Source organism: Corynebacterium guangdongense (assembly GCF_030408915.1).
In the GTDB taxonomy this organism is placed as follows: Bacteria; Actinomycetota; Actinomycetes; order Mycobacteriales; family Mycobacteriaceae; genus Corynebacterium; species Corynebacterium guangdongense.
The window spans coordinates 111973-165624 of record NZ_CP047654.1; the positions used below are offsets into that span (position 1 = coordinate 111973).

Sequence of the window (53652 nt, forward strand, 5' to 3'; positions counted from 1 at the left end):
TCGTCGTCGAATTCGGGGTCCTGCATCAGGACGCGGCCGATGACGTGGACCCGGTTCGAGGTCCCGTACCCGCGGAACGGAGTGATCTCCGGTGCCCAGCCGGCCTCGGTCTTGCGACGGACGCCACGGGCGTTGATGCGGCGCTCCACGGCACGCACGATGTCTGAGATTCCCATGGTCGTCAGGGTACCGAGACAGCCGGGTTCATGTGGGGGCGCTCAGGAGAAATTCACCCGGAGCCCGCTGTCAGATCCCTGTCCGTCTCCCTGTCTGTGGCGGCCCGGCCGTCCGAAACCCCGGTAGCATCGCGGGCATGGCCACACCGTACGAGGACATCAGGGGCGTCGGTCGTCCCGCACGCGACGCGCTGGCCCGAGCGGGCTACCCCGACCTGGAATCGCTGGATGGGCAGGACTGGGCGAAGATGCTGGGACTGCACGGCGTCGGCAAGCGGGGCCTTGAGCGTCTCCAGGACGCGCTCGTCGAGCGCGGGCTGGGCATGTCGAACGCCCCGGCGAAGGAGGAGCGGGCGGCGCAGTTCACGGAGGGGCACACCGGCGTCAACACCGACGACTATGCCGGCGGACTGAGCGGGGAAGACCCGGTCGCCTACGTTGACGGCCTCGACATGCCGCGCCGGGTGACACACGGGCGGCAGCTGCTGGAGATCTTCCACCGCGTGACCGGTGCCGAACCGCGCATGTGGGGCCCGTCGATGATCGGCTACGGCGCGGTGCACTACCGGTACGCAAGCGGCCGGGAGGGGGACACGTTCCGGGTCGGGTTCTCGCCGCGCACGGCGAAGATCTCGCTCTACGGGCTGCCCCACGACGAGCGCTTTCTCAGCCGCCTGGGCAAGCACACGACGGGGGCGTCGTGCCTGTACATCAACAAGCCGGAGGACGTCGATCTCGAGGTGCTCGAGGAGATGATCCGCCACGGCTGGGAGAACTGGGACGAGGGCTGCTAGCCGAACGCCGGGTGGTAGATGACCTCGCCGTCGGGGTAGTCGGCGGCGTTGAGTCGCACGGAGAGAAAGTGCTCCTCGGGCACGTCGGAGTGGTAGAAGAAGGGGATGGGCAGGAAGCCGAAGCGGGTGTAGAAGACCTCGTCGCCGGCGACGGTCAGTCCCTCGGCGCCGCGCTTCTCCATGATGTCCGCGGCGCGGTGGATGAGTTCGGTGCCGATGCGCCGGCGCTGCAGCTCCGGTTCCACGGAGACCGGGCCCAGTCCGTACCAGCCCTCGGTGCCGTCGGAGACGGTCACCGGGGAGATCGCGACGTGCCCGACGACGCGTCCGTCGCGCTCGGCGACCAGCGAGAGGGAGAGTGCGCCGGCGTCGCGGAGCTTTTCGACGATCGCCGCCTCCGTGCCCGAGGAGTGCCGGGCGGTGGCGAAGGCGCGGGTGGTCAGCTCGCTGATGGCGGCGGCGTCGGCGGGGGTTTCCTCGCGGATGATCAAATCAGACATGGTTCCACCATACGAAAACGGGCCACCCGCGTGGTGCGGGTGGCCCGTTGTCCGGGGAAGCCTAAGCCCTGGTCGTGACCTCGCTGAGCGCAGCCTCAGCCTCAGTCTCAGCTCCAGAGTCGTCCTCGTCCTCTGCGGTGTCGAGCGCGGACTTGCCGTTCTCGGCGGCGTCGAAGATCTTCTGGTCGAGGATGCCGTGGCGCTTGGCGACGACCGTGGCGACCAGGTTCTGGCCGGTGACGTTGGTGGCGGTACGGGCCATGTCGATGATCGGCTCGACGGCCAGCAGCAGGCCGACGCCGGCCAGCGGCAGGCCCAGGGTGGACAGCATCAGGGTGAGCATGACGGTGGCGCCGGTGGTGCCGGCGGTGGCTGCGGAGCCCAGGACGGCGACCAGTGCGATGAGCACGTAGTGGGTGAGGTTGAGCTCGATGCCGTAGAACTGGGCGACGAAGATCGCGGCGATGGCCGGGTAGATCGAGGCGCAGCCGTCCATCTTGGAGGTCGCGCCCAGCGGCATCGCGAAGGAGGCGTACTCGCGCGGCACGCCCATGGACTTCTCGGCGACGCGCTGGTTGACCGGCATGACGCCCATGGAGGAACGGGTGAAGAAGCCCAGCGTGGTGACCGGCCAGACGCGCTTGAAGAAACCGAGGACAGGAATGCGCGCGTAGACCAGGACGGCCGGGTAGAGCACGAACATGACCAGCGCGCAGCCGACGTAGATGGCGACGACGAACTTGCCCAGCGAACCCAGGGCCTCCCAGCCGTAGGTGGAGACGGCCTTGCCGATCAGCGCGGCCGTGCCGACCGGCGCGAGACGGATGATCCACCACAGCATGACCTGGACGACGGAGAGCAGCGACTCGGCGAAGCTGATGAAGGGCTCGGCCTTCTTGCCCGCCTTGACCGCGGCGATGCCGATGGCCAGGGACAGGACCAGAATCTGCAGGACGTTGAAGTTCGCGTTGAGCGCACCCGAGGAGCTCTCCGACACGGACAGGCCGAGGAAGTTCGCCGGCACCACCGAGTTGATGAAGCCCAGCCAGGAGCCCATGCGCGAGGGGTCGGCCGCATCGGCCGCGTCGACGCTGGTGCCGACGCCCGGCTGCATGACCAGGCCGACGACGATGCCGATGACCACGGAGATGAACGCCGTGACCGCGAACCAGATGAGGGTGGAGCCGGCCAGCCGGGCCGCGTTACGGACCTTGCGCAGGTTGGCGATGGAGGTGATCACTGCGGCGAAGATCAGCGGCGGGATCAGCAGCTTGAGCAGCGTGACGTAGGTGTTGCCGAGCCAGGTGAGGGTGGCGGTGAGCCAGGACTGCTCCTCCTCGCCGAGCCCGGCGTCCATGCCCCGGGCGACGAACCCGAGGATGAGGCCGATGACCAGGCCGATGATGACCTGGCCGCCGAAGCCGGTCAGCCAGGACGGCAGGCGCGAGGCCTTCGCCGGGGCGGTGGTGGTGGTGGACACGGGGCTTCCTTCTTCCGGTATCAGACCGAGCGGTGGGCCATTCGCAGACCGATCGGTTCATGTTGAATGGTCACATTTAAACAGGTCCATCCGGAAAAGGCAACCCGTGCCTCCTGGCCTTTTTGCGGGAGACCGTCGGGTCGTCCGGAATCCAGAAGCGCAGGTGCGCCCCCGTGTTCTTGGAGATGCCCACCCGCGGACCGTGCACGATCTCCGGCGGAAAGGACCGCTCGGTCAGCAGGAACTCCGGGCCGGTGACCGGCTGGCCGTTGTCCTCCAGCGCGAAGCCCAGCGCGGACCCCAGATTCCCCGGCCCCTGCGCCAGGCGCACGTCGGGGACGTCGCCGCGGCGGGCGCGTGCCGTCGACAAGCCGTCGACGACCTCACCCGCCCGCAGCAGGCATCCCTGGCCGGTGCCCTCCGGGGCGCACACGATGTTGCCGTTGAGGTGGATGCCGTAGGAGAGGTAGACGTACATGCGTCCCGGCGGGCCGAACATCGCGGCATTGCGGGCGGTGGGGCCCCGGTAGGTGTGGGCGGCCTCGTCCTGTGAGCCCAGGTAGGCCTCCACCTCCGTGAGGCGCACCGTCACCCCGCCGTGGGTGAGATGCGCGCCGAGCAGCTGCGGGGCGACGACGTCGGCGTCAGCGGTGAAGTCGATCATGATCACTAGGCTAGAAGACATGACCGCATTGCTCATCGACCTCTACGGGGTGCTCCTGCCCGGGCCCGACGCCGACGACGTCGCCCGGGTTGAGGCCGCGGCGGGGGTCTCCGGTGATGCCGCCCGCCGATTCTGGGAGCATTTCCACGCCACCCGCCCCGAGCTGGACGCCGGCACCATCGACGACCAGTCCTGGTGGCAGCGCCTCGGTCGGCAGGCGGCTCCGGACGCCGACATGGCCGAGGTCGCCGCCGCCATGATGGCCGGCCACCTCCACCAACCCACCGACTTCCTCCGCCAGGCCCGGGAGCTGCTCGAGGGCAACGTCATCTGCGGCGTCCTCGCCAACATCCCGCTCTCGCTGTCGCTCCAGCTGCGCGACAAGCACCGCTGGCTCGAGGAGTTCCACGCCGTGATCTTCTCCTGCGACATCGCGCTCGCCGCCCCCGACCCCCGGGTGTTCGCGGTGGCCACCGACGCGATGCGCACGGCGGCCCGCGACACCCTCTTCGTCTCCGCGGACGCCGCCCAGGTCGCGGGCGCGGAGCGGGCCGGGATGCGGGCACGACTGATCGCCCCCCACGACGACCTCAAGGAGTTCCTGTGATTTACGCCTTCAACGGAAAGAAACCCCGCATCGCCGCCAGCGCCTTCATCGCGCCGGGCGCCGTCATCATCGGTGACGTCGAAATCGGCGAGGACTCCTCCGTCTTCTACGGCGCGGTGCTTCGTGGCGACGTCAACGCCATCCGCATCGGCGCCCGCACCAACATTCAGGACAACTCCGTCCTCCACGTCGACCGGGACGCACCGTGCATCCTCGGCGACGACGTCACCGTCGGCCACCAGGCGCTCGTCCACGGGGCCGTGGTGGGGGACGGCACCCTGGTCGGCATGTCCGCCTCGGTGTTGTCGCGCTCGGTAATCGGGCCCGGATCGCTCATCGCGGCCGGGGCCGTCGTGCTTGAGGGGCAGGAGATTCCGCCGAAGTCCCTGGCCGCCGGCGTGCCCGCCAGCGTCCGGCGGGAGCTTTCCGACGAGCAGTCGGCCTCCTTCGTCCCGCACGCGGGCCGCTACGTCGCCCTCTCCAGGGAGCACCGGGGCCTGGAACCGCTGCGACTGGAGGATGTGCAGGGGTAGGGGTGACGGGCGTCGCCTCTCAAGGATCGCCCGTCCCCCGTTTCCTGACAGAAAAGGGGTGAGCCGTCACGGGGGACTCCTTCGGGGAGCCGTAGCCGCGGGCCGGGTCCCGGCCTACCCCTGTGCGAGTTTGAGCGGTTCCCGGGACAGCAGGTCCAGGGCCACGGCGCGGGAGATCGCCCGGACGATGTCGCGGTGGCTGGGGATCAGGCGCAGTTCGACCTGGACGTCCTCGGGCAGGGTGGTGCGCACCGATTGGGCGTAGAGCTTCGGGGCGGCCTGGTCGTCGATGAAGGCGGAGCCGGCGACGACGACGGTGTTCGGCCGGTGTTCCACGGCCAGTTGGGCGGTCAATTCGCCGAGCCGGCGGGCGCGGGTGTTGAGGAGGTCGCGGATGCCGGGGTCGGGGGCGTCGACAAGCTGCCGCAGGCGGGCGGCGGAGGTGCCGGAGGCGCGCAGGACGCCGGCGGTGCCGAGTTCGTTGACCACGGCGGACGGCAGTTCGAGCTGGGTGATGCGGTCCTGGCCGGAAACGGCGGCACCCACCGAGTCGTCGGCGAAGAGGGTCATCACCGTGGGGGCCGGGCTGCCGAAGTCGGTTTCGGCGACCTGGAGTTCGGAGCCGAGGATCGCCGGCACGGCGGCGGTGACGGTGACCGGGACGGAGAACTGGAAGCGGAGGCGGCCGGCGACGTCGACGCCGTTCCAGCCGAGGGAGGGGGCGTCGACGACGCCGTCGTCGCTGACGCGGCCGGGGAAGGTCACGCCCACGGAGACGAGCGGGCGGTCGAGTCCGGCGGTGAGCCGGTTGAGGCCGGCCATGACGTGTTCGATGAAGTCGTCGGCGCCGAGCTTCGCCATCGGGGTGTCGACGTCGACGTCGCGGACGGTGCGCCCGTGGGTGTCGTAGAGGCCGATGTAGGTGGTGGTGGTGCCGACGGCGATGCCCGCGTGCACCCAGTGGAGGTCCGCGAGTTCGAGGGGAATCGTCGGGCGGCCGCGCCCCTTGGAGTGGGTGAGGTCGTTGCGTTCGATCACGAGGCCGGCCTTGAGCAGGGCGGTGACCGCGCGGGTGACGGTCGGCTGGGACAGGCCGGTGGCGGCGACGAGCTCGCCACGTGTCGTCTGCTGCTGCAGACGCATGAGATGGAAACACTTCGACGCCGGCGTGGCGGGGCGTGAGAACGCGGGGGTCGAGTTCAGCATGCTCGGTAGTGTATCCCATTCCAGACAATGCAGTCTATTCGATAGGGGGGACAAATGGACAGAGCGGTTCATTCGGGCGAGGATCGGGAGCCCACGTCCCCAGCCGAACCTTTAATATTCTTACCCGAACAATATCCCTCAACCTCGCTAGTCTGTAGGCGGCTCACGCGCCGTCGAGACAACATTCTTTAGGGGGAAAACTCATGGCCGAGCACGATTCGTCCATCACGCAGGAACTACAGAACTGGATCCGCACGCCGGACGCCGCGGTGACCGCCCGGGGGCAGCATTCCACGCCGGGGGAGTACGACCTCCTCCCCGCCCGCACGCTCGACGAATCCACGCTGGTCAACCCGGTCAAGCCCGCGCCCCGGGGCGGGTGGCGCCGGGCGGTCCACTCCCTGACCGGCGGCAAGGTCAACCCGGGCAACTCCTCGGCGGTCGAGCGTCATGAGCAACTGCTGGAACGGGTCCGCCAGCCGCTGCGGGGCGATTACCGGATCGCGGTGCTGAGCCTGAAAGGGGGTGTCGGCAAGACGACGAACATCGTGGCGCTGGGCTCCACTTTCGCCTCGGTCCGCGGGGACCGGGTCATCGCCGTCGACGCCAACCCGGACTTCGGCACCCTGGCGCAGCGGGTGGGGGCGCCGCCGCACCACGCCACGATCCGGGATCTGCTGGCGGCGGAGGACACCTCGCGCTATCCCCAGGTGCGCGCCTTCACCACCCAGGCGCCCTCCCGGCTCGAGGTGATCGGCTCTGAGCGGGATCCGGCCGCCTCAGAAGCCTTCAGCGAGGAGGACTACCGCCGGGCGATCGACGTCCTGCAGCACCACTACAACGTGATCCTCACCGATTGCGGCACCGGTCTGATGCATTCCGCGATGAACGGCGTGCTGGCCCTGGCGAACTCCCTGGTGCTGGTCACCTCCTCGGCGCTGGACGGCGCGCAATCCGCCTCCGCCACCCTCGACTGGCTCAACCTGCACGGCTACGAGCAGCTGGCCGCCAATTCCATCGTGGTCGTCTCCGAATCCAACGCGGGGAAATCGCCGATGAACACCGAACGCCTGGCGGAGCACTTCCGGGCCCGGACCCGCGCTGTCCACACCATCCCCTTCGACCGCCATCTGGCCGAGGGCGGCTCCATCGATCTGGAGCGGATGACGAGGCCGACCCGCGAGGCGTACCTGGAGCTGGCCGCGCTGGTCGCCGACGATTTCGGCGCCTGGCACCGGCACGCGGCCCTGTGACGGCTCCCTGGCGCAGAGGATCAGCACAGACGATCAGCAGTCAAAAGTACGCGCGGCCGACCACGGCGACCACGGGGCGTCCCTAGACTGGCCCGGTCCAGGAACCCAAGAGATGGGAGTATGTCTCATGCGTACCTTGATCGCCACGCTCATCACGGCGACGCTGCTGCCCGCCACGGCGGGGCCGGCGGGCGCGTCCTCCGTGTCCCCGTCGCCGGGCAGCGTCAGCCAGGAAGTGGTCGTCTCCGTTCCGGGCTACGGCCCGTACCGGCTCTCGCCTGACCTGACCAGTGCCGTCGGCGTTGCGACCGGGGAGGATCTGCTCAGCGCGGCGGCGCTCTCGGCGGACTATGAGGGCGACGCCGTGGCCCGTGACGCCGCGCGTTCCGCGCTGACGCCGGAGGGACGGGCGGGGGTCGACGCGGCGCTGGCCGCGATCCACCATCCCATCGCCCCGCCGGAGACAGTCCCGGGGTCCGCGCCGATCGTGGTGCTGGGCAACGGGCTGGCGCCGGACGGTTCGGTGCGGCCCAACCTCGCCAACCGCCTCGAGGCCGCCCGCCAGCTGGCGGTGCAGCGCCCCGCGGCGCCGGTGGTGGCCTCCGGCGGGCCGACCGCGGACGGTTACGTCGAGTCCCACGCCATGAAGCGGTGGCTCATCGACGCCGGCGTCGCACCGGAGCGCATCCTCACCGAGGAGCAGTCCTACTCCACCGTGAGCAACGCGCGCCTGACCCGGGCGCTCCTGCCCGAGGCGAGGGAGGTGCTGGTGGTGTCCTCGCAGGATCACGTCCACCGCGCGGTCGTCGACGTCACGCTGGCCTTCGGGCCGGGGGCGCGGGTGGCGGGGGTCGGCGCGCAGAACGACCCACCGGCGGCGATGCCGGACCTTTCCGGCGTCTACCGTGACGCGGTCGCCTGGTACCTGGGTTAGCGTGCGGCGTCGACAAGCGCCGGCAGCACCTCGGCGGCGGTGCCCTCGCAGAAGACCTCGGCGAAGCGCGTGAGCTCGGTGGCCTGCGGGGAGACCTCGATGATCGGGGTGCCCAGCTCATGGGCGATGAGGGGCAGGGAGGCCGCCGGCTGGACGACGCCGGAGGTGCCCACCACCACGACGAGGTCGGCCTCGCGCATGGCCCGCTCGGCGGCCTGCCACTCACCTGCCGGCAGAGGCTCGCCGAACCACACGACGCCCGGGCGGACGAGGTTGCCGCACAGCGGGCAGGACGGGGGTGTCAGTCGCTCGACGGGTTCCTCGAGGTGGGGAACCTCCCCGCGCCAGGGGCGCGCGCAGATGGAGCACCGGAACTCGAAGAGGGATCCGTGCAGGTGGGTGACGTCCCCGGACCCGGCGCGCTCGTGGAGGTCGTCGATGTTCTGCGTCGTCACGTGGGCGGCCTCCCAGTCGGACAGGGCCCGATGCCCGGCGTGGGGGTCGGCGCGGGCGGCCAGCGTGCGCCGCCACAGGTACCAGGCCCATATCGGTTCGGGATCCTTCGCCCACGCGTCGATCGAGGCCATCGCCTGCGGATCGACGTTCTCCCACACACCGGTGCGCGCGTCACGGTAGGTCGGGATACCGGAGTCCGCGGACATGCCTGCCCCGGTGAAGACCTCCACGCGCGTGGCCGCGGTGACCAGCCCCAGCGCCCGTTCATCGAGGTTTCCCATGTTCCACAGCCTAGCGACCGGCAGGTACGCCCAGGTGGAAAGAGACCTCTCCGGGGGCTATCATCACCCCTCATGAGTGCCGAGCCTCTTACTGGAGAGACGACCGACCAGCCCCGCACCCCGTCGCTTCTCGACGCCACCGCCTGGGGAATCTCCGGCTACGACGGCCAACTCCAGGACTTCTCCCCGGCCTACTGGGACGCCGTGGCGGATCGCATCCGTGACATGCTCGCCGACGTTGACGCCCTCAACGACGGCACCGACGATTCGGACGACGAGGACGACTTCGACGACGTCGACCATGTCACCGCGGCCGTCCTGCGCGATCGCCTGAGCCTGGAGGTCGACCTCCACCACCACGGCGAGTACCTGCGCCTGCTCAACAACATCGAGTCCCCGGTCCAGATCATCCGCGACTCCTTCTCGCTGATGCCCAACGAGACTCCGGAGCAGATCGACGCGATCCGTTCGCGCCTGTCCAAGGTGCCCGCCTCGCTCGCCGGCTACCGGGAGTCGCTGGCCGCGGCCGCCGCCCAGGGCCACGTCGCCGCCCACCGCCAGGTCGAGGCCGTCATCTCCCAGTGCGAGCAGCTCGCGGACGCCGGTTCCATGCTCGACGGTCTCGGCGTCGCCCAGGAGAACCCGGATCTCGAGTCCGCCCGGGACGCCTTCGCCGAGATGGCCGACTGGTTGTCCACCGAGCTGGCGCCCCAGGCCCCGCACGACGACGCCGTCGGCCGCGAACGCTACGAGATGTTCAGCCACTATTTCGTCGGCGACACCGTCGACCTCGACGAGGCCTACGAGTGGGGCCTGCACCGGCTGCGCGAGATCAGCAGAGAGCAGGAGGCCGTCGCCCATGAGCTGTACGGCCCGGAGTGCTCCGTGCGCTCGGCCTACCGCAAGCTCAACCACGAGAACCGCTACACCATCGAGGGCACCGACGCCCTCGTTGACTGGATGCAGGGCGTCGCCGACGAGACCATCGCCAAGCTCAACGGGACCGAATTCGACATCCCGGAACAGGTCCGCGCCCTCGAGGCCCGCATCGATCCGGCCGGTTCCGGCTCGATCTTCTACACCCCGCCGGCCGACGACTTCTCGCGGCCGGGACGCATGTGGTGGTCCGTGCCCGCCGGCCAGACCATCTTCCACACCTGGCAGGAACTGACCACGGTCTTCCATGAGGGCGTGCCGGGCCATCACCTCCAGCTGGGCACGACCGTCGCCGAGCGCGAGAACCTCAACCTCTGGCGCCGCGTCGCCTGCTGGAACTCCGGGCACGGTGAGGGCTGGGCGCTCTACGCCGAGACCCTCATGAAGGAGCTGGGCTACCACTCCGACCTGGGCAACTACATGGGCTACCTGGATTCCCAGCGCCTGCGCGCCGCCCGCGTCGTGCTCGACATCGGCGTCCACCTGCACAAGAAGAACATCGAGGGCAACGGCACCTGGGACGCCGCGTACGCGAAGTCCTTCCTCCGCGAGAACTCCGCGATGGACGACGCGAACCTCACCTTCGAGATTGACCGCTACCTCGGCTGGCCCGGCCAGGCCCCGTCCTATGCCCTGGGCCAGCGCATCTGGCTCGAGACCCGTGAAGAGGCCCTGAAGCAGGGGCTCAGCGCCCCGCAATTCCACGCGGAAGCGCTTAGACTCGGCAGCGTCCCGCTGTCCATCCTCCGTGAGGAAGTTCTCGACTAATGGCCCAGTACCTGCTCGCCGTCCACCACGCGCCCGGCCGCTACGGCGCCGACTCCACGCTCGCTCCCGAGCAGGCGTTCGCGCAGGTCGACGCTTTCAACCAATCCCTCATCGACGCCGGCCAGCTCGTCTACGCGTGCGGCCTGCAGGAGCCGGCCACCGCGGTCACGGTGAGCGTGGAAGGCACCCTCGGGGACGGCCCGCTGTACCCCGACTCCCCGCAGCTCGGGGGCTTCTGGATCATCGAGGCGGCCACCCGCACCGAGGCCGAGTCCATCGCCGTCCGCGGTTCCGCCGCCTGCGGGCAGGACCTCGAACTGCGTCCGGTGCAGGGCGAGTAGGTCCCGGCCGAGGCGCTGATCGGTGAAAGGCGTCTGGTCACAGGCCGCAGATTTCCGTTCTGTGTGGTTAAAGGCGTCGCCCTTTGGCCAGGGGCCTTTTGCCAACCTTGTTTAACAACCCGGGTTATCCACACGTTCCGTCGATTCGGGTTCATCCCTTGAGCGCATCTTCGACATCTGCCCGACAGTGTGGGGCATGAGCCATGACGACATCACCGCGCACTTCGTTGACCTTCGCCGCCTGACCAATGCCGACCACATTCTCCGCGCCGCCATCGCCGCCGGCCATTACCACCGCCTGACCCCCGAGATCGCGATGCTTCGTGAACGCTTCACGGAGTTGCCGCCCTGGGATCGGGTTCGCGCCCGCACCCTTGCGTTCGGATGGTCGGCTGACCGGGCGGTCCTTGTTTCCCGTTCCGCGGCGGTCATACATGGTCTGTGGACGCTCGGGCTGGACCCGCTCGTCGAGCTCGCCTACCTCACGCGTTCTGCGCCGCCCAGGTCCCAGCGGCACCCTTACGTGGTCTACCGACGATCCCATCTCCATGGACACGAGGTGATCGACATGGAAGGCGTCCGCGTGTCGACGGTCGCCAGGACGCTCCGCGACGTCGCTCGTTACCACGGCGTCATTGCAGGAGTGGTTGCCATCGACAGTGCGCGACGACGATTCCCGGCACTGCCACTCGACGGCCTGACCATGGGAAAGTTCTTTGGGATCGGCATGGTGCGGCAGGCCCTGGAACTATCCACTGGGCTCGCAGAAAGTCCGCTCGAGTCGGAGGCTACGGCTCTCCTGAAGCTGGATGCGGAGATCGGGCGTCATTCCATCGTTCCCCAGCAGGAAGTCACAATCGGGGGTCGCCGGGTTCGGCCGGACAACCTCATCGACGGCTGGCTCATCGTCGAGATCGACGGCGAACTTAAGTATGACGGGCACACCTTCGGCAAGCCCACCGATGACGTGATTCGTGCGGAACGGCAGCGGGAGAAGCTGCTGCAGAACGCCGGTTACGTGGAGCGTCGGTACGGCTCACGTGACATCCGAGGCGGCCTCATGCTTGCCGACGTTCGACGTACTCTTCGCTCCGCCCCCAGCTGGGCAAAGACAACGGGTTAAAGGTCGAGTGATACGTGTTCCGTATGGACAAAGGCGGGGCCCTTTAACCAGCGCCCTTTGTCCCGGAACGCTCCGACCCGTCCGACCCGTCCGACCCGCCCAGCAGCCGCGGCAGCAACCCCACGACGGCGAGCACGCCCATGAGCCGGATCAGCTGGATCACGACCACCTCGGGCCCGGCGCCGCCTTCGGAGCCGAGCGCGAGCACCGTCTCCAGAGCGCCGGGGCTGGTGGCCAGGTAGGCCTCGAAGTAGGTGACGCCCAGCCAGCTGGTCAGGGGCAGCGCGCTCAGGGCGCAGGCGGCCATGACGATAACGATGAAGGCGATGGTGGCGGGCAGCTGTCGGGCGAAGGCCGCGAGGGCGGGCACCGAAAGCATGCCGCCGCATACCCAGCCGACGGCGAGGAAGGACACCACGGTCAACGCCTCGGGCGGGAGCATGGTGTGGCCCTCGGGCAGGAACGCCGAGATCAGGACGGTCAGCAGCAGGGGGCCCAGCATGCCTGGCACGGGAATGTGCAGCGCCCGGGCGACGGGTTGGCCGATCAGCGCGACCAGCACGATCACCGCCATCATGAGCCAGCTGTCCTGGACCACCGGCGCCGCCGTCGCCTGACCGCCGCCCGGCATGGGCAGCAGGCCGGCCACCAGCGGCAGCGTCATTGAGACGGCGAGCAGCCGCAGGTACTGGCCCAGCGCCACGTAGCGGGGATCTCCGCCGACCTCCGTGGCGATGGCGGGCATCATCGAGGCGGCGCCGGCCAGCATCGACAACACACCGGTTTCCCGGCTGATCGACGGTTGCGAGCGGGCCAGCAGCAGGCCGCCGCCAACACCGATGCCGAGGGTGACCGTGGTGACGAAGACGCCGGCGGGCAGCAGGGAGACGATGTCGCGTGGCGGGACGCTCACGAGCGGGACCGCCGCGAGGATGCCGATGATACCGCGGGAGAACTGGTAGAAGCGGGCGTTGATGGGCAGCTCCCGGCCGCTGATCAGCGCCATCGACCCGGAGGCGAGGATCGCGGCCAGGATCCAGCCGGCGGGGACGTGCCAGTGATTGAGCAGCAGTCCGAGGGCGACCGACAGGGGAGCGACGATCAACCACCGGACAAGAGTGCTCATGGTCGCTCCTCATTCGTGGAATACTCCGACTCATGGATGCTATCGGGTGGGGTGCGCTCATCGCAGGTTCCGCGCTGGCGGGGTGGGTCGACGCGGTCATCGGGGGAGGCGGGCTGGTGCTCATCCCGTTGATTCTCTCGGTGGCGCCGGGGCTGGCTCCGGCGACGGCGCTGGGCACGAACAAGCTGGCCGCGGTGTTCGGGACGGCCTCGGCGGCGGTGACGCTGGTGCGCCGCGTCCGGCCCCGCTTCACTCCCTTCTACGTGGTTCTGGGTGCGCTCGCCGCCGGGACCGGCGCCGCCACCGCCAGCCTGCTCGACGACGCCGTCCTGCGTCCCGTCATCATCGTGCTCATGCTCGCCGTCGGCGTGTACGTGGTGTTCAAGCCGAGCTTCGGCACGGAGGAGGGGGAACCCCTCGGGGCCCGGTGGCGTAGCGTCGTCGCGCTGCTGGCGGTGGCCGTCATCGGCTTCTATGACGGTATTTTCGGCCCCGGCACCGGGATGTTCCTCATCATGGCGTTCACCCTCATTTTCTCCCAGAGCTTCCTGCGCTCGGCGACGATGTCCAAGGTGGTCAACACCTCGACCAACCTCGGCGCGCTGGTCGTCTTCGCGATCGGCGGGCACGTCCATTGGCAGCTGGGCCTGGTCCTGGCGGTGGCGAACATCGTCGGCGCGCAGGTGGGCGCGCGGACCGTGCTCGGGGGCGGTTCCAGATTCGTCCGCTACGCCCTGCTGTCGCTAGTGATTGTCATGAGCGTCCATCTTTCATGGCAGCAGATTGTCAGCTGAACTACTTATAGTCGGTCACATGAACATCACCATTCACAGCGCGACAGAAGAAACGGCCGATCAGATCATCGGGGATCTGGTGGAGCAGGCCCGGCTGCTGGACGTCGACGAGGTGAACGTCTTCGCGCCCTCGGATGTTCTGCCCCTGCTCGCCGCCGCTTCGGTAACGCATCCGTGGCTCCCGGAGGGCCTGCGTTTCCACGAGCTCGTCGCCGTGGCTTAACTTCTTCTTTTCGTTCGCGCGGTCGCCTGCGCCGTCCACGGGTCCTCGGGCCAGGGGTGTTTCGGGTAGCGGCCGCGCATTTCCTTTCTCACGTCCTGGTAGGGCCCCTCCCAGAAACTGGCGAGATCGTCCGTCACCGCCAGCGGCCGGCCGGCGGGGGAGAGCAGGTGGAACAGCACCCGCACGCCCGCGCATTCCGGACTTGACGCGAGCCCGAAGCATTCCTGCAGCTTGACCCGCACGGTGGGCCTCCCGTCGGCGTAGCTGATCCGCGGGCGCGAGCCGCTGGGCACCGCCAGGCGCTCCGGCGCGAGCTCATCCAGTCGCGCCGCCTCGGGCCAGGGCAGCAGGCGCTGCATCGCCGGGTACATGTCCACCTTGTGAATCGGCGTCCCCCGGGCGACCTGCACGAGCTCCGGTGTGACGTCCGCGCCGCTTGTCGACGCCCACGGCTCACCCACCCGCTCATGCAGGAAATCAATGCGATCCCGCAGGGCCTGCGCCCTCTCGGAGAAGGTGAAGTCGGAGACGGTCACCGTCTCGGCCAGCGCCTCGGCGGCCTTGTCCGCGGGCACTCTGGTGGGGGTGGAGGACAGTTCGATGGCTCCGGCGCGACGGACCTGGCGGCCGCGTATCTTGCCGTCGACAAGCTCGGCGACCAGCGCCTCCTCGACACCGACGGCCTCGAGCGCCTGCTGTTCCGTCAGTCGGGCGCCGGCGCGGATGGTGGCGCGGGCGCCGGTGCGCGAGACCTCGGCCACGGCCAGCCACTCGCCGCCGAGACCGAGGTCACCGGGGAGCCGGGCGCGGGTGCCGGAGGCCAGGAGATACTCCTCGCCGACCAGGCGGGCGACCTGGGCGGGGAAGGCGGCGGCGATGACCTGCCCGGCGGTGGCGGGGCCGCGATCGTCGACGAGCTTCCGGAAACGGGCCACCTGGCGTTTGTCCGGACGGGCCTGGGCGACGTCGCCGCGGGGCGAATCCGCCAGCGCCGCCACGATCGGGGCGGCCTGGCGTCCGTACCTGAGCAGCGCGGTGCCGAGCCGGGGATCGACCGGCATGCGGGCCAGCTGGCGACCGTGCTCGGTGGCGTGACCGGCCTCGGTGACGGCGCCGATGCCGCGCAGGGTGGCCTCCGCAGCGGTGATCGCCGCGGCCGGGGGCGGATCCAGCAGCGGCAGCCCCTCCCCGCGGGGAGTGCCCCAGCAGGCCAGGGTCAGCGCCGCGTCGGTGAGGTCGGCGGTCTGGATCTCCGGCGTGATGTGCGGGGTCAGGTGGCGATAGTCGGACTCGCTGAAGGCGCGAATGACCAGGCCGGGGCCCTCCCGGCCGGCGCGGCCGGCGCGCTGGTCGGCGGTGGACTTCGCCTCGGAAACGGTGATCAGGCCGGTCATGTTCCGCAGCGCGTCGCGGCGCGGGACCCGGGAGAGGCCGGAATCGACGACGATGCGCACGCCGGGCACGGTCAGCGAGGACTCGGCGACCGCGGTGGAGACCACGATGCGCGGCTGCGCGCGCGGTGTCAGCGCCGCGTCCTGCTCCGCCGACTCCAGCCGTCCGTGCAGCGGCAGGCCGCCGGTGACGGCGACGACCTGTTCGACCTCGCGCACGCCGGGCACGAAGACCAGCGCGGATTCACCGCGCTTCTCGACGGCCCGCAGCGCCTGCTCACCCAGGTGGCAGTAGAACTCGCGGCTGCCGGTGAGCCGACCCTCGTGTGGGGCGTGCTCGTACTCCAGCGGGTGCGTCACCGCCGGAGTCGATAGGACGGCGGCGCCGCCGAGCAGCTCGGAGTAGCGGTTGGCGTCCAGGGTCGCGGACATGGCGGCGACGCGGAGGTCATCGCGCAGCTGGGCCAGCTCCACCAGCATGCCGAGGATGAGATCCGTGTCGATCTGGCGCTCGTGGACCTCATCGACGGCGACGGCGGCCACGCCCTCGAGCTCGGGATCGGCGAGCAGCCGGCGCAGGAGGACGCCGGGGGTGACGAACTCCACCGCGCTGCCCGGGACGTGCTCCCCGCGGATGGAGTAGCCGACCGCGTCGGAGCCGGAGAGCTGGCGGAGGCGTCGATAAGCGGCGCGGACCGCCACGCGCCGGGGTGCAGTGACCAGCACTTTCCCGCCGGTGTGGTTGGCGAGCGCTGGCGGGACCAGTGTCGTCTTGCCGGTCCCGGGCGGCGCCTCGACAACGAGCGTGCCGGTCTGCTCGATCAGCTCCGGGAGCTGGGCGATCGTGTCGGCGACGGGCAGGCCCGCACCGATGGTCTCGAGATCAAAGGTCAATCTGGCTGCGCTCCGATTCGCCCGTTCGGTTCAGGGTGCGCACGACGCGGCCGGGAACGCCCATGACCATGCTGTCGTCCGGGACGTCCCTGGTCACGACCGCGCCCGCGGCGATGACACAGCGGTCGCCGACGCTCACCCCCGGCAGGACCTTCACGCCCGCGCCGAACCAGCAGTCCTCGCCGATGGTGATCGGCTGGGCTCGCTCCCAGCCGTCGCGGCGCATCTGCACGTCCTCGACCGGGTGGCCGACCGTGATGAGCTGGCACTCCGGGCCGAAGAGCGTGCGCGCACCGACCGTGACCGGGGCGCAGTCGAGGATGGTCATGCCGACGTTGATGAAACAGCCCTCGCCGAAGCTGGTGTTCACGCCGTACTCGATGAACAGCGGCGCCCAGGTCTCGGGGACCGCGGAACCCGGCTTGAGGAGGGCGGCGAGGTGGTCGCTGGCGTCCTCAAGGTTCGCGGCGTCGTTGAATGCCTTGAGATGCGTCCAGCAACGCTCATGGACCTCGGTGGCCTCGGCGGAATCGGGCAGATACCACTGGCCGGAGATCATGCGGTCAAAGGAACGGTACTTGTCGGACATGCGCTCCATTGTGCCCCACGCATTGTCGGGGGAGGGGGCCGATACACTCGGCGCCAGTGCTTTTCGACGACCTCCCCCGCCCCGCCACCCGCGTCACCGACGGCGTCGCCCACCTCCCGGGCTTCCTGCCGCTGCGGCGGCAGCGGGAGCTGGTCGCCGAGGCGCGCGCGATCGCCCGGAGCGTGGCGGGCACCCCGGTCGGGATGGAGCGCCCGGTGCTCGCCTCGGGGAGGATGAGCGCGTACATCCTGTCGCTGGGCTGGCACTGGTCCACCCGGCCCTACGGGTACGTGCGGCGGGTGGAGGGGGCTGACGTGCCCGCGCTGCCCGCCAGCTTTTCCGCGTTGGCCGGGGAGTCCGTGGATGCCGCGGCTGCCGTCGATCCCGCCCTGGAACCCTGGTCGAAGGGCCGGTTCCGGCCGGAGATCGCGCTGGTCAACTATTATCCGCCGGGTTCCCGGATGGGCCTGCACGTCGACGCCAACGAGGAATCCGACGCCCCGGTGGTCTCCCTGTCCATCGGCGATGAGGCCCTGTTCCGCATCGGCGGCACCGAGAACCGCAACAGACCCTGGGACGACGTGGTGCTCATGAGCGGCGACCTGATCGTGTTCGGGGGGCCGAAGCGGCGCGCCTACCACGGGGTCGTGGAGGTGCGCGACCAGACGTCGCCCGCCGACTGCGGCCTGGCGCAAGGACGCATCAACATCACGATCCGGCAGAAGGGGTTGTAGCGGCCTGGTCGTTTCGAAAGGCCTCATCCGCAGAGGACTCGCAGATCCGGTCTTCGTTTCGAAACCGCTCGCAAGTTCGGGGTGAGGCCTTTCGAAACGAAGCGGCTACCTCCCGAGCGAATCCACCATCCCGCCCGAGGCCCGCACGAGCCGCACTGTGTTGATCACCCACAGGGCCACCTGCAGCGTCAGCGTCCCGGCCGCCAGCCACCTCGCCAGCCCGGGCCAGAAGAACAGGGCGGCCACGGCCAGGGCGAGTCCTGCGATCCCCAGGCGGATGATCCAGGTCATCAGCGGGCGGGCGGCGGCGTTTCCCGCCTCCCAGGCCGCGTCCTCAGTGAGGTACCTGGTGCGCCCGAGCAGCAGGCCACGGGCGTCGCGGCGGTGCAGCGTCCCCCGGTCGTGCCCCCGCGCCGTCAGGTGCTGGGAAAAGGTCACCGCGACGATCGCCGCAGCCAGCAGGATGAATCCCATCCACTCTTCGGTGTTCATGTCCCAACCCTAACCAGAATCCTGTGCCACACTGGCGGGCATGATCACCGAGCGTAAGACCGCAGTCGTCACCGGTGCCTCCTCCGGAATCGGAGCCGCCACCGCCCGAGCACTCGCCGAGGACGGCTGGCACGTCGTCCTGGCCGCCCGCCGTACGGAGAGAATCGAGAAGCTGGCCGAGGAGATCGGCGGCACCGCCGTCACCCTCGACGTCACGGACCAGGAGTCGGTGGACCACCTGGCCGATCTGCTGCCCCGGGTGGACCTGCTGGTCAACAACGCGGGCGGCGCCAAGGGCCTGGCCCCGCTGCAGGAGACGGCGATCGAGGACTGGCAGTGGATGTTCGACGTCAACGTCCTCGGTACGGTCCGGATGACCACCGCGCTGCTGGAGAAGCTGCGGGAGGCCGAGGGCCTCATCGTCAACGTCGGCTCCAAGGCCGGGCTGGACCCCTACGTCGGCGGTTCCGCGTACAACGCCGCCAAGTTCGGGGTCAGGGCGCTGACCCGTGCCCAGCGCCTGGAGGAGATCGAGGCGGGCGCGAAGATCCGCATCACCGAGATCGCCCCGGGCCGGGTCGACACCGAGGAGTTCTCCCTGGTCCGCTTCGGCGGCGACGAGGCGAAGGCCCGTGCCGTCTACCAGGACAAGGTCAACGTCCTGGCCGAGGACGTCGCGGAGGCCATCCGCTGGGTGGCCTCGCTGCCCAAGCGCGTCAACATCGACACCATGAACATCATGCCCCGGGATCAGGGCTAGGCTGTTGGCCATGTCTGAATCAGTCGCCATCACCGGCGAGTCCATCAAGCTGGGGCAGTTCATCAAGCTGGCCAACCTCGTCGAGTCCGGTGGCCACGCCAAGGAGCTCATCGCCGAAGGCGCGGTCAGCGTCAACGGCGAGGTCGACACCCGCCGCGGCCGCACGCTCGTCGACGGCGACGAGGTCACCGTCGACGGGCGCACCGTCGTCGTCTCCGGCGGCGTCGACGGCGACAGCGGCGACTACTTCGACGAGGCCACCGCCGACGACGATTTCGATCCCGAAAAATGGAGGAACATGTAATGCCTGCTTTCGCAGCCACTCCCGGCATGCCCTACTGGATCGACCTGTCCAGTTCGGACGTCCGCAAGTCCTCCTACTTCTATTCGCAGCTGCTGGGGTGGGAGATCAGCGCCGAGCGCGAGGACTCCTCCTACCGCATCGCCCGCGCCGAGGGACTGCCGGTCGCCGGCATCATCCCGCACGACGGCTCGATGCCGGAAACCTGGGTGACTTACTTCCTCTCCGCTGACCTGGACGCTGATCTCGCGCGCGTCGCTGAGCTGGGTGGGCGGGTGCTCGGCGCCCCGACCGAGGTCCAGCTCGGCACCATGGCCGTGCTTGCCGACGCCACGGGCGCCCTCTTCGGGCTCATTGAGCCGGCCGGTGAAGACGCCTTCGTCGCGGCCGGCGAACCGGCCACGCCGGTGTGGCACGAGCTCTCCGCCACCTCCAACCACGCGCAGGCCATCGACTTCTACCGTGGCCTGTTCGGCTGGGAGATCATGGCGCTGGGTGAGGACGACAAGTACGCCACCGCCATGGAGGACGGCGCCGCCTTCGCGGGCCTGCGCGATTCCGAGGGCCAGTTCCCGCCGCAGGTGCCGGGTTTCTGGCAGACCTTCATCGGGGTCGAGGACCTGGCCTACGCCTGCCGACGCGTCGTCGAGCTCGGTGGCGAGGTCATCCGCGAGCCGGCGAACTCCGAGTTCGGCCCGATCGCGATCATCTCCGACTCCACGGGCGCCACCGTCATGCTCGCCGAGGTTGAGGCTCCCGTCTACGAGGAGGAGCTCTCCGAGTCGGACGACATCCTCAACCTCTGATTCCGGTGCCCGATTCCGCAGCGCCCAAGCATCGACCTGGGTACATGGAGGCGAGCATGCAGAATCCGGCACCGTTCGAGCTGTCGGACACCGCTGAGGCGGTGCTGGCGCTCGTCGACAAGCTCGGCCCCGCCGAGGTCACGACCTACGGCGACCTCGCGGCCGAGGCCGGCACCGGGGCCCGGCAGGTGGGCGCGATCATGCGCCGCTACGGGCACCTCACCGACTGGTGGCGCGTCGTCCGCGCCGACGGCTCCTCGCACGACCCCGCCCGGTCGGTCCCGTTCTGGGACGGGGCCGGCCTGCGTCACGACGGGACTAGAGTGTCGCTTCGTGAACACCGACACACGTTCCCGGGCTGACTGGCTGCTGACTGGCGCGATCATCGCGGAGGTCATCGCCACCCTCACGCTCAAAGCCGCGCTCGAGCGCCCGATTCTCTACGTCGTCGTGCTCGTCGGCTACATCGCCACCTTCGTCCTCCTGGACCGGGTGCTGCGCGCCGGGATGGCGCTCGGCGTCGCCTACGGCGTCTGGGGAGCGGTCGGCGTGGCCGCCACGGCGATGCTCTCGGCCCTGCTTTTCGACGAGAGCCTCAGCGCCCGCATGCTGCTCGGCATCGCCGTCATCGCCGCCGGGGTGCTGTGCATTGAGCTGGGCGGTCGGCGTCGATGAGCTGGCTTTTCCTCGCCCTGGCCATTGTTCTCGAGGTGTCCGGGACGACCAGCCTGCGGGTCGCCTCCGCCGGCCGCAACGGGATGTACGTCCTGGTCGTGGTTTTCTACGTGCTCTCCTATGCCGCGCTGTCGGTGACGCTGGCGAGCGGGATGCCGCTCGGCGTGGCCTACGGCATCTGGACCGCGGTGGGCGTGGCGCTGACCGCGGTCATCGGGCGCGTCGTGTTCCGCGAGCCCTTCACCTGGGTGATGGGCCTGGGCGTCGTCCTGATCATGGCTGGGGTGCTGCTGGTCGAGACCGGCTAGACGCCCCTGAGGAACTCCGCCGTGTCCCGGATGCGCTGGCGGGCGACCTCCGGGGTGGAGATGCGGTGCTGGGAGAGGTACTCCGCGACCTGCGCCCCACCGGTGTCGGGGCGGAGGGCGATCTCGTCCTCGGTCGCGATCTGGACCAGCGTTTTCGTCGGCCAGGCGGCGGGTTCGGGGACCACGGCGTCGGCGCGGAGCTCGTCGGGAAGCCCGGCGACGGACCCGAGATCCGGATAGGTGAGGATGAGGGCGTCGACAAGCTCTGATTGCATGGCGGCCAGCGCGGCGCCGGAGGAGTATCCCCAGGCGGTGACGGACTCGGCGCCCTGGCCGCGGACCCAGCCGACGGCGTCGGCGACGAAGGCGCTGATCTCGGCGACCGTGTGCTCCGGCGCCAGCGGGTGGTCCAGATCCAGAATGGTCGTTCCCGAGAGCTCGGCGGCGGCCGCGACCTCGGGTCGCCACTGGTGATCGAGCGCGTCGCCGGAGCCGCGCCACCAGCCGCCGGAGTGGAGGGACACGGCCCAGCGGCCGGTGGGGTTGCTCGGGGTGAAGACGACCCCGCCCGGAACCTCCTGCGACTCGACGTCTCCGGCGAAGGCCACCCCCGGCATGGTGTGATCGGCTGCAGTGCCCAGCATCATCAGCGCCGCGTGGGTGATGCGGTCGGGCAGCAGCGCCACATAGCGGTCCGCCGGTTCCGGGTCACCCGCTCCGCCTTTCCACGGCGGGGTGAAATCCGGACGCGGATACGCGGCGTCCAGGTAACTGATCAGCTGGTCCAACTGTTGGGCGGGTGGCAGGATGCGGTTGACTCCACCGACGTTGAAGTCCGCGGAATGCTGCTCGTTGAGCGGGTAGTCGCCGTCCGGATCGCCCGGCTGAATCTTCGGTGGGGGTGTCATGGTGTCTGAGCCTAACCCCCGTATCCCTCGCGTGGATAGCGGCCGAGCGCTACATTCGTCTGCCATGACCACCACTGTGCGCGCCTGGGGCGTGAAGGAAAACCGGAACCATGTCGAGCTCGTCGAGATCGAGCGACGCGACCTGCGGGAGGATGACCTGCGGGTGCGTATCGAGTATTCCGGCATCTGCCACACCGACATCCACAACGCCGAAGCTGACCTGGCCTGGCTGTTCGTGCCCGGTCACGAGATCATCGGCGTCGTCGAGGAGGTCGGCCCGAAGGTCACCAGGCACAAGGTCGGCGACCGCGTCGGCATCGGTTGCTTCGTCGACGCCTGCGACGAATGCGACAACTGCCGCATCGGCGAGACCTCCTACTGTGACACCGGCGTCGTCACCACCTACAACGGCCTGAACAAGTATCACGGCGAAACCGAGCACACCCGTGGCGGTTACGCTCAGCAGATCATCGTCCGCGAGGACTTCGCCCTGAAGATCCCGGATTCCCTCGACCCGGCCGCCGCCGCCCCGCTGCTGTGCGCGGGCATCACCACCTACTCCCCGCTGAAGCACTGGGGCGCCGGACCGGGCAAGCGCGTCGCCTTCATCGGCATGGGCGGCCTCGGTCACGTCGGCGTGAAGATCGCCGTCGCCATGGGCGCCGAGGTCTCCGTCTTCTCCCAGTCGGACGCGAAGAAGGAGGACGCGGCGAAGTTCGGTGCGAAGGAGCTCATCGCGACCAGGGACGGCGTCCCGGTCGACGAGTACGGCAACCACTTTGACCTGATCATCAACACCGTCTCCGCCGAGATCGACATCGACTCCTATATGGAGCTGCTCCGCCTCGACGGCACGCTGGTCCAGCTGGGTCTGCCGAGTGAGCCGCTGTCCGTCGGCGTGCGCACCTTCCTCCAGAAGCGCCGCTCGCTGGCCGGCTCCCTCGTGGGCGGAATCCCGGAAACCCAGGAGATGCTCGACTTCTGCGCCGAGCACGGAGTCGTCGCCGACGTCGAGGTGATCGGCGCGGACTACATCAACGAGGCTTATCGACGCACCATCGATTCCGACGTGCGCTACCGCTTCGTCATCGACGGCGACACCTTCTAAAGGTGGGTAAGGTGGTCCGTACCATCTGAGGAGGACAATATGAGCGGAACCGCCCACATCTACGATGCCGACATCGACCCCACCAAGCAGGAGATCGTTGCCCGGTACGGGGCCATCACCGACTACGAGGGTTCCTACCGACTGGTCGACTTCCAGGGTGATGAGGTGGGAATCGAGGTCCACGTCGGCCGGGACGTCGAGGGACGGCTTTCGCAGATGCCGGTGACCTACCGCCCGGCGGAGGTTGATCCGCTGGCTACCCTGACCACGATGGAGCACAGCGTCCTCGGGACGCGGTGGGTCTCCAACGCCCTCGGTGACCCGGTCGCCGTGCGGGAGTTCATCCGCACCATCGTCACCGGCGATGACGGCGCCGAATACTCCAACGGAGTCACCCCCGTGCTCGACGTGCGCGGTTCCGGTGAAGAAAAGGACGCGGAGGTCGGCGAGGTGAAGCTCACAGAGTTCACCCGTCAGCGCGCCGTGGGCACCGTGGTCATCAACGGTTCCCGCCGCTCCTTCAAGCTGCGCATGTCCAACCTGCTGTCGCCGGCACGCGTCAACGCGACCGGCTACACCACCTCGAAGCTCCGCCTGACTGGCGTCACCGCTGCGGGCACTGAGGTCATCGCCGCCGAATTCGCCTGGTTGGACCAGGTGATGAAGTAGCCGCGTTCGTGCGAGGTGCGCGTATCCCGCCGGGGCGTTCTGTCTTCCCGACTTTCCGGCCCGGAACCCGCACAGCTGTGCGGGTCAGGCGATGTCATCGAAGCTGAGGTTGTCGAGCGTCCAGGCCTCGAGAAGTTTCTCGTCCCCATGTGGGGTGGGACCCTCGCGGTAGGGTGAATCGCCGCCGGCGGGGGCGTTGCGCAGGGGCAGTCCGCGGCGGCGGGCGGTGAAGGAGCGGCCGCCGGGAAAGCGGAAGTGCACCAGGGCCTCGTCGTGCTCGTCAATGTGGATGGTGGTCGTCCCGTCGTTGACCAGCGAGTGGCAGCCGCTGCACAACGGCATGAGGTTGGCGACCTCCGTCGGCCCGCCTTCCGCGAAACCCCGAATGTGGTGGAGCTGGAGGTAGCGGGTGTTGCAGCATCCTGGGGTACCGCACTGGTGGCCCCAGGTGGCCAGGACCGCGTCCTCGACGGAGGCGGGAATCACCCGTGTAGGTGAACCGGTCTTCAGAATGACGCCTTTGCTGTCCTGGACGTGGTATTTCAACGTCCCGTTGAAGATCATGCTTATCAGTGCCGACGCGTCCGCGCCCAGGTGGTTGAAGAGGCGTGGCTGGCCGTCCGGTCCGATGATCAGGTGGATCTCGGCACCGGGTGCCCGGGTGGCGGAACGGGGCGCTGTTCTGGCCATCTGGGCCAGGTTCATCAGGGCCATCAACCGGGTCCGGGCGGTCGGCGGGCCGAAGCGGGAGACCAGGCGGCTGGCGGGCTGGGCGGAGCGGGCCTCCGGTGGTGGGTCGGTCTGCCCGGAGGCCGGCCCACCGTCGTCCTCCCAGCATCCCTGCTGGTCGGGCGACTCCCCGGAACCCTGACGTTCCCGGCGCTCGATGGCGGCCCAGCGCTCCTGGCTCAGCGGGCCCGTGAGGTCGCTCCGTTGCAGGTGTCTTTCATGCGGCTTCTTTTCTTCGTCCACGTCCTCCTCGTCCATGGGGACGGCGTTCTCCGTCGCCTGCGCCTGCTGGAGGATTTCGAGCAGTTCCTGCGGGGTGGCGTCGGTAGGGATGTCAAGATCGCCCAGATCGCGGAGGCCCGCCAGCTCGGCGATCTTCATCGCTGCCAGGAAGACCGCGGCGTTGGCGGGATTGAGGCGGATGCTTCCCTTCAGCCAGCCGGTGTCCTCGTCGATCCGGTAGGAGAAATGCTCACGCGCTTCGTTGTCCTCCTGGTCGGGCCGGCCACTGAGCGCCTCGCGCAGCTGCTGGTGGTTCATGGTCAGGGCCATGCCGAGGACCTCGTCGTGGTTCTCCTCGGTGACGTAGCGCAGTGCCAGGCGAACGACTGAGTAGGTGAAGGCGCCGTTGAGGTAGTGCTCGAGGAACGCGGTCCACCGGTGCAGTCGTCTGGCCACGGTGCGGTAGTCCTCGGCCGCCCGGGTGGACTGGCCGGCGAAGGTGGCCAACCAGGCGGCCGGATCGGGGGCACCGCGCGAGCGGAAGAGTCTGCGTGCGTCGAACTCGCCGAGCATGGCCAGGACGTGGGCGCGCTGGATTTCGAAGTGGTGGAAGGAGGTGCTGAGGGCGTCGACAAGCTCGTCGTCGCTGTAGGAACGGATGCGGTGAAGAGTGGTGTGCGCCTGGTCAACGGTTGCTGATGTCACGATTCCCCCGGTGTATCGAACATATTTTCGGTCGCTGGGGGTGACGTTAGCGCAGGGGTCCGACACGGCCCCGAAAGCACGGAAACCCGCACAGCTGTGCGGGTTTCCGGTACCGGAACTACCAGATGTTCACGCGCTCCTTCGGCTCAATCCACATGGTGGACGAGGGGTCGAATTCAGGGAAGGCCTCGTAGAACTCGTCGATGTTGGCGACGATCTGGTTGCAGCGGAACTCGGCGGGGGAGTGCGGGTCAATCGCCAGGTACTGCTGCTGCATCTGCGGGCGGATGGCGGTACGCCACACACGGGCCCAGGAGAGGAAGAGCCGCTGCAGGCCGGTGAACTCCCGGCTGGTCAGCGCAGGATCGGCGCCCTCGGCCTCAAACACGCCTGGCTCCTCCTCGCCGTGCTCTTCCACCCACATCTGGTAGGCGACCACGGCGATGCCCAGGCCACCCAGGTCGCCGATGTTCTCGCCGAGGGTGAACTTGCCGTTGACGCCCTCAGTCTCGGTGTCCTGCAGCACCCGCGGGACGAGACCGTTGAACTGGGTGACCAGCTGGTCGGTCAGCTCGGTGAAGGCGGCGCGGTCCTCGTCGGTCCACCAGGAGTTGAGGTTGCCGTGGCCGTCGTACTGGGAGCCCTGGTCGTCGAAGCCGTGGCCGATCTCGTGGCCGATGACGGCGCCGATGCCGCCGAAGTTCTCGGCGGCGGTGGCCTCCGGAGAGTAGAAGGGGGAGCGCAGAATGGCGGCCGGGAAGGTGATGTCGTTGACGACCGGGTTGTAGAAGGCGTTGACGGTCTGCGGGGTGGTGACCCACTCGTCGCGGTCGGCGGGCTTGCCGATCTTGGCCAGCTCGTAGTCGTGCAGGAAGGCGCTGCCCGCCCGGACGTTGCTCAGCAGGTCGGCGCCGGTCGCGCCGAAGGTGAGGCCCTCGTAGGAGCGCCACGTGTCCGGGTAGCCGATCTTGGCCTTGAAGCGGCCCAGCTTCTCCAGGGCGCGCTCCTTGGTTTCCGCCGTCATCCAGGGCAGGGCCGCGATGCGCTTCTCGTAGGCGCGGGTCAGGTAACTGACCAGCTCGAGCATGTCGTCCTTGGAGGAGGGCGGGAAGTGGCGCTGGACGAAGATCTTGCCGACCTCCTCGCCGACCAGGCTCTCGACCAGGGAGACGCCGCGCTTCCACCGGTCCCGCTGGACCGTCGCGCCGGACAGGCGGGTGCCGTAGAACTCGAAGTTTTTCTCGCCGACCTCCTCTGGTAGAACTCCCGCGCGGGAGCGGAGCACGTGCCAGACTCCCCAGAGCTTCCAGTCGGGCAGGCGGGCGTCGACAAGCATGCCGGCGAGGTGGGAGACGTAGCTCGGCATCATGACGACGGCGGTGCCGTCGGGGACGCCGGCGGCGGTGATGAGGGTGTGGACCGCGCCGGGCAGGGTCGACACCTCGGTCGGATTGTAGGTTTTGACGGCGTCGCGGGCGGCGACGACGTCCCAGTGGCCGGCGGCGAGCTCGGTCTCCAGGGCCATGATGCGCTCGGCGGCCGCGGCCGGGGAGAGACCCCCGAGGCGGGCGGGATCGATGAACTCCAGCATCGCTGCGACGTGCTCCTGGTAGGCCACGCGTGTCTCGGCGTGTGCGTCCTCGCGGTAGTAGGCCTCGTCGGGTAGCCCGAGACCGGATTGGACCAGGTAGGCTACGGCGTCCTCGGACCCGGAGTCCTTTTCCACCCAGAAGGAGACCGGCGCGCTGACGCCCCGGCGCTCGAGTTCACCGAGGTTGCCCGCGAACTCCCCGGCGGTGGACACCTCGAGCAGGTCCAGATCCGGATCGAGGACCCCGATACCGGCGGCGTTGACGCCCTCGACGTCCATGAAAGAGGCGAAGAGCGTGCCGGCGCGGCCGGTGTCCTCCTCGACGATGGCGTGGACGTCGGCCTCGGCGTCGTCGCGGAGCTTGTGGAAAGTCCCGTCGACGCCGCGGTCGGCGGGAATCGTGTGAGTCTGCAGCCAGGGGCCATTGACATAGGAGTAAAGATCGTTCATGGCACCCACTTTAGGTGCAGGGACCGCCGGCAGACGGCGCACGCCCACGACCTGCGATTAGGCTGTCAACCATGGCGACATATCAGCTGCAGCCCGCGCGCACCGGCCGGGTCTGGTGGGCGACGGTCGGCGTCACTCTCGCGGTGCTGCTGCTGCCGGCGATCGTGTGGTTATTCGTGCCCCCGGTCGAGCCGGAGCGGGAGCCGGTCGTGCTCGGCACGGGGGACTGGGAGATCGAGACGGACCTGACCTGCGAGGCCCACCTGCTCGCTGCCACCGGCGCCGGATGGGACTGTGGGGGCGTGGCCCTGGAAACCATCACCCAGCCGACCACCCAGGACCCCAACCAGAACCTGCGGCGCATGGTCCGCGCCCTGGCGTACACGCCCATCCCGCGCGCCGCGGTCACCACCGTGGGGGAGGCGCGCGTGCTTGTCGACGCCGCCAACGGCGTCATCGGCATGTCCGTGCAGGGCACCGGCGAGAACGAGGGTGAGCAGATCTTCGCCGTCGCCTCCGGCAGTGGCGACGTGCCGGCGATCTCCGACGAGATCTTCCGGGCGATGACCGGGCAGGGACTGCCCGTCGCCGCCAGGCTCGAGTTCCGCGACGGCCAGCTGCCCCCGGCGAGCGTCGACGAGCTGCTGGAACGTCTCCGGGAGGTGGAGCAGCTGTGAGCAGGCTTATGACGTGGACGCTGATCATCGCCGTCGTCCTGGGGCTGCCGGCGATGCTGGCCAGCCTCATCGGCGCGTTCCTCGTCTCCCCGGTCGGCGGCGCCGCCGGCGTGGTCCTGGGCATCGCCTACACCGTGGTGACCGTCCTGCTGCTGCGCGCGACACCCTTCTGGCCGCCGGGCGTCACCGGCTGGTGGGTGATCGCGAGCCTGAGCTGGGGAGCCAGCGTCGGCATGCTGGCCGCCGGCATCGCAGGCCTGCCCTGGATCGACCTGGCCATCGCCATGAACTGGGAGGACTCCCTCGCCTCCTTCGGCGGGGCGTACCCGGAGGAGATCGGCAAGGGCGTCGGCGTGGCCGTCATCCTGCTCGCTTTTCGACGCCTCAACCGCCCCTGGCACGGCCTCGCCACCGGCGCGCTGGTCGGCCTGGGCTTCGAAGTCATCGAAAACATCCTCTACGGCGCCTCCCTGGCGACGCTGCACGTGAATTCCGACCTTCTCGGCGCGCTCCAGACCTGGGGACTGCGCCTGGTGGCCGGGGCGTTCATGCACGTCATCTGGACCGCCTTCGCCGGTTGGGGACTGGGCCAGGCGCTCTTCACCGCCGGGCGGAGCCTGCCCTGGCGGGCGGGCGTTGCGCTCGGCTGGCTCGGCGTCGCGTTCGCGCTGCACTTCGGCTGGAATTACCTGGGCGGCGGTGAGGCCTGGGCCCTCGTGCGCGTGGTCCTCATCTCCGTGGTGATGTACGCGGTGTTCATCTGGCTGGTCATCCGGGCCTGGCGACTCGCCCGGGCCGACCACTCCTACGTGGCCACGGAGACGCCGTTGACCTCGCTGGCTCAGTTGCCGTCGCGCCGGGCCCTACCGGGGGGAAGCGCGGCTGCCGCCCGCATGAGCACCGGCACCCCCGACAGCGTAGGCAGCGGTGAATCCGAGGCCAGCAGAAGAATGTTGCCGTAGGCGCGCCCGCCCAGCATCTCCTCGGGGCCGACGGCCGCGACGTGCGCGAACACTTCCGTCAGACCCGCCAGCTCCGCCCGGGCCGTCGGCAGTCCCCCCTGTCCCCGCAGTTGGCCAGGTAGAGGCCGCCGGGGACGAGCACGCGTCGGCAGGCCCGGAAATACTCCACCGTGGTCAGGTGGTGCGGGGTGACCGGGCCGGCGAAGACGTCGCGGATGAGGACGTCGACGGAACCTTCGGCCAAGGAGTGCGTGATGGTCCGCGCCTCCCCGACGACGGAGCGCACCGACGCCGGAATATCGAAGACCTCCCGGACCAGCCTCGACAGTGCCCCGTCGATCTCGACGACCGTGTTGCGCGAGGAGGGCCACACGTCGGCCGCCCAACGTGCCAGGGAGCAGGCGGCGCCGCCGAGATGGACGATGTGGGCGTCGGCGAGCGGCAGCGGCCGCAGCAGAGCGGCGATCCACTGCATGTACTCGAACTCCAGCACCCGGGGCGCGCCGAGCACCACGTGCGAGCTGGGCACGTCGTTGACCTCGAGAACGTACGCGCCGTCACGGGCGGGATCCGCGAGCACCCGCGCGGTGCCGGAGTCGACCTGCCAGACTCCCTCGACGCGGCGTTTTCCTGCGCGGGGTTTCCGCGCCATCTAGCCTTCGATCTCGCGGATCTTCATGTCCGACTCATGCCACAGGCCGGAACGGACGATGTTCTCCTCGTCGATGCGCGCCAGGTCCGGCGCCACGCCCTGGGAGTTGGTGCGCAACTCGTAGGACTGGACGGAGCCCCAGTCGCGGTGCCAGTCGTCCCGGGTGTAGCTCGGGATCTCGGTCGCGGTGTTGACGGCCTGGACGGTGGCCATCGAACCGCCGCCCAGGAAGTCCATGAAACCGGTGAGCGCGGCCTTGCCCGGGTGATCCGGGGAGATGCGGTACTGCGGAATCTCCGTGACGCCCGCCCAGTGGTCGAAGGAGCGCTGGCACGGGAACTGCAGCGCGACGGACCAGTCCAGCAGGGCCGGGGTGTCCATGGAGACCGTCGTGCCCAGCGGCGCCAGCTCCGGCGCGCGCGGCGGGGTGAAGGCGATCCAGTCCTGCGGATCCAGGGAGGTGTCCTCGGCGACGATGCGGACCGCGTCGGCTTCTGCCGGCAGGTTCTCCAGGGGCAGACGCAGGTTGCGCCAGGTCGGGTCGGGGCCGATGTCCATCATCTCGGTCTCGCCGAGCTTTTCGACGTCCGTCCCCTCCGTCCTGCCGTACTCCAGCAACAGCTTTTCCCCCGGCTGGGCGACGCCGTTCTGGTCGTGGTGCGCGATCCTGCCGGCCACGGACACGACGATGAGCGGCGCCTCCTCGGTGGCCTCGGGCAGGCCGAACCAGGCGGTCTCCACCTCGGCGGCGAACTGGCTGTCGGGGGTCCAGGAGCCGAGCACGGGGACCTTCGTGTAGTCCAGATCGAAGGGCAGCTCGGAGGTGGATCCGTTGACGCCGGCCTCGGAGTCGGAGCGCACGCCCCCCGACACGTCGGCCGAGGTCGCCGTCCCGGTGGTCTCCCGCACGGCGGTGTCCGCAGTGTCCTGCTCCTCGGCGTCGGTCCCGGTGCCCGGGGCGTCCGAGGAGTCCGAGGCGTTGGAGGAGTCAGTGGCGGCGGCCTCCTCGCCGGTGGTCGCGCCAGCGTCGCCGGCGGTGGCGTCGGCGACGGTGCCGGCGTCCTCGCCGGTGCCGCCCATCGCGCCGGTGGTGCCGTCGATCTGCGTGCGCGGCGCGATGTAGTCGGGGATGCCCCGGGGATCGAAGCCCCGGAGTTCACCGGCCTCCAGCGACTCGCCCAGCTCCACGTCCGGGTCGACCGGGGTGAGGAAGGAGTCGTTGGTGTTGGTTTCGATCATGGCCTCGTTGGCCAGGGAGCAGGTGTTGCCCGCCAGCGAGCGCAGGTTGCCCAGGCCGACGCTGTACGCCGGGTACTGGTCGATCGTCGCCTTGGTGAAGGAGAGCACTGCGGAGAGCACGACCAGCGCCGCCGCGATCGCCAGGGGAGCGGCGGCCAGCCCGTTCCATCGGGTGGTGGCCAGCACGGACCCCTCCCGGAACTGGTCCAGGGTGCCGGCCTCGCGGGCGCTGCGCTTGGCGCGGTCGTGGCGCATGGACTGCCACAGGCCGACGACCAGCACGACCATGGCGATGACCAGGATGATGGTGGAGAACTCCACGCCCTTGAATTGCGGAGTCTTGTCCCACCAGGGCACGCCGAAGGAGGAGACGTACCACCAGGCGTTCCAGCCGGCGAAGGTCAGCGCCAGCATGAAGATCGTGCCCGCCCAGGTGAAGGTGCGGGCGCGGGGCGACTGCAGCGCGATGCGGCTGAGTACCACGGCGGCCAGCGCGCCCAGCGCCCCGGCCAGGCCCGCGTAGATGCCGAAGTGGTGGGTCCACTTCGTCGGGGTGAACATGAGGAAGAAGAAGGACAGCCCGATGATGATCATCAGTCGGACGGTCGGGCCCTTCGCCACGCCCGGCACCTCGCGCCAGCGGATGAGCGCGAAGACGATGAGGATGATGGAGGCCAGCATCGCGAGCACCGCGAAACGGCGCGTGAGCGAACCGTCCACGGTCTGCTGGAAGAGCGTCGCGTAGCGGACGTACTCCGAGTACCAGTCCAGTGCCGGCCCGACCAGTCCACGCACGCGCGTCGACTCCAGCACGGCCATCAGCGTCTGATCCGCGAACACCGGCACCATCACGAAGGTGCCGCCCGCCAGGAAGGGGGCGAGCATGCTTGCCGACGCCTGCCAGCGCGGCCCCTCATACAGGCTCAGCCGCTCCCCCAGGATGCGGAAGAGGTAAGGCAGCGCCACGAGGAACGCACCGACGGCGAGCAGGCCGGTAGGCCCGACGGTCAGGGTCATGGCGGCGATGATGGTGCCGAGGGCGGCCGGGAAGAGCCGGCGGAACTCGATCGCGCGCTCGAACAGCGCCCACGCGGCGATCGCGCCGAGGGCCACCAGCGGCTCCGGGCGGGTGCCGTTGTTGTAGGGCAGCCAGAACGCCAGGAAGATCATCGCGGCGGTCCAGTACGCGACGCGGCGGCCCGCCACGGCCGGACCGAAGCGCGGAATGATCTCCCGAGAGAGTATCCACCAGATCAGCAGACCCGAGACCAGCGAGGGCAGACGCATCCAGATCGACGCCGCCGAGACGGAGCTCAACAGCGCGAGCAGATCGTAGTAGGGGGAGCCGAAGGGGGATTCCGGGACGCCGTACCAGCGGTAGTAGTTGGCCATGTAGCCCGCGTGCTCGGAGACCCGGGCCATGGTCGTGGTGAAACCGTCGTCGGAGGTGTTGGCGCCGAAGACGTACCAGAAGACCAGCACCGCGCTGACGAGCGCGTCGAGAGGCCGGAAGCTGCGCCAGCGGGCGTTGAGGAACGGGATCCGCCTGCCGTCGCCCCGGTCCATTCTCCGCAGCGCGAACAGTGAGACGAGCATGAGGACCGCGCCGGCCCACATGGTGATCAGCTTGAGGGTGGTCGGGGTCGAGGTGAAGCGGGAGTTGATCTCGACGTCCGCGGAGAGCCCGGCCGCCGCGAGCTCCCGCTGGTTGTCCGCGGTGTCGGCGATCTCGGTGTACACGCCCGTCAGCTGCGGGCGGTAGTCCTCCTCCGTGGATTCGGCGAGGTCGGTGCCCGGGATGGAGATCTCGGCGCCGTCGCCGGAGAGCGAGATCTCCAGGACCGCGTCCTCCTCCAGATCCGCGAGTTCCTCGGCGGTGACGTCGAAGATGACCTCGCTCAACGCGATGACGTCGAGGCCCTCATCCTCCGCGCCACGCACGAAGAGGCCGCGGTCGGTGGCCTGCGGACTGTCCGCCGGGAGCGTGCCCAGCAGCATCGTTTCGCCGTCGTTGAGCATCCCCAGCGCGCTGAGCGGGACCGACGCCCCGAACTTCTCGGGCGCCAGCGAAATCAGCGGGGCGTTGACCGAGTTCAGTGAGTCGTTCTGGGGCCAGCTGAAGGAGGACTGCGTCTGGTTGACCGGCAGCAGCGGGGTCAGGGCGAAGCAGAGGAACGCGAGGAGACCGGAGACGATCGCCAGGTTCTTCGCCCACCCGCTGACACGGGTCGGGGAGGTGTTTTCAGAGACGGCGGTAGACACGCATCCGAATCCTAGTCCAGTAGCCCGACACCGCGTCTATTCGTTGCGGGTCGCCACGACGTACGGCCCGATCTCCTCGAGGTGCCACAGGGCCTCGTCGCGGAAGACCTCCGGGTTGTACACCAGGCCCACGTAACGGACGTTCGGCTGCGAGGGGTAGATGTCCTCGGCGACGTGCGTCTTCCACTCGGTGGCGTCCTCGTCGAGGGTGCCGCGGAAGATGAACACGTCCGGGCCGCGCCACTTCGTGTCGTCGAGCGCGGCGGCGAAGTCCTCCGGATCGGTGAGATCGGTGTAGGAGCGCTCGGCCCACTCGCGCAGCTGCTCGTTGCGGGGACCGAACTCGCCGAGCGGGTTGGCGTAGTGGGCCGTGTGCGCGTTGAAGCCGTAGTACGGGGTGTAGGAGAGCAGACGCGTCTCGTCGGTGACGACCACGGTGTCGTTGGGGGTGCGGCCGTGGGAGGCGATCTCCTCGTTGATGGCCGGGTAATACTGGGCGGTGTCCGGCGGGAACTGGTCGGCCCGGACGCCGTAACCGTCGGTGTCCGCGTAGGCCTGGGAAATGGAGGCCTGCAGGCGGGCGGGAATCTGCTGCGCGTAGTGGAGACCCGCCAGCATCATGATGATCATGCCCACGGCCGTGATCCTGCGGCTGGTGGCCGGGGTGACTGAGTCCGGGTAAAGGCGGTGCACCCCCATCAGGCGCAGCTCCGCCAGCCCCAGCACGCCGGCGGTGGCCAGCTGCAGGACGATGAGCGCGTCGATGCGGAAGCCGAGCAGGGTGGTGCCGGCCAGGGTGAAGACCATCGACAGGACGGACCAGAGGTAGAAACCGATGGTGGCGATGCCCATCACCCGCACGTCCAGGTCCGTGGCGCGGACCACGAGGTAGACCAGGCCGATGAGGCAGAGCAGACCGATGACGCTCGGGGCCAGGAAGGGCACCGGCAGCTGGGTGCCCTCCTCCGGCAGGAAGTTCATCGCCACCGAGGAGGTCGGTGCGCCGCTGAGGACCTGCCGGAGGTAGGGACCCCAGGTGATCAACGCGATGAGGATGGAGCCCACCCCGACGATGACGAGCCGGAGGATGGGCTTGACCCGGCGGACGACGGCGGCGGCGAAGATGATCGCGGTCACCGTCACGGTCAGCGCCACCACGCCCGTGTAGAGCGTGTAGAAGGTGGCGGAGACGCCCAGGATGAGGGTGAGTCCGGCGGCGGCCCACCAGGAGCCGAGCAGCGCCCGGCGCCCGAGGACGGTGGCGGCCGGGACGAGCATCGCGACGATCGCGCCGTAGGGCTCGTCGGCGCACATCACCAGCGTCACGCTGACGGTGACCAGGGCGATCGCGGTGGCCACCGGAAGGGAGCCGGTCAGACGCTGCCAGATCGGGACGAGCATCGCGCCGACCATCCCCATGGAGATGATCGCCCACGGCTGGTAGACCTCCCAGCCGGGCATGCCCAGCAGGGTCGCCAGCCGTCCGCCCAGCCAGAACCACCCGAGCGGGTAGTAGGACGGCATGTCCCAGTAGTTCATGTCCTGGTTCAGCCAGGTGTCGCCCATGCGGGTGAGGAACTGCGAGCGGAAGCCCTGATCCACCTGGATGCCGTCGAGATAAAGCGTCGTCGCCGACAGGGGGACGGCCAGGGACGTCACCACCAGACCGGCCGGCGCCATGTAGCAGACGGCGTGCGTCAGCCACACCCGCCACCGGGGGCGCGAGATCGGCGGCTGGGTGAGGGTGGCCGGGTCCTCGGCGTCGGCGAGCAGGCGCTGAAACCTCTCGTTGGCGTGATGCTCGTCGCGCAGCCACAGCCAGCACAAGGCGCCCACCAGCACGAGGATGATGACCGTGCCGGTGGTGGCCACGGCGCGGCTGACCATCGACGTGTTGAACGCCGGCAGGCTGGTCTGCTTCAGCGCCAGCCAGGCCGCCAGCGAGAGGACGAAGGCGCCGGCCCAGGCGGCGATCACGCCCAGCGAGGTCGCCCGGTACGAGGGCAGATCCGAGGTGTAGGACTGGACGGCCGCGGGGCGGGGAGCCTCCAGCGGGATCGGGTCGGGGCGGGGACTCGGGCCGTGGGACTGGGTCGGGGCGGCTGTGCTCATGGTGGACAGTCTCCCACAAAGCACACCACCGTCCCGAGCGGGCAGGCCGGGGACGGTGGTGCGGATGTGGCGGAAGGTGTGTTAAATCGGCAGGCGCTTCATGATCGGAGCCGGGATATGCTGCAGAACCAGCGTCACCAGCTCGAAGATCGGGTGCACGTAGAGGTACTTCTTGCGCTTGACGACCGCATCGACGACAGCCTCGCCGACCTCCGGCACGTCCACCGTGAACGGCGCCTCCTTGACGTGCGCCGAGAGCTTCGTGCGGACCTGTCCCGGGCGCACGACCAGCACGTTGACGCCGTGATCCTCGAGGGCGACGCCCAGCTGGGTGTAGAAACCGTCGACGCCGGCCTTGGCGGATCCGTAGGTGAAGTTGGAACGGCGGATCTTCTGGCCCGCCACCGAGCTCATGGCGACGATGTGGCCGTGGCCCTGGGACTTCAGCTGCTCACCGAGCAGCACGCCGAAGGAGACGTACGCGGTGTAGTTGATCTCGGAGGAGACGACGGCCATCTTGTGGTCCTGCCAGATCTTCTCCTGGTCGCCCATCACGCCGAAGGCGACGATGGCGACGTCGATGTCACCGAAGGACGCGGCCTTCTCGATGACGGCCGGGTGCGAATCGGTGTCCAGGGCGTCGAACTCGACGAGCTCGACCGCGCTGGCGCCGGCGGACCGGACCTCCTCTGCGGCGGCGTCGAGGTGGTCCTCCTTAATACGGCCGGCCAGGATGACGCGGGCGGCGCCGCGGGAGAGGAACTCCTTGACGATGCCGAGGCCGATCTCCGACGAACCGCCGAGAAGGAGGATGTTCTGTGCCTGTCCTACTGCGTTAAGCATTTTCCGTGTTTCTCCTTTAGTGCAGTTCCAGTCGACGGGACATGTCGGAGGCGAAGACGCCGGTCGGGTCGATCTCGTTGCGGGTCTTCAGCCAGCCTTCCATGCCCGGGTACATGGTGTGGAAGTTCTCGGCGGAGGTGCGGGACTCCTTGGCCAGGTACAGACGGCCGCCGAACTCCATGACGCGCTTGTCCAGCTCGTCGAGGAAGGCGTGCAGGCCCTTGCGGATCGGGAAGTCGACGCAGACGTTCCAGCCCTTCATCGGGTAGGACAGCGGCGCCTTGTTGCCCTCGCCGAAGAGCTTGAACACGTTCAGCGCCGAGTAGTGGCCGGAGGCCTGGATGTCGCGGATGATGTCCTTGAACGGCTCGACGGCCTCGGTCGGGACGACGAACTGGTACTGCAGGAAGCCGGCTGGGCCGTAGCCGCGGTTCCACTCGCCGATCATGTCGAGCGGCTGGTAGAACTGGGTGAGGTTCTTGATGTCGTTCTTCGAGTCCGCGCCCATCGCGTAGTACAGCTCACCGATGGCCATCAGGGTGTATTTGTTGATCGTGAACGACGGGAAGATGTCCGGCACCGTCATCAGCTGCGGGGCGGAGAACTTCAGCGGGTCCTTGGCCAGCTTCGGGGCGAACTCCTCCAGCTGGGCCAGGGTGGCCATGGAACCACGGGAAATGGTGGCGCGGCCCAGGTGCGGCTCCGGGCGGATCGCGTCGAACCAGGCGGAGGAGTACTCGTAGTTCTCCTCGGCGCCGTTGGAGTGCTCGGCGACGGTCTCGTCGAGGTTGTTGGTGCGCACCGTGTCGGAGATGAAGTAGGCCGTCTCGACCTTCGTCATCTTGATGACCGCGCGCAGGATGATGCCGGTCAGGCCCATGCCGCCGACGGTGGCCCAGAACAGCTCGCCCGAGGGGTCGTCCGTGGAACCGTTCGGCTCCAGGTGCAGGACGCGGCCGTCGGCGACGAGCAGCTCCATGGAGACGACGTGGTTGCCGAAGGAGCCGGCGGTGTGGTGGTTCTTGCCGTGGATGTCCGGCCCGATGGCGCCGCCGATGGTGACCTGGCGGGTGCCCGGCAGGACCGGAACCCACAGGCCGTAGGGGACGGCCGCGCGCATGAGCTGATCGAGGGTGACGCCGCCGTCGACGTCGACCAGTGCGGTGTCCGGGTCAATGGAGTGGATGCGGTTGAGCGGCTGCATGTCGATGACGAGGCCGCCGCCGTTCTGGGCCGGGTCGCCGTAGGAGCGGCCCATGCCCCGGGCGATGACGCCGCGGCGCTTCGACTCGGGCAGTGTGGAGTTCTGGTCCGCCACCCGGGCGACGGCGGCCTTGATGGCGTCCACGTCGGCTGTGGCCAGCACCTGTGCGGAGGAAGGCGCGGTGCGTCCCCAGCCGGTCAGTGATTTCTCAGTTGTGTGAAGTTCCATCATCCGATTTCTCTGTTGGTTGCGTGCGCTCGACCGAGGTTAATCGGTCGACGGAGTCCTGAAAAAGCATACTCCGAGTGTCACTGATCATACGTAACTAACGCTGTGATTGTTATCGCTTCTTATGTGTGAATCCCCCGCCCGCTGATAACGGGGCGGTTTCCCTATGGTCAACATATGATCCGGCGGCCGATCTTTCCTTTTGTCTGAACAACAGATGAGAGACAATTGAAGTCAGTCAAGCAGGCCACCGCTTGATCGACACCTAAAGCTCTCAATCGGAGAAAGGAGTAGAAGCCATGTTGTCATCTCTCTTGCTGACCGTCTTCGTCGGCCTCGGGACCATTCTGTACAACGTGCTGGTGTTCCTCATCGGCCTCTTCTAGGATGGCGCACCGCCCCCGACCCGTCGCCCGCTTCGCGACGGGTCACCTTTGTGTCTGAGGTCCGACACCCTGTCTTCTAATACAGGTCCATGATGTCACGAATCTCAGTGGGCAGCTCCTGCTCCGTGGTGATCGTCGCTCCACCCGACTCCTGGTGTTCACGCAAAAGCTCGTAGACGCGGGTGCGGTCCACCGAGTCCAGCAGCGGCAGCTCCTGCGCCATGAGCCGCACCATGAAGTCGCTCAGGGGAGCGGTGGTGAACTGGGCGGCCATGTGGGTTCCGTGCCGGACGTCCTCGGGGTCCTGTTCTTTTCTGCGCATGCCTCCCAGGCTAGTCCAGTGCCCGTTAGACTCCTGGGCATGGCCACGTCAGATACCGATTACTACGCCCTCGACGACACTCTCGCTGGTCGGCTCGCCCAGGCCGGACTTGCCGGCGCGATGATCGCCGTGCCCGATGTCATCCCGGTCGGCCGCGGCCGTCGCACACTGGCGCGCCTGGGGGTCGCCGCCGTCGGCGTCACCGCGGCCGCCCTCGCCAACTACGTCGACGAGGACCCGGACAACGATGATCCGGCGCGCCTCGTCGCGGAAATGGGCGCCGACAGCGTCGCCCGGACGTGGGCGCTGCTCGGAGCCGGCGGCGCCGCCTGGGCATTGGCCGCCCGCGGCGCCTCCTCCGCGGCCGGGCTGCTGCGGGCGGGCGGCGTCGAGAAGCCCTACCTGCTCCTCGGCACCCTCGCGTCCGCCGGCGTCTTCGCCGTTTCCCAGCGCCAGCACCACGACACCGACCGCCGGAGCACCCATGTCTGAGTCCCGCCCGATCCTCGCCGTCACTGACCGCCGACCCGAACACACGGTCATCTGGCACGTCCAGACCGACCCCGGCGCCGCCGCCGTCCTTTCGGGAGCCTGGCTTGCCGACGCCGAGCAGACCGAGACCCTGCTCACCGGCGCCGTCGAGCTCCCGGTCGGCAGTGACGCCCTGACCCGCATCCATGAGGCCATCGTCGCCGACCTCACCCGGTTGCGCGCGGCGGCCAAGGCCGCCAAGGAAGCCAAGCCCTCTCTGACCGTGCCCCGCTTCGAGGCCCCCGAGACCCCGGACCCCGCGTCGCTGCTGGACAGCTACCACGGTGAGGAGGGTGCCGGGGAGGCATGGGCCCACGCCGTGGCCACCGCCCAGCTCGTCGACGCCTGGCGCGCCATCGAATCCCAGCGCCGCTCCCGCGCCTACCTCGTCGAGGAATTCGGCGCCGAGCAGCGGCCGCTGCCGCTGGGATAAGGCCCGCGCCGGGAATCCGGAAATCGTTACGCTGGGGCCCATGAGTTCCGGACGCCGCGACAGCGATGCGAGTCACACGGCTGAGGTCACCGACCTCGACGCCGTGCGGGCGCGGCGTGCCGCCACCCGGGCCTCGGCTCCGGAACCCCCCGCCCGGCATCCCCGCACCGTGATCCTCCACGTCAGCCACGTGCGCTCAGACGCGGAGGCGCACCGCCAGATCGGCGTCGACGATTCCCTCACGCTCAAGGATCTCTGCGCCGTCCTCGCCACCGCCTTCCGCCTCCCGCACCACGCCCCCTGGACCCTGCACGGCGAGAACCACCGGCTGCCCAGCGACAAGACCATCGCCGAGGTCCTCGGCCGCACCGGCTCCCGCATCGGCGTCCACTGGGGGCTGTGGCAGTTCCTCGTCGAGACCGTCGACTCCTGGCCCCGCGACGCCGGCACCCCCTGGGCGTTGTGCATCGGCGGCTCCGGCGACTTCGCCGAGCAGCCCTTCGACATCACCGAGATCAACCGGGAACTCACCGGCGACACCGCCGCCGACGCCATCCTCGCCACCACCCGGGCCGAGGTGAGCGACCTCATCGAACGCGCGCAGATCCACGACTTCATCCCGCTGCTGCAGGCCCTCGACCTGGCCCGTGACACCGGCCTGTCCCGGTCGGTCCGCGACACGCTCGCGCAACTTCCGGTGGAGGAGGACCCCGCCGGCCGCGACGCCTTCTGGGTCTGCGCCCTCGCCCTGGGTTCGCTGGCCGATGAGGCCCTCGCCCACGACATCCTCGAGGGCACCATGCAGGCTCTGGGCTGGGTCAACGATGACGGCACGGCCCTGTCCGGCCACGACGTCCGTGAGCTCTGCCTGGCCTCACTGCGGATCCTGGCCAGCGTCGGCGGCTACGGCGAGGAGGCGCTCCCGGCATTGGATCGACTGGACATTTACCGTCAGCTACTCGGTTCCGGCGGGGCCGCGGGGTAGGCTGGGCCGCTGTGACCGTTCACAACGCAGCCAAGGCCGACCGCGACCACTCCCTGAAACGACAGCTCACCAGCTTCATCGGAATCGGGATGTTCACCGCGCTCATCGACTGGGGCACCACCATGGCGCTGCAGTTTTTCGGCGTCCAGCGCGAACTGGCGAAGGTCGTCGGCTGGGTGTTCGGCACCCTGGCCGCCTACATGCTCAACTCGAAATACACGTTCAAGGCGAAGATCACCCCGAAGAAGGCCGTCGCCGTCTTCGTGCTCTACGCCAGCACCCTCGGCATCCAGGTCTTCCTCTACTGGGCGACCGACGCCCCCCTGCAGGCCCTCGGCCTCGGAGGAGTGGTCAAGGACACCATAGCCTTCGTCATCGCCCAGGGTGTGGCGACCGTCACGAACTTCGTGCTCCAGCGCACCGTCGTATTCAAGGATCGCAAGCCCACCCGAATCATCGAGGACGTGCGGCCGAGCTAGTCGGGGCCACTCGCAGCCTGTCCCGGACCCCCGCGCCGTAGAGCAGCCAACCGCCGTAGACGACCAGGACCACAGCGCCCGCGACCACATGCACCACCCCGTCCGTCGGTCTCGCCAGCGCGGCCACGGCGTTGTAGAGGACATGCGCCACGATGACGGCGTGCAGGTTCCCGGTAGCCATCACCACCAGGGTGAAGATCAGCCCGACGACCGTGGCGTTGACGATCTGCAGCGCCGTGTCCTCCGCGCCCTGCCCGATGAGGAGGCTGAATGCATGCCCGACGCCGAAGGTCAGCGCGCTGACCATTACGGCCCAGACCGGCCGGTTCTTCTGCAGCAGCGCCTGCAGCAGCATCCCGCGGAACAGTACCTCCTCGAGGAACCCCACGAACAGGGCGTGGGCGAGGACGGCACCCACCACAGGGGCCGCCAGATCGGTGCGGAACCCGAAGGCGAGCGGCAGGGCCACCAGGAGAAGAAGCGGGAGGTGGAACCACACCCGCCGGGCGGGAACGTCGGCGGGGACGCCCAGCCCGATCCGCTTCCCGATGCCGGTGCGCCACAGGTAGAGGGCCAGGACGACGGCCAGGGCACCCAGTGGCGGCGCCGCCGACGCCTGGACGGACCACCCCAGGGCGAGTCCGATGTTGACCGCGGCCACGGAGAGGAGCAGGTAGAAGGTGAGCCAGAGAAAGAAGTGCCGGAGCTGATCACGTGCGAATAAGCGACTCATGCGCTCATCACTGCCTTAGGTCAGGTGTGCATCTGGCCTCCAGCCTACGGCACTAGGGCCGTCGGAAATCCTCGTTGGCGCCCCTTTTCAGGAGACGCAGCCAGCGCAGGAACTCCCGCGGATTCCTCCGCTGGACCAGGAAGAACCAGCCGAAGCGCGGGATCTCCTGCAGCGCCAGCTTCCGGTTGCCCGGCTGTGACAGCAGGTAGCCACGGTTGCGGTAGGTGAAGAAGCGCTTGAACTCACCCTCCGGGTACTGGGCGTGCATGCGTCCGCCCAGAATTGGCTTGAACTCGTCTGAACCGTCCGGGTGCAGATAGAAGGCGTCCAGCGCCGTGCCGTAGCGCAACCCGGACCTGCTCAGACGGCGGTGGTACTCGACCTCGTCGCCGCGGATGAACAGGCGGTAGTCGGGCACGCCGATGATCTCCGTGGCCTTCGCGCTGATCAGGGCGCCATTGAAGAGCGAGGCATAGTTCTCCAGGAAATCACCCGCCAGCTCCTCGACGCGCCGGTGCCAGGTCGCACCCTGGCGCAGCGGGAACGCGAGTTTCCCCGGGTCGTCGATATTGCACACGGTGGGGGAGACCTGGTGCAGCTTCCGTTCCACCGCCACCCGGTACTGGGTCGCGAGCGTGTCCTCGTCCGCCGGGCGGCCGTCGTCGTCGGCGCACCAGATCGCGTCCGCGCCCAGGGCCAGGGCGTGGAGGAAACCGTAGGCGAAGCCGCCCGCCCCGCCCAGGTTGGTGCGCGAGGGCAGGTAGACGCCCCGGTCACCGGCGATCTCCGCGACCAGGTCCCTGACTGTGTCGTCCGCCCCGTTGTCGACCACGATGATCCACTCGACCGGGTGGGTCTGCGCGGCCACGATCGCCAGCGAGTGGCGCAGCAGCTCCACCCGGTTGTGCGTGACGATGACCGCGGCGGTCGTGCCCGACGGATCCAGGTACGGAATTTCACTCATGTGGTTCATAGTGCCACCCGCGGCCGTATCCATGCGGTTGCGCGGTGCCCGATTCTGCATTCTGAAATTGGCGACCAGGGAAAACGTCCACGTCGGTGCAGAATCGGGCACCGACGCCCGTTAGGAATCCTCGTGCGCGAAGCGCTTCTGCAGCGAACGGATGTGCGCGCCGGCCTCCCTGCCCTCATAGGCCTCGACGACATCCTCGACCAGGCCAGCTTTCTTGACCTGGCCGTGGTCGATCCACAGGGCGGTGGTGCACAGCTGGGCGAGGAAGTCGTTGGAGTGGGAGGCGAAGACGAGGATGCCGGACTTCTTCACCATCTCCTGGAGGCGGACGCGAGCCTTGGCCATGAAGGCGGCGTCGACGGCGCCGATGCCCTCGTCGAGAAGCAGGATCTCCGGCTCGATCGAGGTGACCACGCCCAGGGCCAGGCGCACGCGCATGCCGGTGGAGTAGGTGCGCAGGGGCATGTCGAGGTAGCCGCCGAGCTCGGAGAAGTCGGCGATCTCCTCCATCTTGTCCTTCATCTGCTTGCGGGTCTGACCGAGGAAGAGCCCGCGGATGATGATGTTCTCGTAACCGGAGATCTCCGGGTCCATGCCCACACCCAGGTCGAACACGGGGGCGACGCGGCCACGGACGTCGGCGACGCCGCGGGTCGGCTCATAGATGCCCGACAGCAGGCGCAGCAGCGTCGACTTGCCGGCGCCGTTGTGGCCGACGAGGCCGACACGGTCACCCTCACGCAGGTGCAGGTTGATGTCCTTGAGCGCCTCGACGACGACGGTGTTCGCCTCGTTCTTGCCGATCGCGCCGCCCGCAGAAGAAAGTACGGCCTTCTTCAGCGAGCGGGATTTGGCGTCGAAGATGGGGAAGTCGACGCAGGCGTCGTATGTGTCAATAGAAACCATGATTTACACCCAGTAACTGACGCGGAATCGCCACTGTCGCATGGCGATGAGCGTGATGATAATGCCGACGACGGTGCAGGCGAGCACGATGAGCCAGTGGTAGAGCTCAACGTGGTTGCCCAGCAGTGGGGCGCGGACGATTTCGAGGTAGTGGAACAGCGGGTTGATCTCGACGATGCGTGCCTGTGCGGCGACCTCGCCGCCCTGCGCTTCGAGGGTCCGGGTGGTCCACACGATCGGGGTGACGTAGAACGCCAGCTGCACGAGCGCCTCGAGCAGCGGGGCGACGTCGCGGAAGCGGGTCGCCACCATGCCGAAGAACATGGCCACCCACACACCGTTGAGGATGAGCAGCAGCAGCGCCGGGAGCGCCAGCACAACTTCCCAGGTCAACGGGATGCCCAGGAGCGGAACCATCACCACCCAGATGATGATGTTGTGCAGGAAGAAGAGGAACTGCCGCCACACCAGACGGTAGACGTGCACGGACAGGGCGGAGGGCAGCTGCTTGATCAGGCCCTCGTTCTCGATGAAGACGTTGGCGCCGTCCTTGATGCAGCCGGAGATGAATCCCCAGACGATGAACCCGACCGTGACGTGCGGCAGGAATTCGCGCCACTCCATCTGGAACAGGAGGGCGTAGAGGAACCCCAGGGCCACGGCCATGACGCCGGTGGCGATCGTGATCCAGAACGGGCCCAGCGTGGATCGTCGGTAGCGCTGCTTGATGTCCTGCCAGCCGAGCTGCAGCCACAACTCGTACTGGCCGAATCCGCGTACGAGGTCGGCGAAAGCGGCCGTGAATGTCTTGGACCGGGACGCCGGGACCTGGTGGCCGGCGGTCGCCCCGGTCATCCGGGCGACGTCCGCCCGCAATTGTTCGGAGGATGACTGTTGCACGCTCATAGCCTATCCCGCCGGTTCCTCCGGTTCCGATTGCGACGGGCTCGGCTTCGGGTCGGTGGACGGGTCGGTGGACGGTTCGAGGAGCAGATACCAGCCGTCCTCCCGCTCCTCGCACCTTTCCTCGGCGTGGGCCTCGCAGACCTGTTCGTCGGGGTAGGGGCCGAAGAGGCGGGCGTCGGAAAGCTCGGTGGCGGCGGGGTCGCCGATGGCCCAGCGGGTCGCGGTGGCGGTGACGGTCGTCTCGGCGACGGTCGCCGTCACCGTTGCGGTGACCGTGCGGCCTTCGCTGAGGGTCTCGGTGGCCGGGGCCGGGGCGGTGACTGTGGCGGTCGGTGACTCCGCGTCGCGGAGGTGGTCCGGGACGGTGCAGGAGGTGAGCGTGCCTGCCAGCACGGCGCTGAGGGCGAGTGCGCGCAGGGGTCGGGTCACGTCGGCTCCAATCGGGTCTCTGGGCGTGCTGCCAGCATAAACCAGGGTGCGTCCCGGCAAGCGTCGGCTGTGGCGCAAGTGAATGGGCTATTCTCATGGGTCTGCGTAAGATTCTTCGGACGTGCATACTTGGAGCAGAAGTATGGGACCTCGGACAGGTGAAAGGGGTGTGCCGGTGACCGACGACGACCGTTATGACGTGGCCCGCGTGCGTGGCCTGTACACCAGTCTCGGTGACGGCTGGACGTACCTCAACGCCCACGACAGTCCCCAGGTTCCTGAGCGCGTCTCCTCTGCGGTCGCGCGTTCCTTCCGCACCGCCACGGCGGTCTCCCGCCCCGAACCGAGCTCCGGTTCCCACGCGCGTCCGCAGCTGCCGGGCCACTCCGCCGGCGCCTCCTTCATCGATGACGCCCGCCTCGCCGTCGCCGACCTCGTCGGCGGGAGCGCCGGCGCCGTCGTGCTGGGCCCCTCCCTGCCGGTGCTCTACAGCATGCTTGCCGACGCCATGCGCCCCCTCCTGCGCCACCAGTCCTCCATCGTGCTGTCCGGGCTTGACTCCGAGCTGCTCAGCCGCCCCCTGGCCAACGCGGTCTCCGACGTGCGCTGGGCGAAGCCGGACCTCGGAACGGGCGAGCTCCCGGGCTGGCAGTACAGGGACCTGGTGGACGGTTCGACCCGCCTGGTCGCGTTCTCCGCGGCGCACGGGCTGCTGGGCACGGTCGCGCCCGTGGCCAGCATCGTTGAGGCCACCCGCGAGAACTCCCGCGCCTGGGTGCTGGTCGACGCCTCCTCCTACGCCGCGTACCGCTACGTCGACATCGACGAGTGGAACGCCGACATCATCGCCGTGGACCTGGGTCAGCTCGGTGGCCCGCAGCTGGCTGCGCTGGTCTTCCGCGATGAGGCGATGTTCAAGCGGCTGCGTTCCCTGCATCCGCGGTACGCGGACTCGGAGGTCACTGCGGGGAAGCTGACGACCCCGATCTCACCCGGGCTGGCCGGCGGCGTCTCCCCGACGGTCGACCACCTCGCCGGTCTGGTGCCCGCGCCGGGCTCCCGCCGCAAGCGCCTGGCCGCGTCGATGGCTGAGCTGGACAACTACCTGGGCACCCTGCGCGACGATCTCGTCCTCTACCTCGGCTCTCTCTCTTCGGTTCACATCCTCGGACTGACCGGGGAGGCCGCCTCCGGTGCGAACGAGGACCGTCTCCCGCGCCTGTCCTTCGGGGTGCAGGGCGTGCCCGCCGACATGGTCCAGCACCGCCTCTACGACAACGGCCTGGTCACCACCCTCGCACCGGCCATGAGGGTCCTCACTGAGATGGGCGCCGACGAGATCGGCGGCGCCATCACCGTCGCGCTCGGCCCCTTCACCACCTCCGCGGACATCGACCACCTCGTCCGCGTGGTGGCCTCCCTGGCCTAGGCCGGCGCGTTTCGACCGGGCTCGCAAGCCGGCGGGGAAGCGAGGGGGATTAAGGCATCTGCAGGACCAGTTTGCCGGTCACCTCGCCGGAGTCGAGCATCTCGTGGGCGCGGGCGGCCTCGGTGACGGGGATGACGTCGTGAATGTGGGGGACCACGCGGGCGTCAGCAAGCATGGGCCAGACATTCTTCACGGTATCGGCGACGATGGCGGCCTTGTCGTCGAGGTTGCGGGCGCGAATGGTCTGCGCCGTGATCGACTGGCGGCGCGGCAGCATGCGGCCCAGATTCAGCTCGGCCTTGACGCCGCCCTGCACGCCGATGACGACGAGGTGGCCGTCCAGGGCCAGACAGCGCATGTTCCTGTCGAGGTAGGACGCGCCCATGATGTCGAGGATGACGTCGCAGGAGTCCCGGAGCTTCTCGACGAAATCCTCCTCCCGGTAGTTGATGAGGATGTCCGCGCCCAGCTCGCGGCACGTCTCGAGCTTCTCCGCGGACCCGGCGGTCACCGCGACCTCCGCGCCGAGCGCCTTCGCGATCTGGATGGCGATCGTGCCGATGCCCCCCGCGCCGCCGTGGATCAGGATGCGCTGGCCGGCCCGCAGCCCGGCGGTCATCACGATATTGGACCATACGGTGCACGTCAGCTCCACGACGGCTGCGGTCTTCACCAGGTCATACCCCTCCGGGACGGGGGTGAGCTGGCCGACCGGCACCGCCACGTACTCGCCGTAGCCGCCGCCCGCGAGCAGGCAGCCGACCTCTTCGCCGACCTCACGTTCCGTGTCCCCGGCGTCCACGATGGTGCCGGCGGCCTCGAGGCCGAGAACCTCGGAAGCGCCGCGCGGGGGCGGGTAATGCCCGCGGGTCTGGGCGAGGTCACCACGGTTGACGCCCGCGGCCGCGACCTTGACCAGGACCTCGCCGGGGCGAAGCTCCGGGGTGTCGACCTCCCGCCATTCGAGTGAGCGCGGGACGTCTGGGTCTGTCTGAACGATTGCCTTCATGGCCACCAGGGTAGGCAATTCCCGGCCCGCGGGCCCCTCGACTAAGATAACCCCGTGCGCATCATGCGCGAACCGGGAGATGTGGCAGAGCGGCCGAATGCACTGGTCTTGAAAACCAGCGAGGGTCAAACCTCCGGGGGTTCAAATCCCCCCGTCTCCGCCGACAAGATCGGGGTCAGACCCCTCTGTGCCGTTGAGGTGGGAGGGGTCTGACCCCGTTTCCGGTTGTCGGGGCCGCGGTGCGGAGCCTGCCCCTAGGCCTGCGCCTCCAGCCAGGCGTCGATGCCGCCGCGGAGGCTGAGGAGACCGGCGTGGCCCTGCTTCGTGAGGGCCTCGACCGCGCGGGCGGAGCGGACACCGCCGGCGCAGTAGACGACGACGGGGCGCTCGGTGTCGATCTCGGCGGGGACCGTGCCGGCAAGGATCTCGCCGAGGGGAACGTGGACGGAGCCGGGGATCGCGAAGTGGGCGACCTCCTCGAGCTCGCGGACGTCGATGAGCACGGCGTTCTCGGGAATCTCGTCAACCTCCGCCACCGAGACCGTGACCGCCGGTTCCTGGCGGGCGGGCTCCTCACTCAGCAGACGCCGCGTGACCGCCGGGTTCGCCGTCAGCGGGACGTACTCCCAGGTCCCGGCCATGCCGTCGTAATAGCCGAGCCTGCCGAGCAGGGGCGTACCCAGACCGGTGAGCAGCTTGAGGGCCTCCAGAGCCATCGTGGAGCCGATGACGCCGACCAGCGGGCCGAGCACGCCCGCCTGCGAGCAGGAGGGCACCGCGCCGGGCGGCGGGGGAGCGGCGAAGACGTCCTCGTAGACAGGGCCATGCCCGGCCCAGAAGACGCTGGTCTGGGCCTCGTGGCCGAGGATGGATCCCCACACGTGGGGGATTCCCAGCCGCGCGGCGCTGGTCGACGCGATGTGCCGGGTGTCGAAGTTGTCCGCCCCGTCCATGATCAGGTCGGCGCCTTCGAAGGCCTCGCGGGCGTTGGCCCAGGTCAGGCGCTGAGCGAAAAGCCGCAACGACACCTCCGGGTTGAGTTCGCGCATCGCCTCAGCGGCGGACTCGGCCTTGGGGCGGCCGACCCCGGCGGTGGTGTGGATGACCTGTCGGTGCAGGTTGGAGGTGTCGACGACGTCGTCGTCGATGATGGTCACCGTGCCCACGCCCGCGCCGGCGAGGTAGAGCAGGGCGGGGGAGCCGAGGCCGCCGGCGCCGATGACGGCCACGTGGGCGTCGGCAAGCTTGCGCTGGTTCTCCGCGCCGAAGAGGGTGATCTGGCGGCGGTAGCGGATGAGATCGGTCATTCCAGGCCCACCCATTCGGTCGGGCCGTCGATAAGCTCCTGCTCCTTCCAGATGGGCACCTCGGCCTTGACCCGGTCGGCGATCTCGGCGCAGGCGGCGAAGGCCTCGGCACGGTGGGCGGAGGCGGCAAGCACCACGAAGGCGGCCTCGCCGATGGGGATCGTGCCGGTGCGGTGCGCCGCCCACACCCGGGCGTGCGGGTGCTCGCGGATGACGGACTCGCAGACCTCGCGGATCTTCTGGTCGGCGGTCGGGTGACAGGTGTAGGTCAGCGTCGCCACGCGCTGGCCTCCGTCATGGTCGCGGACGAGGCCCTCGAAGGTGACCAGCGCGCCCATGGCCCGGGTGACGGTGTCCTCCCTGGCCTCGGCGAGCAGCGGCTCGAGGGGCTCGGCGGTCATGAAAGCGGTGATGACCTTGCCCGTCTGCTCCTGGACGTACGCGGGGTCGGTGGCCGGATCGTGGTGGTTGTTAGTGCTCATGGACGCCTTCCAGCATGTCGACAATCGGGACGACCAGGTCGTTCAACACGGTGCAGCCGTCTTTTACTCCCCCGCGTGAACCCGGCAGGGTCATGATGAAGGTCGTGCCCGCCACGCCGGCGACCGCGCGGGAGGCGACGGCGGTCGGGACGGTCTTCAGACCCTCATTCCAGAACGCCTGGACCACCCCGGGCAGCTCCCGCCTGATGTGCGGCCGCACGGCCTCGACGGTGCGGTCGTCCTCGGTCAGGCCGGTGCCGCCGGAGGTGAGGATGACGTTGGGGATGTCGGCGAAGGCGAAAACCTCGTCGATGACCGTCTTGATCTCCGCGTCGGGCACGACCAGTGGGTTCGGTGTGTCGAAACCCTTGGAACGCAGAAAATCCACGGCGATGGGGCCAGATTGGTCCTCGTAGATTCCTGCGGCGGCGCGGGTGGAGGCGACGATGACGAGACCGGTGCGGGACATGAAGCTCCTTAGTGGAAGGGGTAGACGGTGACGGCGTCGCCGCGGTTGAGGGTGGTGGCGGCCGGGACACGGATCAGGGCGTTCGCGTCGACGGCCTGGGCGATGAGGTGGCTGCCCGCGCCGCCGACGCCGACCGCCCGGAGGCTGCCCCGCTCGTCGACGCGGATGCGCCCGCGCAGGAACTGGTCGCGGTGGCCGGCCAGGCCGTGGCGTTCCTCGTCGAGAAGCGCGGTGACCGGTGTCGGCGCACGGCCGAGCGTCGGGGCGACGAAGAGGAGGAAGGACACGAGCGTGGAGACCGGGTTGCCGGGCAGGCAGATCACCGGCACGCCGGCCAGACGGGACAGCCCCTGCGGGCCGCCGGGCTGCTGGTCGACGTGGCCGAACCAGCCGCCGGGTTCGAGGATCTGGCGCACGACCTCGAATTTGCCGGCGCTGATGCCGCCGGAGGTGACGATGGCGTCGGGAGAATGCTTCTCGACGCTCGCGGTCAGGCTCTCCCGGAGCTTCACCGGATCGTCGTCGGTGGCCACGTGCGCGACGACCTCGATGCCGTAGCACCGGGCCAGCGCGCGCAGCATCGGGGTGTTCGAGTCGGGGATGCTCGCCGCGCCCGGGCCGCCGATTTCGGCGCCGCCGGTGGAAACGATGATGCGGGCGCGCCGGGTGACCGGCACGGTCTCGATGGCCTGCCCGGCCAGGGCGGCGACGCCGGCGGCGGTGATTTCGGCGCCGGCCTCGAGGAGGACGTCGCCCGCGGCCAGGTCGGTGCCCGCGCGACGGACGTACTGGCCGTGTTCGACGGCCGGAACGTGGATGAACTCACCCTCCTCCGCGAAAGTGCCCGGGGTGGTGTCCTCGACGGCGACGACGCTCGTCGTGCCCCGCGGCACCTTGGAGCCGGTCATGACGGGAACGATCGCGCCGTTGATCCCGTCCGGGTAGACCTCGTCCGGGTCCGTTCCCGCCGGGATTGTCCTGCCCACCCGGAACTGCCCCGGCGTCGCGGTCACGTGGTTGACGGAGAGCGCGTAACCGTCCATCTGGGAATTGTCGAAGCGGGGTGAGTCAAAGGCGGCGGTGACGTCGACGGCCGACACGCGCCCGGCGGCCTCGGCCACCGGAACGTGCTCGGCCTCGAGGATGACGTCGGCCAGTAGTCGGCGAACCGCCTCGAGGTGCTGCTCGGGTGAGCGCATTGCTTCTCCAATAGGTCTGATTTTAGGTCAATCACAGGACATCATACGCGGACCTGGCGGTGGACTTTCCGCCCGGACACGGGGCATAGTTGGGGCGTGATTGACGTTCATTATTTCGCCGCCGCCCGGGCCGCGGCCGGCACGGACCGTGAATCGGTGCCCGCCGCCGCCACGCTCGGTGAACTCCTGGACGCCCTCGCCGCCGAGCATGAGGGCACCACCGATGCGGGCATGACCCTGGCGGAGATCTTCCTGCGCTGCACCTTCCTCGTCGACGGCGCCAACTCCGGCCGCGACACCCAGCTCATCGACGCCACCCGCGTCGACGTGCTGCCGCCCTTCGCCGGCGGTTAGTGCCTCCGGAAGCCGCCGGTCAGCAGACCGAGCGCGCCACGGACCACGGCCAGCACCGCCGCCCCGATCAGCGCCGGCACAAAACCATCGACGAACAGGCCCAGGCCCAGCTGCCCCGAGACCCAGGCGGTGAGCCAGAGCACGACCGCGTTGATCACCAGTGCGAACAGGCCCAGCGTCACACAGGTCACCGGTGCGCCCAACGTCCTGAGGATTGGCCCGATGACCGCGTTGACCAGGAGGAAAACCACCGCCACCGCGAGGAACATCAGCGCGTGGTCGTACTGTCCGTCGGTGTAGACGGTGGTCTCCGGCGGCAGGATGCCGATCCCCGGGACCAGGGCGGTCACCGCCCACAGGCCCAGGGCAGTGACGATGACGTCGAGGACAAGCTTCAGCAGGGCGCCCATCAGAGACCGGCGGCCTTCCAGGCGTCGAGAAGCGTGCGGGCCTCGCTCCCGGTGGTCACGGTGACGCGCACGCCCTCCGGGAAGGAACGGACCAGAACGCCCTGTTCCGCCAGCTTCTCGGCGATGTCGGGCGCGGCGCCCCGGAGCCAGACGAAATTGCCCTGTGAGCGCGGGGCCCCGAGGGCGTCCGCGACCTCGTCACGGACGGTGACCGTCTCCTCGGTGCGCTCCATGAGCTCGTCGGCCGCGGCCAGGGAGGCCAGCGCGCCCGCCTGGGCGACGGAACTGACGGAGAAGGGAATCGCGACCTTGTTGAGCGCCTCGATGATCCTCTCGGCGCCGAAGACGTAGCCGACGCGCACGCCAGCCAGCCCGTAGGCCTTGGAGAAGGTGCGCAAACCTACGACGTTGCCGTGCCGGGTGATGGCTTCGGTGGCGACCGGGGTGTCCTCGGCGCGGTTGTACTCGAAGTACGCCTCATCCAGGCCCACGACGACATCCGCGGGAACCTTCGCCAGAAACTTCTCGAACTCCTCGTTGCTGAACGTGTTGCCCGTCGGGTTGTTCGGGTTGCACAGGAAGATCAGGCGGGTGCGGTCGGTGATCTTCGCCGCCATCGTGTCCAGATCATGCGAACCGTCCGCCAGCAGCGGGACCGGCACCGCGGTGGCGCCGACCACCTGCGTGAAGATCGGGTACGCCTCGAAGCTGCGCCACGGGAAGATGACCTCGTCGCCCGGCGCGGCGGTGATCTGGACCAGCTGCTGGCACAGCGCCGAGGACCCCGTGCCCACGGCCACCTGCGCCGGGGTCACGCCCAGGTGATCGGCCAGCGCCTCCCTCAGCTCGACCGCGCCCATGTCCGGGTACCGGTTGGCCCCGGCGGCGGCCTCCGCCATCGCCCGGGTGGCCGACGGCAGCGGCGGCAGGGACGTCTCGTTGGAGGAGAGCTTGAGCAGGGCGTCGTCCCGCTTGCCGGGGACGTAGGCGGGAAGGCTGTCGAGGTCTGCGCGGATCATGCTTCCCGAGTGTAACCCCACCCTGGTTTGTCTCAACGAGGACCTTGCAGTTAACATGGGCCGAGGTTTCCGGACCTTTGTCCGGAACCTGGAGACGTGCCAGAGTGGCCGATTGGGGCTCCCTGCTAAGGAGTTGACCGTGTAATGCGGTCCGCAGGTTCAAATCCTGTCGTCTCCGCCCGAGGGAACGCCCGGCAGCACACCGCTGCCGGGCGTTTCGCGTTCCTGGGCACGTGATTTGGTTACCCGCGGTGAACCTGGCTAACATTGCTCACAGCAACGCGCCCGTAGCTCAACGGATAGAGCATCTGACTACGGATCAGAAGGTTGGGGGTTCGAATCCCTCCGGGCGCACCACAGGACAACCCCGCGGTCGAGGCCGCGGGGTTGTCGCGTTTCCTAGTTCCCGGAACGGAGCCGCACTGCCGGGGCGGGGGCGCGTTTCGTCCCGCCCGGATCCGGGGTCGGGGTCGTAGTCTGATGGCATGCGTATCACTCACGGCGATCCCGCCTGGCTTGAATTGACGACTCCCGACGTCGCCGGGGCGATGGAGTTCTACCGCGCGCTTTTCGGCTGGGAGTTCTCGCAGCCGGATCACCTGCCGGACGGCTACTACCTGGCCACCCTCCACGGGAGAGAGGTCGGCGGCATCACCAGCTCCGTCGACGAGGAGACCGGGGAGAAGATCTTCGAGACCTCCTGGAAGACCTTCCTCGCGGTCGACGATCTCGCCGAGACCACCGGCCGTGTGCCGTTGGCGCACGGCCGCATTCTGGTCACGCCGACGACGATCCCCGGTTCCGGCGCCCTGTCGATCGTCGAGGGCCCATGCGGTGCGCTGCTGGGACTGTGGAGCTCCGACACCGTCGACAAGTTCGACGTCGGCGGTGGCCACGGTCAGCCATGCTGGTTCGAGCTGATGTCCACCAACTTCGACTCCTCGCTGGACTTCTACCGTGACGTGCTGGGGTGGGACTACCACTACATCGCCCGCGACGGGACCATGACCAGGGAACCGGGCGCGGAGGCGAAATACCGGTACGCCGTCAACGGGGACACCGGGGCCGCGACGGTGGGCATCTATGACGCGGTGTCGGTGCTCGACGAGGACACCGGCAGCCACTGGCGGATGTACCTGGCGGTGTCCGACATGGAGGCGGCGTTGGCGGGCGTCGAGAAGCAGG

At 68.8% G+C, this 53652-nt stretch carries 59 protein-coding genes and 3 tRNA genes (2 of these 62 cut by a window edge); 31 read left to right on the forward strand and 31 right to left on the reverse strand.

Annotated elements, in window-relative coordinates; genetic code table 11:
* A protein-coding gene (locus tag CGUA_RS00545) for an App1 family protein phosphatidate phosphatase (protein WP_290196641.1) crosses the window boundary here: on the reverse strand, positions 1 to 176 show its 5' end (the start). 889 nt of this gene lie to the left of the window's left edge; the window shows 176 of its 1065 coding nt (coding positions 1-176); its start codon is at positions 174 to 176; its stop codon lies off the left edge, out of view.
* 137 nt (positions 177 to 313) lie between these two features.
* Between CGUA_RS00545 and CGUA_RS00550 the strand changes: the two genes are divergently transcribed.
* Complete coding sequence (locus tag CGUA_RS00550) at positions 314 to 970, forward strand: DUF1801 domain-containing protein (RefSeq protein WP_290196643.1); 657 nt, start codon at positions 314 to 316, stop codon at positions 968 to 970.
* On the opposite strand, the gene CGUA_RS00555 is transcribed toward CGUA_RS00550, so the two are convergent.
* From CGUA_RS00555 to CGUA_RS00565, 3 genes are all read right to left on the reverse strand, one after another.
* A complete protein-coding gene (locus tag CGUA_RS00555) occupies positions 967 to 1470 on the reverse strand; it encodes a GNAT family N-acetyltransferase (protein WP_290196645.1) in 504 nt (167 codons plus the stop codon). The genes CGUA_RS00550 and CGUA_RS00555 overlap by 4 nt on opposite strands.
* Positions 1471 to 1531: 61 nt before the next feature.
* Entirely contained in the window at positions 1532 to 2950 is a 1419-nt protein-coding gene (locus CGUA_RS00560; protein ID WP_290196647.1) for a dicarboxylate/amino acid:cation symporter, read from the reverse strand.
* Between the two features lie 76 nt (positions 2951 to 3026).
* Positions 3027 to 3614, reverse strand: coding sequence for a DNA-3-methyladenine glycosylase (locus CGUA_RS00565; protein WP_290196649.1), 588 nt, complete (start codon positions 3612 to 3614; stop codon positions 3027 to 3029).
* Between the two features lie 19 nt (positions 3615 to 3633).
* On the opposite strand from CGUA_RS00565, the gene CGUA_RS00570 reads away from it, so the two are divergent.
* Complete coding sequence (locus tag CGUA_RS00570) at positions 3634 to 4221, forward strand: HAD family hydrolase (RefSeq protein ID WP_290196651.1); 588 nt, start codon at positions 3634 to 3636, stop codon at positions 4219 to 4221.
* Complete coding sequence (locus CGUA_RS00575; protein ID WP_290196654.1) at positions 4218 to 4754, forward strand: gamma carbonic anhydrase family protein; 537 nt, start codon at positions 4218 to 4220, stop codon at positions 4752 to 4754. Before CGUA_RS00570 ends, CGUA_RS00575 begins: the two co-directional genes overlap by 4 nt.
* A 114-nt stretch (positions 4755 to 4868) precedes the next feature.
* Here CGUA_RS00575 and CGUA_RS00580 read toward each other — a convergent pair whose 3' ends face one another.
* On the reverse strand, positions 4869 to 5960 hold the full coding sequence (locus CGUA_RS00580; RefSeq protein ID WP_290196656.1) for an ROK family protein: 1092 nt from the start codon (positions 5958 to 5960) through the stop codon (positions 4869 to 4871).
* A gap of 203 nt (positions 5961 to 6163) precedes the next feature.
* Between CGUA_RS00580 and CGUA_RS00585 the strand changes: the two genes are divergently transcribed.
* Both CGUA_RS00585 and CGUA_RS00590 read left to right on the forward strand, forming a co-directional pair.
* Entirely contained in the window at positions 6164 to 7213 is a 1050-nt protein-coding gene (locus CGUA_RS00585) for a MinD/ParA family ATP-binding protein (RefSeq protein WP_290196658.1), read from the forward strand.
* Positions 7214 to 7340: 127 nt separating this feature from the next.
* Complete coding sequence (locus CGUA_RS00590) at positions 7341 to 8147, forward strand: YdcF family protein (protein WP_290196660.1); 807 nt, start codon at positions 7341 to 7343, stop codon at positions 8145 to 8147.
* Here CGUA_RS00590 and CGUA_RS00595 read toward each other — a convergent pair.
* Positions 8144 to 8884 (reverse strand): NAD-dependent deacylase, encoded by a 741-nt coding sequence (locus CGUA_RS00595; RefSeq protein WP_290196662.1) that lies wholly within the window; start codon positions 8882 to 8884, stop codon positions 8144 to 8146. The genes CGUA_RS00590 and CGUA_RS00595 overlap by 4 nt on opposite strands.
* A gap of 72 nt (positions 8885 to 8956) precedes the next feature.
* Here CGUA_RS00595 and CGUA_RS00600 point away from each other — a divergent pair, with 72 nt between their 5' ends.
* The 3 genes from CGUA_RS00600 (at position 8957) to CGUA_RS00610 (ending at position 12052) form a co-directional block, all read left to right on the forward strand.
* Positions 8957 to 10588 (forward strand): DUF885 domain-containing protein, encoded by a 1632-nt coding sequence (locus CGUA_RS00600; protein ID WP_290196664.1) that lies wholly within the window; start codon positions 8957 to 8959, stop codon positions 10586 to 10588.
* Positions 10588 to 10929 (forward strand): YciI family protein, encoded by a 342-nt coding sequence (locus tag CGUA_RS00605; protein WP_290196666.1) that lies wholly within the window; start codon positions 10588 to 10590, stop codon positions 10927 to 10929. Before CGUA_RS00600 ends, CGUA_RS00605 begins: the two co-directional genes overlap by 1 nt.
* Before the next feature lie 196 nt (positions 10930 to 11125).
* Positions 11126 to 12052: a hypothetical protein gene (locus tag CGUA_RS00610; protein WP_290196668.1), complete on the forward strand. Its 927-nt coding sequence runs from the start codon at positions 11126 to 11128 to the stop codon at positions 12050 to 12052.
* A 43-nt stretch (positions 12053 to 12095) separates the two neighbouring features.
* Here the strand turns inward: CGUA_RS00610 and CGUA_RS00615 are convergent, their stop codons facing one another.
* Positions 12096 to 13178, reverse strand: coding sequence for an AbrB family transcriptional regulator (locus CGUA_RS00615; protein WP_290196670.1), 1083 nt, complete (start codon positions 13176 to 13178; stop codon positions 12096 to 12098).
* A gap of 32 nt (positions 13179 to 13210) precedes the next feature.
* On the opposite strand from CGUA_RS00615, the gene CGUA_RS00620 reads away from it, so the two are divergent.
* Both CGUA_RS00620 and CGUA_RS00625 read left to right on the forward strand, forming a co-directional pair.
* The gene (locus CGUA_RS00620) at positions 13211 to 13972 is read left to right on the forward strand and encodes a TSUP family transporter (RefSeq protein ID WP_290196672.1); all 762 of its coding nucleotides are present in this window, start codon (positions 13211 to 13213) and stop codon (positions 13970 to 13972) included.
* Between the two features lie 19 nt (positions 13973 to 13991).
* A complete protein-coding gene (locus CGUA_RS00625) occupies positions 13992 to 14195 on the forward strand; it encodes a hypothetical protein (protein WP_290196674.1) in 204 nt (67 codons plus the stop codon).
* Here CGUA_RS00625 and CGUA_RS00630 read toward each other — a convergent pair.
* Together CGUA_RS00630 and CGUA_RS00635 are read right to left on the reverse strand one after the other, a co-directional pair.
* Positions 14192 to 16480 carry an ATP-dependent RNA helicase gene (locus tag CGUA_RS00630; RefSeq protein WP_290196676.1) on the reverse strand — a complete coding sequence of 763 codons (2289 nt, stop codon included), beginning with the start codon at positions 16478 to 16480 and terminating at the stop codon, positions 14192 to 14194. The two genes, CGUA_RS00625 and CGUA_RS00630, sit on opposite strands and share 4 nt — an antisense overlap.
* A complete protein-coding gene (locus CGUA_RS00635; RefSeq protein WP_290196678.1) occupies positions 16470 to 17069 on the reverse strand; it encodes a sugar O-acetyltransferase in 600 nt (199 codons plus the stop codon). The genes CGUA_RS00630 and CGUA_RS00635 overlap by 11 nt, the downstream gene beginning before the upstream one ends.
* A 56-nt stretch (positions 17070 to 17125) precedes the next feature.
* Here CGUA_RS00635 and CGUA_RS00640 point away from each other — a divergent pair, with 56 nt between their 5' ends.
* The gene (locus tag CGUA_RS00640; protein WP_290196680.1) at positions 17126 to 17803 is read left to right on the forward strand and encodes an alpha-ketoglutarate-dependent dioxygenase AlkB family protein; all 678 of its coding nucleotides are present in this window, start codon (positions 17126 to 17128) and stop codon (positions 17801 to 17803) included.
* Positions 17804 to 17908: 105 nt separating this feature from the next.
* Here CGUA_RS00640 and CGUA_RS00645 read toward each other — a convergent pair whose 3' ends face one another.
* Positions 17909 to 18295: a hypothetical protein gene (locus CGUA_RS00645; protein ID WP_290196682.1), complete on the reverse strand. Its 387-nt coding sequence runs from the start codon at positions 18293 to 18295 to the stop codon at positions 17909 to 17911.
* A gap of 40 nt (positions 18296 to 18335) precedes the next feature.
* On the opposite strand from CGUA_RS00645, the gene CGUA_RS00650 reads away from it, so the two are divergent.
* Genes CGUA_RS00650 through CGUA_RS00675 form a run of 6 tightly spaced genes read left to right on the forward strand, consistent with a single transcriptional unit; the run spans position 18336 to position 21145 of the window.
* Positions 18336 to 19055, forward strand: a complete 720-nt coding sequence (locus CGUA_RS00650; RefSeq protein WP_290196684.1) for an SDR family NAD(P)-dependent oxidoreductase — start codon at positions 18336 to 18338, stop codon at positions 19053 to 19055.
* A 10-nt stretch (positions 19056 to 19065) separates the two neighbouring features.
* The gene (locus CGUA_RS00655) at positions 19066 to 19359 is read left to right on the forward strand and encodes an RNA-binding S4 domain-containing protein (RefSeq protein WP_290196686.1); all 294 of its coding nucleotides are present in this window, start codon (positions 19066 to 19068) and stop codon (positions 19357 to 19359) included.
* Entirely contained in the window at positions 19359 to 20162 is an 804-nt protein-coding gene (locus CGUA_RS00660; protein ID WP_290196688.1) for a VOC family protein, read from the forward strand. The genes CGUA_RS00655 and CGUA_RS00660 overlap by 1 nt, the downstream gene beginning before the upstream one ends.
* Positions 20163 to 20218: 56 nt before the next feature.
* Positions 20219 to 20524, forward strand: a complete 306-nt coding sequence (locus tag CGUA_RS00665) for an MGMT family protein (protein ID WP_290196690.1) — start codon at positions 20219 to 20221, stop codon at positions 20522 to 20524.
* Entirely contained in the window at positions 20496 to 20837 is a 342-nt protein-coding gene (locus CGUA_RS00670; protein ID WP_290196692.1) for a DMT family transporter, read from the forward strand. The genes CGUA_RS00665 and CGUA_RS00670 overlap by 29 nt, the downstream gene beginning before the upstream one ends.
* On the forward strand, positions 20834 to 21145 hold the full coding sequence (locus CGUA_RS00675; RefSeq protein ID WP_290196695.1) for a DMT family transporter: 312 nt from the start codon (positions 20834 to 20836) through the stop codon (positions 21143 to 21145). Before CGUA_RS00670 ends, CGUA_RS00675 begins: the two co-directional genes overlap by 4 nt.
* Here CGUA_RS00675 and CGUA_RS00680 read toward each other — a convergent pair.
* Positions 21142 to 22053 (reverse strand): alpha/beta hydrolase, encoded by a 912-nt coding sequence (locus CGUA_RS00680; RefSeq protein ID WP_290196697.1) that lies wholly within the window; start codon positions 22051 to 22053, stop codon positions 21142 to 21144. The genes CGUA_RS00675 and CGUA_RS00680 overlap by 4 nt on opposite strands.
* 64 nt (positions 22054 to 22117) lie before the next feature.
* On the opposite strand from CGUA_RS00680, the gene CGUA_RS00685 reads away from it, so the two are divergent.
* Together CGUA_RS00685 and CGUA_RS00690 are read left to right on the forward strand one after the other, a co-directional pair.
* Complete coding sequence (locus tag CGUA_RS00685) at positions 22118 to 23161, forward strand: NAD(P)-dependent alcohol dehydrogenase (RefSeq protein WP_290196700.1); 1044 nt, start codon at positions 22118 to 22120, stop codon at positions 23159 to 23161.
* A gap of 39 nt (positions 23162 to 23200) precedes the next feature.
* Complete coding sequence (locus CGUA_RS00690; RefSeq protein ID WP_290196702.1) at positions 23201 to 23830, forward strand: CG0192 family protein; 630 nt, start codon at positions 23201 to 23203, stop codon at positions 23828 to 23830.
* An 84-nt stretch (positions 23831 to 23914) separates the two neighbouring features.
* On the opposite strand, the gene CGUA_RS00695 is transcribed toward CGUA_RS00690, so the two are convergent.
* A complete protein-coding gene (locus tag CGUA_RS00695) occupies positions 23915 to 25486 on the reverse strand; it encodes an HNH endonuclease signature motif containing protein (RefSeq protein ID WP_290196703.1) in 1572 nt (523 codons plus the stop codon).
* A gap of 118 nt (positions 25487 to 25604) precedes the next feature.
* Positions 25605 to 27527 carry a M13 family metallopeptidase gene (locus tag CGUA_RS00700; RefSeq protein ID WP_290196706.1) on the reverse strand — a complete coding sequence of 641 codons (1923 nt, stop codon included), beginning with the start codon at positions 27525 to 27527 and terminating at the stop codon, positions 25605 to 25607.
* Positions 27528 to 27598: 71 nt separating this feature from the next.
* On the opposite strand from CGUA_RS00700, the gene CGUA_RS00705 reads away from it, so the two are divergent.
* Positions 27599 to 28204: a hypothetical protein gene (locus tag CGUA_RS00705; RefSeq protein ID WP_290196708.1), complete on the forward strand. Its 606-nt coding sequence runs from the start codon at positions 27599 to 27601 to the stop codon at positions 28202 to 28204.
* Positions 28201 to 29166 (forward strand): PrsW family intramembrane metalloprotease, encoded by a 966-nt coding sequence (locus tag CGUA_RS00710; protein WP_290196710.1) that lies wholly within the window; start codon positions 28201 to 28203, stop codon positions 29164 to 29166. The genes CGUA_RS00705 and CGUA_RS00710 overlap by 4 nt, the downstream gene beginning before the upstream one ends.
* Positions 29167 to 29224: 58 nt before the next feature.
* On the opposite strand, the gene CGUA_RS00715 is transcribed toward CGUA_RS00710, so the two are convergent.
* From CGUA_RS00715 to CGUA_RS00740, 6 genes are all read right to left on the reverse strand, one after another.
* The gene (locus CGUA_RS00715) at positions 29225 to 29818 is read right to left on the reverse strand and encodes a spermidine synthase (RefSeq protein ID WP_290196712.1); all 594 of its coding nucleotides are present in this window, start codon (positions 29816 to 29818) and stop codon (positions 29225 to 29227) included.
* Positions 29819 to 33319, reverse strand: a complete 3501-nt coding sequence (locus CGUA_RS00720; protein ID WP_290196714.1) for an arabinosyltransferase domain-containing protein — start codon at positions 33317 to 33319, stop codon at positions 29819 to 29821.
* Between the two features lie 36 nt (positions 33320 to 33355).
* Positions 33356 to 35431: a galactan 5-O-arabinofuranosyltransferase gene (locus tag CGUA_RS00725; protein ID WP_290196716.1), complete on the reverse strand. Its 2076-nt coding sequence runs from the start codon at positions 35429 to 35431 to the stop codon at positions 33356 to 33358.
* 81 nt (positions 35432 to 35512) lie between these two features.
* Positions 35513 to 36274, reverse strand: coding sequence for a decaprenylphospho-beta-D-erythro-pentofuranosid-2-ulose 2-reductase (gene dprE2, locus CGUA_RS00730; protein WP_290196719.1), 762 nt, complete (start codon positions 36272 to 36274; stop codon positions 35513 to 35515).
* Between the two features lie 16 nt (positions 36275 to 36290).
* Positions 36291 to 37706 carry a decaprenylphosphoryl-beta-D-ribose oxidase gene (gene dprE1 / locus CGUA_RS00735; RefSeq protein WP_290196722.1) on the reverse strand — a complete coding sequence of 472 codons (1416 nt, stop codon included), beginning with the start codon at positions 37704 to 37706 and terminating at the stop codon, positions 36291 to 36293.
* Between the two features lie 462 nt (positions 37707 to 38168).
* Positions 38169 to 38414, reverse strand: coding sequence for a hypothetical protein (locus CGUA_RS00740; protein WP_290196724.1), 246 nt, complete (start codon positions 38412 to 38414; stop codon positions 38169 to 38171).
* Between the two features lie 39 nt (positions 38415 to 38453).
* Between CGUA_RS00740 and CGUA_RS00745 the strand changes: the two genes are divergently transcribed.
* From CGUA_RS00745 to CGUA_RS00760, 4 genes are read left to right on the forward strand one after another with little or no spacing between them, the layout of a single operon-like run.
* Complete coding sequence (locus CGUA_RS00745; protein WP_290196726.1) at positions 38454 to 38906, forward strand: hypothetical protein; 453 nt, start codon at positions 38454 to 38456, stop codon at positions 38904 to 38906.
* The gene (locus CGUA_RS00750) at positions 38899 to 39378 is read left to right on the forward strand and encodes a hypothetical protein (RefSeq protein ID WP_290196728.1); all 480 of its coding nucleotides are present in this window, start codon (positions 38899 to 38901) and stop codon (positions 39376 to 39378) included. Before CGUA_RS00745 ends, CGUA_RS00750 begins: the two co-directional genes overlap by 8 nt.
* A 40-nt stretch (positions 39379 to 39418) precedes the next feature.
* Positions 39419 to 40363, forward strand: coding sequence for a hypothetical protein (locus tag CGUA_RS00755; protein WP_290196730.1), 945 nt, complete (start codon positions 39419 to 39421; stop codon positions 40361 to 40363).
* Between the two features lie 11 nt (positions 40364 to 40374).
* The gene (locus tag CGUA_RS00760) at positions 40375 to 40842 is read left to right on the forward strand and encodes a GtrA family protein (protein ID WP_290196731.1); all 468 of its coding nucleotides are present in this window, start codon (positions 40375 to 40377) and stop codon (positions 40840 to 40842) included.
* Here the strand turns inward: CGUA_RS00760 and CGUA_RS00765 are convergent.
* The 5 genes from CGUA_RS00765 to CGUA_RS00785 form a co-directional block, all read right to left on the reverse strand.
* Positions 40817 to 41575 carry a CPBP family intramembrane glutamic endopeptidase gene (locus CGUA_RS00765; RefSeq protein ID WP_290196733.1) on the reverse strand — a complete coding sequence of 253 codons (759 nt, stop codon included), beginning with the start codon at positions 41573 to 41575 and terminating at the stop codon, positions 40817 to 40819. The genes CGUA_RS00760 and CGUA_RS00765 overlap by 26 nt on opposite strands.
* Positions 41576 to 41627: 52 nt before the next feature.
* Positions 41628 to 42539 (reverse strand): galactofuranosyltransferase GlfT1, encoded by a 912-nt coding sequence (gene glfT1, locus CGUA_RS00770; RefSeq protein WP_290196735.1) that lies wholly within the window; start codon positions 42537 to 42539, stop codon positions 41628 to 41630.
* A gap of 120 nt (positions 42540 to 42659) precedes the next feature.
* Positions 42660 to 43454 carry a galactan export ABC transporter ATP-binding subunit Wzt/RfbE gene (gene wzt / locus CGUA_RS00775; protein ID WP_290196737.1) on the reverse strand — a complete coding sequence of 265 codons (795 nt, stop codon included), beginning with the start codon at positions 43452 to 43454 and terminating at the stop codon, positions 42660 to 42662.
* A 3-nt stretch (positions 43455 to 43457) separates the two neighbouring features.
* On the reverse strand, positions 43458 to 44309 hold the full coding sequence (wzm, locus tag CGUA_RS00780; protein ID WP_435383691.1) for a galactan export ABC transporter permease subunit Wzm/RfbD: 852 nt from the start codon (positions 44307 to 44309) through the stop codon (positions 43458 to 43460).
* Positions 44310 to 44363: 54 nt separating this feature from the next.
* Positions 44364 to 44789, reverse strand: a complete 426-nt coding sequence (locus tag CGUA_RS00785) for a hypothetical protein (protein ID WP_290196742.1) — start codon at positions 44787 to 44789, stop codon at positions 44364 to 44366.
* 142 nt (positions 44790 to 44931) lie between these two features.
* On the opposite strand from CGUA_RS00785, the gene CGUA_RS00790 reads away from it, so the two are divergent.
* Positions 44932 to 46218: an aminotransferase class V-fold PLP-dependent enzyme gene (locus CGUA_RS00790; RefSeq protein WP_374725056.1), complete on the forward strand. Its 1287-nt coding sequence runs from the start codon at positions 44932 to 44934 to the stop codon at positions 46216 to 46218.
* A 49-nt stretch (positions 46219 to 46267) separates the two neighbouring features.
* On the opposite strand, the gene CGUA_RS00795 is transcribed toward CGUA_RS00790, so the two are convergent.
* Entirely contained in the window at positions 46268 to 47227 is a 960-nt protein-coding gene (locus tag CGUA_RS00795; RefSeq protein WP_290196747.1) for an NAD(P)H-quinone oxidoreductase, read from the reverse strand.
* Positions 47228 to 47302: 75 nt separating this feature from the next.
* Here CGUA_RS00795 and CGUA_RS00800 point away from each other — a divergent pair.
* Positions 47303 to 47387 (forward strand) — tRNA-Ser (locus CGUA_RS00800).
* 94 nt (positions 47388 to 47481) lie between these two features.
* Here the strand turns inward: CGUA_RS00800 and CGUA_RS00805 are convergent.
* From CGUA_RS00805 to CGUA_RS00820, 4 genes are read right to left on the reverse strand one after another with little or no spacing between them, the layout of a single operon-like run.
* Positions 47482 to 48534 (reverse strand): ThiF family adenylyltransferase, encoded by a 1053-nt coding sequence (locus CGUA_RS00805; protein WP_290196749.1) that lies wholly within the window; start codon positions 48532 to 48534, stop codon positions 47482 to 47484.
* Positions 48531 to 49016, reverse strand: a complete 486-nt coding sequence (locus tag CGUA_RS00810) for a molybdenum cofactor biosynthesis protein MoaE (protein WP_290196751.1) — start codon at positions 49014 to 49016, stop codon at positions 48531 to 48533. The genes CGUA_RS00805 and CGUA_RS00810 overlap by 4 nt, the downstream gene beginning before the upstream one ends.
* Positions 49006 to 49485 carry a MogA/MoaB family molybdenum cofactor biosynthesis protein gene (locus tag CGUA_RS00815; RefSeq protein WP_290196753.1) on the reverse strand — a complete coding sequence of 160 codons (480 nt, stop codon included), beginning with the start codon at positions 49483 to 49485 and terminating at the stop codon, positions 49006 to 49008. The genes CGUA_RS00810 and CGUA_RS00815 overlap by 11 nt, the downstream gene beginning before the upstream one ends.
* An 8-nt stretch (positions 49486 to 49493) precedes the next feature.
* Positions 49494 to 50684, reverse strand: coding sequence for a molybdopterin molybdotransferase MoeA (locus CGUA_RS00820; protein WP_290196755.1), 1191 nt, complete (start codon positions 50682 to 50684; stop codon positions 49494 to 49496).
* Between the two features lie 99 nt (positions 50685 to 50783).
* Between CGUA_RS00820 and CGUA_RS00825 the strand changes: the two genes are divergently transcribed.
* Complete coding sequence (locus tag CGUA_RS00825) at positions 50784 to 51038, forward strand: MoaD/ThiS family protein (RefSeq protein ID WP_290198283.1); 255 nt, start codon at positions 50784 to 50786, stop codon at positions 51036 to 51038.
* On the opposite strand, the gene CGUA_RS00830 is transcribed toward CGUA_RS00825, so the two are convergent.
* Together CGUA_RS00830 and hisC are read right to left on the reverse strand one after the other, a co-directional pair.
* Positions 51035 to 51448, reverse strand: a complete 414-nt coding sequence (locus tag CGUA_RS00830; RefSeq protein WP_290196757.1) for a phage holin family protein — start codon at positions 51446 to 51448, stop codon at positions 51035 to 51037. The two genes, CGUA_RS00825 and CGUA_RS00830, sit on opposite strands and share 4 nt — an antisense overlap.
* Complete coding sequence (gene hisC / locus CGUA_RS00835) at positions 51448 to 52467, reverse strand: histidinol-phosphate transaminase (protein WP_290196759.1); 1020 nt, start codon at positions 52465 to 52467, stop codon at positions 51448 to 51450. The genes CGUA_RS00830 and hisC overlap by 1 nt, the downstream gene beginning before the upstream one ends.
* Before the next feature lie 90 nt (positions 52468 to 52557).
* On the opposite strand from hisC, the gene CGUA_RS00840 reads away from it, so the two are divergent.
* The 3 genes from CGUA_RS00840 to CGUA_RS00850 form a co-directional block, all read left to right on the forward strand.
* A tRNA-Ser gene (locus CGUA_RS00840) sits at positions 52558 to 52645 on the forward strand.
* A 103-nt stretch (positions 52646 to 52748) separates the two neighbouring features.
* Positions 52749 to 52824: transfer RNA gene (locus tag CGUA_RS00845), tRNA-Arg, on the forward strand.
* A gap of 128 nt (positions 52825 to 52952) precedes the next feature.
* Positions 52953 to 53652: the 5' portion of a VOC family protein gene (locus tag CGUA_RS00850; protein WP_290196761.1), read on the forward strand. 107 nt of this gene lie beyond the right edge of the window; only the first 700 of its 807 coding nucleotides appear in the window; the start codon lies at positions 52953 to 52955; its stop codon lies beyond the right edge, outside the window.

Bases quoted from the DNA above. Each gene is read 5' to 3' on its own strand.
- CGUA_RS00815 (WP_290196753.1), bottom strand. From the start codon at position 49,485: ATGTCCCGCACCGGTCTCGTCATCGTCGCCTCCACCCGCGCCGCCGCA.
- CGUA_RS00805 (WP_290196749.1), bottom strand. From the start codon at position 48,534: ATGACCGATCTCATCCGCTACCGCCGCCAGATCACCCTCTTCGGCGCG.
- CGUA_RS00790 (WP_374725056.1), top strand. From the start codon at position 44,932: ATGGGACCTCGGACAGGTGAAAGGGGTGTGCCGGTGACCGACGACGAC.
- CGUA_RS00820 (WP_290196755.1), bottom strand. From the start codon at position 50,684: ATGCGCTCACCCGAGCAGCACCTCGAGGCGGTTCGCCGACTACTGGCC.
- CGUA_RS00595 (WP_290196662.1), bottom strand. From the start codon at position 8,884: ATGGGAAACCTCGATGAACGGGCGCTGGGGCTGGTCACCGCGGCCACG.
- CGUA_RS00550 (WP_290196643.1), top strand. From the start codon at position 314: ATGGCCACACCGTACGAGGACATCAGGGGCGTCGGTCGTCCCGCACGC.
- CGUA_RS00705 (WP_290196708.1), top strand. From the start codon at position 27,599: ATGGCGACATATCAGCTGCAGCCCGCGCGCACCGGCCGGGTCTGGTGG.
- wzm (WP_435383691.1), bottom strand. From the start codon at position 44,309: ATGACCGGGGCGACCGCCGGCCACCAGGTCCCGGCGTCCCGGTCCAAG.
- CGUA_RS00680 (WP_290196697.1), bottom strand. From the start codon at position 22,053: ATGACACCCCCACCGAAGATTCAGCCGGGCGATCCGGACGGCGACTAC.
- CGUA_RS00685 (WP_290196700.1), top strand. From the start codon at position 22,118: ATGACCACCACTGTGCGCGCCTGGGGCGTGAAGGAAAACCGGAACCAT.
- CGUA_RS00655 (WP_290196686.1), top strand. From the start codon at position 19,066: ATGTCTGAATCAGTCGCCATCACCGGCGAGTCCATCAAGCTGGGGCAG.
- CGUA_RS00690 (WP_290196702.1), top strand. From the start codon at position 23,201: ATGAGCGGAACCGCCCACATCTACGATGCCGACATCGACCCCACCAAG.
- CGUA_RS00765 (WP_290196733.1), bottom strand. From the start codon at position 41,575: ATGAGTCGCTTATTCGCACGTGATCAGCTCCGGCACTTCTTTCTCTGG.
- CGUA_RS00570 (WP_290196651.1), top strand. From the start codon at position 3,634: ATGACCGCATTGCTCATCGACCTCTACGGGGTGCTCCTGCCCGGGCCC.
- CGUA_RS00615 (WP_290196670.1), bottom strand. From the start codon at position 13,178: ATGAGCACTCTTGTCCGGTGGTTGATCGTCGCTCCCCTGTCGGTCGCC.
- CGUA_RS00635 (WP_290196678.1), bottom strand. From the start codon at position 17,069: ATGTCCGACAAGTACCGTTCCTTTGACCGCATGATCTCCGGCCAGTGG.
- dprE1 (WP_290196722.1), bottom strand. From the start codon at position 37,706: ATGGAACTTCACACAACTGAGAAATCACTGACCGGCTGGGGACGCACC.
- CGUA_RS00585 (WP_290196658.1), top strand. From the start codon at position 6,164: ATGGCCGAGCACGATTCGTCCATCACGCAGGAACTACAGAACTGGATC.
- CGUA_RS00625 (WP_290196674.1), top strand. From the start codon at position 13,992: ATGAACATCACCATTCACAGCGCGACAGAAGAAACGGCCGATCAGATC.
- CGUA_RS00590 (WP_290196660.1), top strand. From the start codon at position 7,341: ATGCGTACCTTGATCGCCACGCTCATCACGGCGACGCTGCTGCCCGCC.
- CGUA_RS00580 (WP_290196656.1), bottom strand. From the start codon at position 5,960: ATGCTGAACTCGACCCCCGCGTTCTCACGCCCCGCCACGCCGGCGTCG.
- CGUA_RS00605 (WP_290196666.1), top strand. From the start codon at position 10,588: ATGGCCCAGTACCTGCTCGCCGTCCACCACGCGCCCGGCCGCTACGGC.
- CGUA_RS00740 (WP_290196724.1), bottom strand. From the start codon at position 38,414: ATGCGCAGAAAAGAACAGGACCCCGAGGACGTCCGGCACGGAACCCAC.
- CGUA_RS00555 (WP_290196645.1), bottom strand. From the start codon at position 1,470: ATGTCTGATTTGATCATCCGCGAGGAAACCCCCGCCGACGCCGCCGCC.
- CGUA_RS00755 (WP_290196730.1), top strand. From the start codon at position 39,419: ATGAGTTCCGGACGCCGCGACAGCGATGCGAGTCACACGGCTGAGGTC.
- CGUA_RS00725 (WP_290196716.1), bottom strand. From the start codon at position 35,431: ATGAGCACAGCCGCCCCGACCCAGTCCCACGGCCCGAGTCCCCGCCCC.
- CGUA_RS00830 (WP_290196757.1), bottom strand. From the start codon at position 51,448: ATGGGCGCCCTGCTGAAGCTTGTCCTCGACGTCATCGTCACTGCCCTG.
- CGUA_RS00810 (WP_290196751.1), bottom strand. From the start codon at position 49,016: ATGAGCACTAACAACCACCACGATCCGGCCACCGACCCCGCGTACGTC.
- CGUA_RS00665 (WP_290196690.1), top strand. From the start codon at position 20,219: ATGCAGAATCCGGCACCGTTCGAGCTGTCGGACACCGCTGAGGCGGTG.
- CGUA_RS00600 (WP_290196664.1), top strand. From the start codon at position 8,957: ATGAGTGCCGAGCCTCTTACTGGAGAGACGACCGACCAGCCCCGCACC.
- CGUA_RS00795 (WP_290196747.1), bottom strand. From the start codon at position 47,227: ATGAAGGCAATCGTTCAGACAGACCCAGACGTCCCGCGCTCACTCGAA.
- CGUA_RS00645 (WP_290196682.1), bottom strand. From the start codon at position 18,295: ATGAACACCGAAGAGTGGATGGGATTCATCCTGCTGGCTGCGGCGATC.
- CGUA_RS00715 (WP_290196712.1), bottom strand. From the start codon at position 29,818: ATGGCGCGGAAACCCCGCGCAGGAAAACGCCGCGTCGAGGGAGTCTGG.
- wzt (WP_290196737.1), bottom strand. From the start codon at position 43,454: ATGGTTTCTATTGACACATACGACGCCTGCGTCGACTTCCCCATCTTC.
- hisC (WP_290196759.1), bottom strand. From the start codon at position 52,467: ATGATCCGCGCAGACCTCGACAGCCTTCCCGCCTACGTCCCCGGCAAG.
- CGUA_RS00620 (WP_290196672.1), top strand. From the start codon at position 13,211: ATGGATGCTATCGGGTGGGGTGCGCTCATCGCAGGTTCCGCGCTGGCG.
- CGUA_RS00610 (WP_290196668.1), top strand. From the start codon at position 11,126: ATGAGCCATGACGACATCACCGCGCACTTCGTTGACCTTCGCCGCCTG.
- CGUA_RS00675 (WP_290196695.1), top strand. From the start codon at position 20,834: ATGAGCTGGCTTTTCCTCGCCCTGGCCATTGTTCTCGAGGTGTCCGGG.
- glfT1 (WP_290196735.1), bottom strand. From the start codon at position 42,539: ATGAGTGAAATTCCGTACCTGGATCCGTCGGGCACGACCGCCGCGGTC.
- CGUA_RS00565 (WP_290196649.1), bottom strand. From the start codon at position 3,614: ATGATCGACTTCACCGCTGACGCCGACGTCGTCGCCCCGCAGCTGCTC.
- CGUA_RS00700 (WP_290196706.1), bottom strand. From the start codon at position 27,527: ATGAACGATCTTTACTCCTATGTCAATGGCCCCTGGCTGCAGACTCAC.
- CGUA_RS00750 (WP_290196728.1), top strand. From the start codon at position 38,899: ATGTCTGAGTCCCGCCCGATCCTCGCCGTCACTGACCGCCGACCCGAA.
- dprE2 (WP_290196719.1), bottom strand. From the start codon at position 36,274: ATGCTTAACGCAGTAGGACAGGCACAGAACATCCTCCTTCTCGGCGGT.
- CGUA_RS00650 (WP_290196684.1), top strand. From the start codon at position 18,336: ATGATCACCGAGCGTAAGACCGCAGTCGTCACCGGTGCCTCCTCCGGA.
- CGUA_RS00660 (WP_290196688.1), top strand. From the start codon at position 19,359: ATGCCTGCTTTCGCAGCCACTCCCGGCATGCCCTACTGGATCGACCTG.
- CGUA_RS00745 (WP_290196726.1), top strand. From the start codon at position 38,454: ATGGCCACGTCAGATACCGATTACTACGCCCTCGACGACACTCTCGCT.